The 57671-nt window shown below is 37.7% G+C and carries 55 protein-coding genes, 6 tRNA genes and 1 pseudogene (2 of these 62 cut by a window edge); 26 read left to right on the plus strand and 36 right to left on the minus strand.

What is annotated here, in order from left to right:
* The 3 genes in view from hscA to iscX are tightly spaced (at most 40 nt apart) and all read left to right on the plus strand, a layout consistent with a single transcriptional unit that may run on beyond the window.
* Window positions 1-449 carry the final stretch of a Fe-S protein assembly chaperone HscA gene (gene hscA / locus GG9_RS07670; protein ID WP_005630099.1) on the plus strand. Its footprint begins 1411 nt before the window's first position, so 449 of the gene's 1860 nt are visible here — the last part of the coding sequence; the start codon falls outside the window, past its left edge; its stop codon occupies window positions 447-449.
* A gap of 40 nt (window positions 450-489) precedes the next feature.
* Window positions 490-831, plus strand: coding sequence for an ISC system 2Fe-2S type ferredoxin (fdx, locus tag GG9_RS07665; RefSeq protein ID WP_005629440.1), 342 nt, complete (start codon window positions 490-492; stop codon window positions 829-831).
* A complete protein-coding gene (gene iscX, locus GG9_RS07660) occupies window positions 831-1025 on the plus strand; it encodes a Fe-S cluster assembly protein IscX (protein ID WP_005630102.1) in 195 nt (64 codons plus the stop codon). Before fdx ends, iscX begins: the two co-directional genes overlap by 1 nt.
* Window positions 1026-1075: 50 nt before the next feature.
* On the opposite strand, the gene GG9_RS07655 is transcribed toward iscX, so the two are convergent.
* The 6 genes from GG9_RS07655 to rlmN all read right to left on the minus strand — a co-directional run bounded on the left by GG9_RS07655 (window position 1076) and on the right by rlmN (window position 6883).
* Window positions 1076-1690, minus strand: a complete 615-nt coding sequence (locus GG9_RS07655) for a YfgM family protein (RefSeq protein WP_005630104.1) — start codon at window positions 1688-1690, stop codon at window positions 1076-1078.
* Between the two features lie 17 nt (window positions 1691-1707).
* Entirely contained in the window at window positions 1708-2979 is a 1272-nt protein-coding gene (gene hisS / locus GG9_RS07650) for a histidine--tRNA ligase (protein WP_005630106.1), read from the minus strand.
* A 9-nt stretch (window positions 2980-2988) separates the two neighbouring features.
* On the minus strand, window positions 2989-4095 hold the full coding sequence (gene ispG, locus GG9_RS07645) for a flavodoxin-dependent (E)-4-hydroxy-3-methylbut-2-enyl-diphosphate synthase (protein WP_005630108.1): 1107 nt from the start codon (window positions 4093-4095) through the stop codon (window positions 2989-2991).
* Window positions 4096-4106: 11 nt separating this feature from the next.
* Window positions 4107-5018: a RodZ domain-containing protein gene (locus GG9_RS07640; protein WP_005630112.1), complete on the minus strand. Its 912-nt coding sequence runs from the start codon at window positions 5016-5018 to the stop codon at window positions 4107-4109.
* Window positions 5019-5088: 70 nt separating this feature from the next.
* Entirely contained in the window at window positions 5089-5631 is a 543-nt protein-coding gene (gene pilW / locus GG9_RS07635) for a type IV pilus biogenesis/stability protein PilW (RefSeq protein WP_005630116.1), read from the minus strand.
* 100 nt (window positions 5632-5731) lie between these two features.
* Window positions 5732-6883, minus strand: coding sequence for a dual-specificity RNA methyltransferase RlmN (gene rlmN, locus GG9_RS07630; protein ID WP_005630119.1), 1152 nt, complete (start codon window positions 6881-6883; stop codon window positions 5732-5734).
* Window positions 6884-7129: 246 nt separating this feature from the next.
* On the opposite strand from rlmN, the gene GG9_RS07625 reads away from it, so the two are divergent.
* The 6 genes from GG9_RS07625 (at window position 7130) to tnpA (ending at window position 12488) form a co-directional block, all read left to right on the plus strand.
* Window positions 7130-8008: a D-alanyl-D-alanine carboxypeptidase family protein gene (locus tag GG9_RS07625; RefSeq protein WP_005630121.1), complete on the plus strand. Its 879-nt coding sequence runs from the start codon at window positions 7130-7132 to the stop codon at window positions 8006-8008.
* A gap of 361 nt (window positions 8009-8369) precedes the next feature.
* Window positions 8370-9251 carry a metal ABC transporter substrate-binding protein gene (locus GG9_RS07620; RefSeq protein WP_005626941.1) on the plus strand — a complete coding sequence of 294 codons (882 nt, stop codon included), beginning with the start codon at window positions 8370-8372 and terminating at the stop codon, window positions 9249-9251.
* A complete protein-coding gene (locus GG9_RS07615) occupies window positions 9251-10171 on the plus strand; it encodes an ATP-binding cassette domain-containing protein (RefSeq protein WP_005630123.1) in 921 nt (306 codons plus the stop codon). Before GG9_RS07620 ends, GG9_RS07615 begins: the two co-directional genes overlap by 1 nt.
* Before the next feature lie 3 nt (window positions 10172-10174).
* Window positions 10175-11023, plus strand: a complete 849-nt coding sequence (locus tag GG9_RS07610) for a metal ABC transporter permease (RefSeq protein WP_005630125.1) — start codon at window positions 10175-10177, stop codon at window positions 11021-11023.
* A complete protein-coding gene (locus GG9_RS0108450) occupies window positions 11016-11831 on the plus strand; it encodes a metal ABC transporter permease (RefSeq protein WP_032825024.1) in 816 nt (271 codons plus the stop codon). Before GG9_RS07610 ends, GG9_RS0108450 begins: the two co-directional genes overlap by 8 nt.
* Window positions 11832-12023: 192 nt before the next feature.
* A complete protein-coding gene (tnpA, locus tag GG9_RS07605) occupies window positions 12024-12488 on the plus strand; it encodes an IS200/IS605 family transposase (RefSeq protein WP_032825025.1) in 465 nt (154 codons plus the stop codon).
* 419 nt (window positions 12489-12907) lie between these two features.
* Here the strand turns inward: tnpA and GG9_RS07600 are convergent, their stop codons facing one another.
* The 3 genes from GG9_RS07600 to rnhA all read right to left on the minus strand — a co-directional run bounded on the left by GG9_RS07600 (window position 12908) and on the right by rnhA (window position 15590).
* On the minus strand, window positions 12908-13954 hold the full coding sequence (locus GG9_RS07600) for a porin (RefSeq protein ID WP_005630129.1): 1047 nt from the start codon (window positions 13952-13954) through the stop codon (window positions 12908-12910).
* A 229-nt stretch (window positions 13955-14183) separates the two neighbouring features.
* The gene (locus GG9_RS07595) at window positions 14184-14963 is read right to left on the minus strand and encodes a DUF3800 domain-containing protein (RefSeq protein WP_005630131.1); all 780 of its coding nucleotides are present in this window, start codon (window positions 14961-14963) and stop codon (window positions 14184-14186) included.
* Window positions 14964-15125: 162 nt separating this feature from the next.
* Window positions 15126-15590, minus strand: a complete 465-nt coding sequence (rnhA, locus tag GG9_RS07590; protein ID WP_005630134.1) for a ribonuclease HI — start codon at window positions 15588-15590, stop codon at window positions 15126-15128.
* Window positions 15591-15650: 60 nt separating this feature from the next.
* On the opposite strand from rnhA, the gene dnaQ reads away from it, so the two are divergent.
* The 3 genes from dnaQ to GG9_RS0108460 all read left to right on the plus strand — a co-directional run bounded on the left by dnaQ (window position 15651) and on the right by GG9_RS0108460 (window position 16685).
* Window positions 15651-16421: a DNA polymerase III subunit epsilon gene (gene dnaQ / locus GG9_RS07585; RefSeq protein ID WP_005630137.1), complete on the plus strand. Its 771-nt coding sequence runs from the start codon at window positions 15651-15653 to the stop codon at window positions 16419-16421.
* 87 nt (window positions 16422-16508) lie between these two features.
* Window positions 16509-16585 (plus strand) — tRNA-Asp (locus GG9_RS0108455).
* Window positions 16586-16608: 23 nt separating this feature from the next.
* Window positions 16609-16685 (plus strand) — tRNA-Asp (locus GG9_RS0108460).
* 133 nt (window positions 16686-16818) lie between these two features.
* On the opposite strand, the gene GG9_RS09765 is transcribed toward GG9_RS0108460, so the two are convergent.
* Complete coding sequence (locus GG9_RS09765; RefSeq protein ID WP_371316032.1) at window positions 16819-16878, minus strand: hypothetical protein; 60 nt, start codon at window positions 16876-16878, stop codon at window positions 16819-16821.
* 226 nt (window positions 16879-17104) lie between these two features.
* Between GG9_RS09765 and der the strand changes: the two genes are divergently transcribed.
* Window positions 17105-18616, plus strand: coding sequence for a ribosome biogenesis GTPase Der (der, locus tag GG9_RS07580; protein ID WP_005630139.1), 1512 nt, complete (start codon window positions 17105-17107; stop codon window positions 18614-18616).
* 79 nt (window positions 18617-18695) lie between these two features.
* On the opposite strand, the gene GG9_RS07575 is transcribed toward der, so the two are convergent.
* The 4 genes from GG9_RS07575 to udk are packed head-to-tail and all read right to left on the minus strand — an operon-like array spanning window position 18696 to window position 22299.
* Window positions 18696-19886: a sugar transporter gene (locus GG9_RS07575; protein ID WP_005630141.1), complete on the minus strand. Its 1191-nt coding sequence runs from the start codon at window positions 19884-19886 to the stop codon at window positions 18696-18698.
* Window positions 19886-21061: a hypothetical protein gene (locus GG9_RS07570; protein WP_005630143.1), complete on the minus strand. Its 1176-nt coding sequence runs from the start codon at window positions 21059-21061 to the stop codon at window positions 19886-19888. Before GG9_RS07570 ends, GG9_RS07575 begins: the two co-directional genes overlap by 1 nt.
* Before the next feature lie 3 nt (window positions 21062-21064).
* Entirely contained in the window at window positions 21065-21652 is a 588-nt protein-coding gene (gene dcd, locus GG9_RS07565; RefSeq protein WP_005630145.1) for a dCTP deaminase, read from the minus strand.
* A gap of 8 nt (window positions 21653-21660) precedes the next feature.
* Window positions 21661-22299, minus strand: coding sequence for a uridine kinase (udk, locus tag GG9_RS07560; RefSeq protein ID WP_005630147.1), 639 nt, complete (start codon window positions 22297-22299; stop codon window positions 21661-21663).
* A gap of 165 nt (window positions 22300-22464) precedes the next feature.
* On the opposite strand from udk, the gene GG9_RS07555 reads away from it, so the two are divergent.
* The 5 genes from GG9_RS07555 (at window position 22465) to GG9_RS07535 (ending at window position 30547) form a co-directional block, all read left to right on the plus strand.
* Entirely contained in the window at window positions 22465-23505 is a 1041-nt protein-coding gene (locus GG9_RS07555) for an ABC transporter substrate-binding protein (protein WP_005630149.1), read from the plus strand.
* 122 nt (window positions 23506-23627) lie between these two features.
* Window positions 23628-24662, plus strand: coding sequence for an ABC transporter substrate-binding protein (locus tag GG9_RS07550; protein WP_005627956.1), 1035 nt, complete (start codon window positions 23628-23630; stop codon window positions 24660-24662).
* A 62-nt stretch (window positions 24663-24724) separates the two neighbouring features.
* The gene (locus tag GG9_RS07545) at window positions 24725-26782 is read left to right on the plus strand and encodes an ABC transporter permease (protein WP_005630151.1); all 2058 of its coding nucleotides are present in this window, start codon (window positions 24725-24727) and stop codon (window positions 26780-26782) included.
* Window positions 26783-26805: 23 nt separating this feature from the next.
* Entirely contained in the window at window positions 26806-27855 is a 1050-nt protein-coding gene (gene fbpC, locus GG9_RS07540; RefSeq protein ID WP_005630153.1) for a ferric ABC transporter ATP-binding protein, read from the plus strand.
* A 319-nt stretch (window positions 27856-28174) separates the two neighbouring features.
* Window positions 28175-30547, plus strand: coding sequence for a YadA-like family protein (locus GG9_RS07535; protein WP_005630155.1), 2373 nt, complete (start codon window positions 28175-28177; stop codon window positions 30545-30547).
* A gap of 86 nt (window positions 30548-30633) precedes the next feature.
* Here GG9_RS07535 and GG9_RS07530 read toward each other — a convergent pair whose 3' ends face one another.
* Window positions 30634-31950 (minus strand): NCS2 family permease, encoded by a 1317-nt coding sequence (locus GG9_RS07530; protein WP_005630157.1) that lies wholly within the window; start codon window positions 31948-31950, stop codon window positions 30634-30636.
* 233 nt (window positions 31951-32183) lie between these two features.
* Here GG9_RS07530 and GG9_RS07525 point away from each other — a divergent pair, with 233 nt between their 5' ends.
* On the plus strand, window positions 32184-32714 hold the full coding sequence (locus tag GG9_RS07525; RefSeq protein WP_005630160.1) for an inorganic diphosphatase: 531 nt from the start codon (window positions 32184-32186) through the stop codon (window positions 32712-32714).
* A 123-nt stretch (window positions 32715-32837) separates the two neighbouring features.
* Here the strand turns inward: GG9_RS07525 and GG9_RS0108465 are convergent.
* The 4 genes from GG9_RS0108465 to GG9_RS0108480 form a co-directional block, all read right to left on the minus strand.
* Window positions 32838-32913, minus strand: a tRNA-Lys gene (locus GG9_RS0108465).
* A 19-nt stretch (window positions 32914-32932) separates the two neighbouring features.
* Window positions 32933-33019 (minus strand) — tRNA-Leu (locus GG9_RS0108470).
* A 27-nt stretch (window positions 33020-33046) separates the two neighbouring features.
* Window positions 33047-33120: transfer RNA gene (locus GG9_RS0108475), tRNA-Cys, on the minus strand.
* Between the two features lie 6 nt (window positions 33121-33126).
* A tRNA-Gly gene (locus tag GG9_RS0108480) sits at window positions 33127-33202 on the minus strand.
* A gap of 245 nt (window positions 33203-33447) precedes the next feature.
* On the opposite strand from GG9_RS0108480, the gene GG9_RS07520 reads away from it, so the two are divergent.
* From GG9_RS07520 to trxA, 3 genes are all read left to right on the plus strand, one after another.
* Window positions 33448-34557: a methionine biosynthesis PLP-dependent protein gene (locus GG9_RS07520; protein WP_032825027.1), complete on the plus strand. Its 1110-nt coding sequence runs from the start codon at window positions 33448-33450 to the stop codon at window positions 34555-34557.
* 12 nt (window positions 34558-34569) lie between these two features.
* Window positions 34570-35565 (plus strand): 2-hydroxyacid dehydrogenase, encoded by a 996-nt coding sequence (locus GG9_RS07515; protein ID WP_005634049.1) that lies wholly within the window; start codon window positions 34570-34572, stop codon window positions 35563-35565.
* Window positions 35566-35684: 119 nt separating this feature from the next.
* Window positions 35685-36008, plus strand: a complete 324-nt coding sequence (gene trxA / locus GG9_RS07510) for a thioredoxin (RefSeq protein ID WP_005627940.1) — start codon at window positions 35685-35687, stop codon at window positions 36006-36008.
* 100 nt (window positions 36009-36108) lie between these two features.
* Here the strand turns inward: trxA and GG9_RS07505 are convergent, their stop codons facing one another.
* From GG9_RS07505 to GG9_RS07480, 6 genes are all read right to left on the minus strand, one after another.
* A complete protein-coding gene (locus tag GG9_RS07505; protein ID WP_005630166.1) occupies window positions 36109-36573 on the minus strand; it encodes an OsmC family protein in 465 nt (154 codons plus the stop codon).
* Complete coding sequence (locus tag GG9_RS07500; protein ID WP_005630168.1) at window positions 36566-37735, minus strand: cobalamin-independent methionine synthase II family protein; 1170 nt, start codon at window positions 37733-37735, stop codon at window positions 36566-36568. The genes GG9_RS07505 and GG9_RS07500 overlap by 8 nt, the downstream gene beginning before the upstream one ends.
* A gap of 53 nt (window positions 37736-37788) precedes the next feature.
* The gene (locus tag GG9_RS07495; protein WP_005630170.1) at window positions 37789-38595 is read right to left on the minus strand and encodes a phosphate/phosphite/phosphonate ABC transporter substrate-binding protein; all 807 of its coding nucleotides are present in this window, start codon (window positions 38593-38595) and stop codon (window positions 37789-37791) included.
* 13 nt (window positions 38596-38608) lie between these two features.
* Window positions 38609-39736 carry an acyl-CoA dehydrogenase family protein gene (locus GG9_RS07490; RefSeq protein WP_005630172.1) on the minus strand — a complete coding sequence of 376 codons (1128 nt, stop codon included), beginning with the start codon at window positions 39734-39736 and terminating at the stop codon, window positions 38609-38611.
* 111 nt (window positions 39737-39847) lie between these two features.
* Window positions 39848-40636: a TatD family hydrolase gene (locus tag GG9_RS07485; RefSeq protein ID WP_005630174.1), complete on the minus strand. Its 789-nt coding sequence runs from the start codon at window positions 40634-40636 to the stop codon at window positions 39848-39850.
* Between the two features lie 53 nt (window positions 40637-40689).
* Window positions 40690-41199 (minus strand): peptidylprolyl isomerase, encoded by a 510-nt coding sequence (locus tag GG9_RS07480; RefSeq protein WP_005630177.1) that lies wholly within the window; start codon window positions 41197-41199, stop codon window positions 40690-40692.
* Window positions 41200-41301: 102 nt separating this feature from the next.
* Here GG9_RS07480 and cysS point away from each other — a divergent pair, with 102 nt between their 5' ends.
* Window positions 41302-42681, plus strand: a complete 1380-nt coding sequence (gene cysS / locus GG9_RS07475; protein ID WP_005630180.1) for a cysteine--tRNA ligase — start codon at window positions 41302-41304, stop codon at window positions 42679-42681.
* A gap of 74 nt (window positions 42682-42755) precedes the next feature.
* Here cysS and GG9_RS07470 read toward each other — a convergent pair whose 3' ends face one another.
* The 3 genes from GG9_RS07470 to nrdD all read right to left on the minus strand — a co-directional run bounded on the left by GG9_RS07470 (window position 42756) and on the right by nrdD (window position 46735).
* Window positions 42756-43622 (minus strand): ferritin-like domain-containing protein, encoded by an 867-nt coding sequence (locus GG9_RS07470; protein WP_005630183.1) that lies wholly within the window; start codon window positions 43620-43622, stop codon window positions 42756-42758.
* A 10-nt stretch (window positions 43623-43632) separates the two neighbouring features.
* Window positions 43633-44493, minus strand: coding sequence for an acyl-CoA thioesterase II (gene tesB / locus GG9_RS07465; RefSeq protein ID WP_005630185.1), 861 nt, complete (start codon window positions 44491-44493; stop codon window positions 43633-43635).
* A 118-nt stretch (window positions 44494-44611) separates the two neighbouring features.
* A complete protein-coding gene (gene nrdD / locus GG9_RS07460; RefSeq protein WP_005630187.1) occupies window positions 44612-46735 on the minus strand; it encodes an anaerobic ribonucleoside-triphosphate reductase in 2124 nt (707 codons plus the stop codon).
* Window positions 46736-46963: 228 nt separating this feature from the next.
* Between nrdD and GG9_RS09680 the strand changes: the two genes are divergently transcribed.
* Window positions 46964-47059 carry a DUF1016 domain-containing protein gene (locus GG9_RS09680; protein ID WP_237702617.1) on the plus strand — a complete coding sequence of 32 codons (96 nt, stop codon included), beginning with the start codon at window positions 46964-46966 and terminating at the stop codon, window positions 47057-47059.
* A gap of 286 nt (window positions 47060-47345) precedes the next feature.
* On the opposite strand, the gene GG9_RS07455 is transcribed toward GG9_RS09680, so the two are convergent.
* From GG9_RS07455 to grpE, 7 genes and pseudogenes are all read right to left on the minus strand, one after another.
* A complete protein-coding gene (locus tag GG9_RS07455) occupies window positions 47346-47606 on the minus strand; it encodes a hypothetical protein (RefSeq protein ID WP_005630189.1) in 261 nt (86 codons plus the stop codon).
* Between the two features lie 12 nt (window positions 47607-47618).
* Complete coding sequence (locus GG9_RS07450; protein ID WP_005630191.1) at window positions 47619-48671, minus strand: WG repeat-containing protein; 1053 nt, start codon at window positions 48669-48671, stop codon at window positions 47619-47621.
* Window positions 48672-50024 carry a hypothetical protein gene (locus GG9_RS07445; RefSeq protein WP_005630193.1) on the minus strand — a complete coding sequence of 451 codons (1353 nt, stop codon included), beginning with the start codon at window positions 50022-50024 and terminating at the stop codon, window positions 48672-48674.
* Window positions 50024-51172, minus strand: coding sequence for a TRAFAC clade GTPase domain-containing protein (locus tag GG9_RS07440; protein WP_005630195.1), 1149 nt, complete (start codon window positions 51170-51172; stop codon window positions 50024-50026). Before GG9_RS07440 ends, GG9_RS07445 begins: the two co-directional genes overlap by 1 nt.
* Window positions 51173-51180: 8 nt before the next feature.
* Complete coding sequence (locus GG9_RS0108485; RefSeq protein WP_032825028.1) at window positions 51181-52227, minus strand: hypothetical protein; 1047 nt, start codon at window positions 52225-52227, stop codon at window positions 51181-51183.
* Window positions 52228-52453: 226 nt separating this feature from the next.
* A pseudogene (locus GG9_RS09235) lies at window positions 52454-52603 on the minus strand (DUF417 family protein); the annotation flags it as partial.
* 192 nt (window positions 52604-52795) lie between these two features.
* Entirely contained in the window at window positions 52796-53392 is a 597-nt protein-coding gene (grpE, locus tag GG9_RS07435) for a nucleotide exchange factor GrpE (RefSeq protein ID WP_141561825.1), read from the minus strand.
* Window positions 53393-53491: 99 nt separating this feature from the next.
* Between grpE and GG9_RS07430 the strand changes: the two genes are divergently transcribed.
* Together GG9_RS07430 and recN are read left to right on the plus strand one after the other, a co-directional pair.
* Complete coding sequence (locus GG9_RS07430) at window positions 53492-54382, plus strand: NAD(+) kinase (RefSeq protein ID WP_005630199.1); 891 nt, start codon at window positions 53492-53494, stop codon at window positions 54380-54382.
* Between the two features lie 110 nt (window positions 54383-54492).
* Window positions 54493-56169: a DNA repair protein RecN gene (gene recN / locus GG9_RS07425; protein WP_005630201.1), complete on the plus strand. Its 1677-nt coding sequence runs from the start codon at window positions 54493-54495 to the stop codon at window positions 56167-56169.
* A gap of 21 nt (window positions 56170-56190) precedes the next feature.
* Here the strand turns inward: recN and glnE are convergent, their stop codons facing one another.
* Window positions 56191-57671: the 3' portion of a bifunctional [glutamate--ammonia ligase]-adenylyl-L-tyrosine phosphorylase/[glutamate--ammonia-ligase] adenylyltransferase gene (gene glnE / locus GG9_RS07420; RefSeq protein ID WP_005630203.1), read on the minus strand. It continues 1465 nt past the right edge of the window; 1481 of the gene's 2946 nt are visible here — the last part of the coding sequence; its start codon lies beyond the right edge, outside the window; the stop codon is at window positions 56191-56193.

The following is a 57671-nucleotide window of genomic DNA, read 5'->3' on the forward strand; positions in this document are numbered from 1 at the left end:
CTTATCAAGTGGATGCAGATGGTTTATTAAGTGTGACTGCAATGGAAAAATCGACAAAAGTGCAGGCATCAATCCAAATTAAACCTTCTTATGGTTTAACCGATGAAGAAGTGACAGCAATGATAAAATCTTCTTTTGATAATGCGCAAGAGGATTTACAAGCTCGTGAATTAGCCGAGCAACGAGTAGAAGCGGATCGTGTAATTGAAAGCGTGATTGTTGCGTTACAAGCTGATGGGGCTGAATTGCTGAGCACAGAAGAGTTTCATCATATTGAAAGCGTGTTAAAACAATTAATGGATGTAAAACAAGGTTCAGATCGTGATGCCATCGCGCAAGGAATTAAAGCCTTGGATACCGCCACCCAAGAATTTGCAGCACGTCGAATGAATGCATCGATTAATAAAGCTTTGACTGGCAAAAATTTGTCAGATATTGAAAAACCGTAAAAGTGCGGTCAGATTATTAAATAATTTTGAGGAAAGTGTTATGCCAAAAGTGATTTTTTTACCTAATGAAGAATTTTGTCCCGAAGGTATGGTTGTTGATGCCGCGGCAGGTGATAATTTATTAGAAGTTGCACACAATGCAGGAGTAGAAATTCATCATGCTTGTGATGGCTCCTGTGCTTGCACAACCTGCCATGTCATTATCCGTGAAGGTTTTGACTCTCTAAATGAAACGAGTGACCAAGAAGAAGATATGCTGGATAAAGCTTGGGGATTAGAAATGGATAGTCGTTTATCTTGCCAATGTGTCGTGGGAGACGAAGATCTTGTGGTAGAAATTCCGAAATATAACATTAACCATGCCAATGAGGCGGCCCACTAATGAAATGGACTGATGCACAATTAATTGCAGAAGAACTTTACGATCGTAATCCAGATTTAGATCCAAAAACAGTTCGTTTTACTGATTTACATAAATGGATTTGTGAACTTGAAGATTTTGATGACGATCCTAATAAGTCAAATGAAGCGATTCTTGAGGCTATTTTATTGAAATGGTTGGATGAATTTGAATAATTAGAAATTTGATTGAAAAAATACCCGCACTTTGATGCGGGTATTCTTTTTTAAAGATTGTTTAATTTCATTTTGGCCATTTGTTGTTCTAATTGGCTACCACTTTGTTGTGCTTGCTCAAAGCTGTTTTTGGCCGCAACTTTATCTCCTTTAGCGACTTGGATATCGCCAGTTAAAATCGCTTTACGGGCATTAAAACTTTCACCCTTCACTTGATTTAAGGTGGTTAATGCATTGTCTAATTGACCCAATTGAAATTGTACAGCACTGAGACGTAATGCAACAATAGATGTTAATACTTCATCTTGAGATTGCATTAATGCTTGATTTAAGTTTACTTCTGCTGCTGCAAAGTCTTGTTTCTCTGTCGCTTTTTTCGCTTCATCTAATAAAGCAAATACAGCGTATGCAGTTTTGTTGTTAGCTTGCACAAATTGTTCTATATTTGCTTTTTTAGCTTGTTCATCTTGTTGTGCAGAATAGATTAACGCATCATACTGTGCCGAAGCTTGAGCGATTTTCTCTGCTTGGTGAGCTTGCCAATAACGCCATCCAAACATACCACCCACACCTAAGATAAAAGCGACAATAATTGTTTTGCCATTCTCTTTCCACCAGTCTTTCAACTGGTTAATCTCTTGTTCTTCTTCAATGGAATAAGCCATGTTTTTCCCCTTTTAAATTAAAATTGAGTTTGAATATAGTCGATTACATTCACTAAATCTAAGGTTTGCTGATCTGCGCCACCTTGCAAGTGTTTAATAACGACTTGTTTATTTTGTACTTCGCTTTCGCCGATAACTAATGCCAATGTTGCACCAGATTTATCTGCACGTTTAAATTGTTTTTTGAAATTACCGCCAGAGCAGTGTAACATAGTATTTAAGTGCGGTAATTCTGAGCGTACTTTTTCCGCTAATTCAAAAGCGGCTAATGTTGCGCCTTTACCTTGATAAACAACATAAATATCCACCGCACTTTTCACAGGAACATTTGGATTAACTTCTTGCACCAACAAGACTAAACGTTCTAATCCCATCGCAAATCCGATGCTCGGTGTTGCGTGTCCGCCAAGTTGTTCCACTAAACCGTCATAACGACCGCCGCCACATACAGTACCTTGTGCGCCAAGAGCAGAGGTTACCCATTCAAATACAGTTTTGTTGTAATAATCTAAGCCACGCACGAGTTTAGGATTAATTTCATATTGAATTCCCACTGCATCTAATAATGAACATAATTGTTCAAAATGCTCACGGCTTTCATCATCTAAATAATCAAGTAATTTTGGCGCGTTATCTAATACTTTTTGTAATTCTGGATTTTTTGTGTCCAAAATACGAAGTGGATTTTTTACCAAGCGATCTTTTTCTTCATCGCTCATTAAATCTTGATGGTTTTCTAAGAATCCAACCAACGCTGAACGATAATTTGCGCGTGCTTCTAAAGAACCAATTGAGTTAAGTTGAAGTGTAACATGTTGATCGATACCTAACGCTTTCCATAAACGGTAGGTAAGCATGATTAATTCTGCATCGATTTCTGGATTCGCAATACCGAAAACTTCAACACCTGCTTGATGGAATTGACGATAACGACCTTTTTGTGGACGTTCATGACGGAACATTGGCCCCATATACCATAAGCGTTGTTCATTGTTATAGATCCAACCGTGTTCAATGGCGGCACGCACACAACCTGCAGTGCCTTCAGGGCGTAAGGTTAATTGTTCATCGTTATCCCAAAATGTGTACATCTCTTTTGAAACAACATCTGTTACTTCACCGATTGCACGAGCGAATAATGGTGTACTTTCTACAACTGGCATACGCACTTCGGAATAACCGTAGTTGTTTAATACTTGGCGTACTTGCGCTTCAATCCATTGCCATAATGGAGATTCAGTAGGGGAGCAATCGTTCATTCCACGAATTGCTTGAATAGTTTTAGCCACGAGCTTTCCTTAAATAATTCTGTTTTTGGGATCTTGTTGTGCGACTTTTGCACGAATTTTTGCTTCTAATTGGTTAACAATATCTTCGTTATCGAAGCGTTCTTTTTGACGTTCTCCATTAAGATAATAACCGCTTTTTTTGTTACCACCGGTTACCCCAAGATCAGATACGAGTGCTTCACCAGGGCCATTCACTACGCAACCGATAATTGATACATCCATTGGTGTAATAATATCTTCAAGACGTTGTTCTAGCGCGTTTACCGTGCCGATTACATCAAATTCTTGGCGAGAACACGTTGGGCACGCAATAAAATTAATGCCACGAGAGCGAATTCGTAAAGATTTAAGAATATCAAAGCCTACTTTAATTTCCTCTACGGGATCAGCAGCTAATGATACACGTAATGTGTCGCCAATACCTTCGGCAAGTAACATACCTAAACCTATTGCAGATTTGACCGCACCTGCACGTGCGCCACCAGCTTCTGTAATCCCTAAGTGCAATGGTTGCTTGATAGATTTGGCAAGTAAACGATAAGCTTCTACCGCTAAGAACACATCAGAGGCTTTTACACTCACCTTAAATTGATCGAAGTTAAGGCGATCTAAAATTTCTACATGACGTAATGCTGATTCTAATAATGCTTCTGGTGTTGGCTCGCCGTATTTTTCTTGCAGATCTTTTTCTAAAGAGCCGGCGTTTACGCCGATACGAATCGGAATATTTTTGTCACGAGCACAGTCAACAACGGCACGGATGCGATCTTCACGACCAATATTGCCAGGATTGATACGTAAACAATCTACTCCATATTCTGCGACTTTTAGCGCGATACGATAGTCAAAATGAATATCTGCCACAAGAGGGACATTCACTTGCTGTTTAATTTGTTTAAATGCTTCTGCAGCATCCATTGTTGGAACGGATACGCGAACGATATCTGCACCAACACGTTCTAATGATTTAATTTGAGCAACTGTCGCTTCCACATCAGTGGTGCGAGTATTTGTCATTGATTGCACGGCAATTGGCGCATCACCACCAACTGGTACATTTCCCACATAAATTTTTGTCGATTCACGACGCTTAATGCTTGGTTGAAAAGCTGACATCTTTTTCCTTATTAAGGTTGTGAAAGTTTGAATTTTGCAATGCGGCCATCCACTTTTAATGGATAATTTTCACCTTTATAGGTAATACGCACATTACTTGGTGCGCCAACAATTAATGAAAACTCATCGCCATTAAAAGTTAATACTTCACCTTTTTTGTACTCTTTCTGTGCTAATACTCGGCGATTTTTATCTTTTACGCTGAGCCAGCTCGTATTATTTAAGATTTCTACAATCAAGTCTCCTTTCACAGTTGGTGCCGCTGGAGAAATTGATGGATTTTCTACCGCACTTTGAGTGTCTGAAACTGATTTTTCATCGTTTTTTGTTTGTGGAGCGGCATTTTCTTGTGCTATTTCTGGTAACACATTATTTGTTATTTCTACTGGTTGTGAGACAGCTGCTGTTGTTTCTGGTGCAGTTTTATTACTTTCTTCTGTCGTCACAAGAGCGGTGGCCGGTTGATTATTTTCAGTAGAGGAAACATAGCTTTGTACTAAGTCATCACGTTCTTGGTTATTTTGCTGATAACTTTGCCACCACCAAAGTCCAGTCATGCCAAGGACTAAAATAAGTACAATGATAGATAAACGTCCGACCCAACGAGAGTGCGATGAATATTGATTGACTTCACGAGTTGAACGAGCATTTTTACTCAGATCGTTTTTATCATTTTCTGCAAATGTAATATTTTCCCATACAGAATCAGGTAAGCGTAAGAACTTGGCATAGCTACGCACATAACCTTTTACAAAGATTGCAGGGGTAGATTTTTGAATAAATTCGTTGTTTTCAAGTTGTTGTAATATGGAAGGACGTAGCGCAATTTCTTTGGCGACGTCTTCGAGAGAAAGATTCAAGTTTTCACGTGCTTGGCGAAAAATCTCACCTGGTGAAAGTTCTTGCTCAGTTGTTGGATTCATAAATTCAATCAAATAATATGCGATAAATAAAGGCTAAATTTTAAAGTCCAATGCTTGATTTGGCAATGCTTTATTTGAAGGTATTAAATTTTTCCGCTCGTTTACTATCAGTTTGTCGCAATTTTTGTAATGCTTGTTGATAAATATCCATTTTTTGAGAGGAATAAGCACAAAGAGCCATATTTTCAAATGTATCTGCTTGATGATAATAATTAGGTGAATTCAGCGCGAGTTGAAATTGCTGCTGAGCTTGTTCAAATTGCTTTTGACGACATAAAAATGTGCCAAAATTATTATGTAAGTCTCCCTGTTGATTATTGAGTTTTAAAGCTATTTCATATTCACGATGTGCGTTCTCGATTTCCCCTTGTTGTTGATAATAATGCGCAAGCGCTGAATGCACGAGATAGTAATCTTTATCGTGTTGAAGTGCTTTATCTAAGTTGATTTTGGCTAGTTGAGGATTACCTTGTTGAAGGTAGCCGAGAGCAAGTTCTACGCGAGCTTTAGCTGCAGATTGTTGATTGAAATCTTGAATTGTTGATTGAGAAACGCAAGCAGAAAAAATGAAAGGGAAAATAACCGCACTGAGTTGTTTACTTATTGTTTGCATTTTTTCTCCTTTTAACTGGGGAGGAAGAAATATTTAATATGCTTTAATTTGTATGAAAACATAGGGCATGTGAACTTGATTAATTCACATGCCTAGAATATTAATTAACTTCTGTCACCCCAATATTTTGTCCAAATTGGCGTTTCATTGCCGTACGTTTAGTACGATCGATAACATCTCCAGCTAATTGTCCGCAAGCCGCATCAATGTCATCTCCACGAGTTTTACGAATAATCACGGTAAAACCATATTCCATCAAGGTTTTTTGGAAGCGATCAATACGCGTATTCGAGCTTTTTGCATAAGGTGCTTCTGGGAACGGATTCCACGGAATTAAATTAATTTTACAAGGTGTATTTTTTAATACTTCGGCGAGTTGATGGGCGTGTTCTACACCATCATTTACATGATCGAGCATCACATATTCAATCGTGACTTTGCCGTGATTCGCATTTGATACACTCAAATAACGATTTACCGAGTCAATCAACATTTTGATATTATATTTTTTGTTGATTGGCACAATTTCATCACGTAATTCATCGTTTGGCGCATGTAATGAGATAGCCAAAGCCACATCGATCATTTTGCTCAAATTATCTAGTGCTGGCACAACCCCAGAAGTCGATAAAGTGACACGACGTTTTGATAAACCGTAGGCAAAATCATCTAACATAATTTCCATTGCGGGAACAACGTTAGCGACATTTAACAAGGGTTCGCCCATTCCCATCATTACCACATTTGTAATTGGTCTAATGCCAGTCACCCCAAAGTTGCCAATAATTTTAGAGGCTCTCCAAACTTGGCCGATAATTTCTGAAACCGTTAAATTGCGATTAAATCCTTGTTGTGCTGTTGAACAGAATGTACAAGCTAAGGCACAGCCAACTTGGGAAGATACACAAAGCGTCGCGCGATCTGCTTCGGGGATATACACGGTTTCAACTTGCTGCTCGCCCACTTGCATTGCCCATTTTATCGTGCCATCCGCTGAACGCTGTTCAACGGCAACTTCAGGGGCTTTAATTTCTGCAACCGCCTTAAGTTTTTCACGTAATTTTTTATTAATGTTTGTCATATTGTCGAAGTTATCTTCGCCAAAATGATAAATCCACTTTACTAACTGATCTGCTCGGAATGGTTTTTCGCCGAGTTCTTTAAAAAATTCGCGCATTTGTTGGCGCGTTAAATCCATTAGATTAATTTTTTTAGCGGGTGCATCTGATTGCACAGACAATAATTCTGACATTTTAGCCTCGTTATTACACATTGTGGCGATAGCGTTGTGCTGGTGTTTTTATCAAAAACTCACAACGAAAAATTCGCAATTAAAAAATGAACGGCGATTGTACAGATTTGTCACCGCATAATCTAGCGGAATTGAAAAACGATGGAAAATATCACCGCACTTTTTTGCGATCTAGATCGCAAATATTTCCAATTAAAGCATAAAAAGTGCGGTAAAATATCAGCTTATTTTCTAAGGTGACCAATAATGTTTAAAAAAGCTTTATTTATTTTATCTTTGTGTCCTTCTTTTGCGGTGGCACAGTCTTATGTTGTGTATGATTTTACGCATAATCGAGTGTTGGAAAGCCATGCGCCTGATAGCGTTCAGCCCATTGCCTCTGTAACAAAATTAATGACGGCTAATGTATTTTTAGAGAACAATAAAAATCCTAATTGCCGAATCGCAATCACAAAAGAGGATATGGATCGAATTAAAGGTACAGGAACAAAATTACCTAAAAATATTCCTATTTCTTGTAACGAATTATTGAAAGCAATGCTTGTCCATTCTGATAACTATGCTGCCCACGCGCTTTCTCGTGCAGCGGGAATAAGTCGTCGCCAATTTATTAATAAAATGAACGAAAAAGCCCATCAACTTGGTATGTATTCTACTCGTTTTCACGATAGTTCAGGGTTATCTAGCTATAATATTTCCAGCCCGATGGATTTGGTTAAACTCGCTAAATATTCATTAAATAAATCGGACATTAAACGTTTATCTAATCTTAGTGCAACTTATATCGAAGCAGGGAAACACAAGCTTTATATTAAAAATACTAATAAGTTAGTGCGTGATGAAATTTTTGATGCTGTGGTAAATAAGACAGGCTACATCCGAGAATCTGGTTATAATCTCGTTTTCATTAATAAACATCCGTGTAAAAGTGCCACTATTGGTGTAATTAGCCTCAATAATTCTTCTTCTGCATATCGTTCTAGTTTTACCAAAAGCAAATTAGAAAAATTCGGCTGCACGGCATTAAATGGAAGAACAATTCTCGATGTAGCGGGAGAAGCCCAATATGAAGATGGCTATGATGAAGTGGGATTTAATACGCTAATTCAGAAATTATCAAAATAATGTTCGTAAACATAACGCGAGATAACAGATGGTTTCATCTCGCGTTTTTTAGCTGATGAGCAGGCTGTTCTACAGTGACTTTTTCTTGGTCAGTTGTTTTGGTTTGTTCTGTCATTTTAGGTTTATCATCACAAGCAGCCAAGACTATTGCTGAACTTAATACTAACCAAAATGTTTTGTTCTTTTTTCATAAATTCAATACATTTTGTACGAAATAATTATAAATAAACCTATTATTTTGATAATCATTTCCATTCCAAAACAATATAAAAAGTAGTACTATTATCTCCGATGAATAATTGTTGAGCTGTTGAGCGATTATTCAGGCATCCAATCTAATACTTTTTTATAAGGACATCTTATGCGAAATTCATTAAAAATTATGACCGCACTTGCACTTGGTTTATTTGCAATGCAGGCTAACGCAAAATTCAAAGTCGTCACCACCTTTACCGTGATTCAAGATATCGCACAAAATGTGGCAGGTAATGCAGCTACAGTAGAATCTATCACCAAACCTGGTGCTGAAATTCATGAATATGAACCAACGCCAAAAGACATTGTAAAAGCGCAATCTGCCGATTTAATTTTATGGAATGGCTTAAATTTGGAACGTTGGTTTGAACGTTTCTTCCAAAATATTAAAGATAAACCAGCAGTAGTGGTGACTGAAGGTATTCAACCATTGTCTATTTATGAAGGTCCGTATAAAGATGCGCCTAACCCACATGCGTGGATGTCGCCATCTAATGCATTAATTTATATTGAAAATATTAAAAATGCATTGGTGAAATACGATCCACAAAATGCAGCAGTGTATGAAAAAAATGCCGCTGACTATGCTCAAAAAATTAAACAACTTGATGAGCCACTTCGTGCAAAATTAGCGCAGATTCCAGAAGCTCAACGCTGGCTTGTGACAAGTGAAGGTGCTTTCAGTTATTTGGCGAAAGATTACAACTTAAAAGAAGGTTATTTATGGCCAATTAATGCTGAACAACAAGGCACACCACAACAAGTGCGTAAAGTGATTGATTTAGTTCGTAAAAACAATATTCCTGTTGTGTTTAGTGAAAGTACAATTTCACCAAAACCAGCACAACAAGTAGCGAAAGAAAGTGGCGCAAAATACGGTGGCGTGTTGTATGTTGACTCTCTTTCTGCGAAAAAAGGCCCTGTGCCAACTTATATTGATTTGCTTAACGTAACTGTATCAACCATTGTTAAAGGATTCGGAAAATAATGGACTCTTTCTCGACATCAATTTGGGTTAATGATGTAACTGTTCGTTACAACAATGGCCACACAGCTATTCACAATATGACGTTCTCATTAAACAGTGGAACTATTTGTGCATTAGTGGGTGTGAATGGAAGTGGTAAATCCACGTTATTTAAAAGCATAATGGGGCTTGTGAAGCCACAACAAGGTGAAATCAAACTTTGTGATCTGCCAATTTCCCAAGCACTGAAACGTAATTTGGTTGCTTATGTTCCACAATCTGAAGAAGTAGACTGGCAATTTCCTGTGTCAGTGTATGATGTCGTGATGATGGGGCGTTATGGGTATATGAATTTTCTTCGTATCCCCAAAGCGATTGATAAACAAAAAGTTCAAGAGGCGATGCAGCGAGTGAACATTGAGCATCTTGCGCATCGTCAAATTGGTGAGTTATCTGGCGGGCAGAAAAAACGCGTGTTTTTGGCCCGCGCTTTAGCACAACAAAGTCCAATTATTTTATTGGATGAACCTTTCACTGGCGTTGATGTGAAAACTGAAAATGCCATTGTTGATCTTCTTCAACAGCTTCGAGAAGAAGGTCATCTTATTCTTGTTTCAACCCATAACTTAGGTTCTGTTCCTGATTTTTGTGATCAAGTGGTCATGATTAATCGCACAGTCATCGCCGCAGGAAAAACAGAAGACACCTTTAACCAACATAATTTGGAAATTGTATTTGGTGGGGTGTTACGTCATATTAAATTATTGGGCGAAAATTTACATAATGATGAAGATAAACGTTCTGTTACTGTTTTAACAGATGATGAAAAAGCCGTTGTATTCTATGGCGAAACTAAGCAAGATCCACCTGCGCCAACAACACAAAATTGTCATTTTGAAGATTGCCCTTATAAAAGTGCGGTTAAAAATAAGAGGGATTAGGTAATGTTAGATTTATTGCTCGAACCTTTTTCCTATGATTATATGCTCAAGGCGATGATTTTGAGTACCGCAGTGGGTGCTATTTGTGCTTTTTTGTCTTCATATTTAATGCTTAAAGGCTGGTCTCTAATTGGCGATGCGCTTTCCCATTCTGTCGTGCCCGGTGTCGCAATTGCCTATGCTTTTGCGTTGCCTTACGCACTTGGTGCATTTTTTGCCGGAATTTTAGCCGCACTTTCCATTCTTTGGATTAAATCCATTTCAAAATTGAAAGAAGATGCTGTGATAGGTTTTATTTTCAGTACTTTCTTTGCATTAGGTCTATTGATCATTTCTTTAAATCCAACCGCAGTAAATGTGCAAAATATCATTTTAGGTAATATTTTAGGCATTGCCGATGAAGATATTTATCAAGTGGCAATTATCATCGGTGTTTGTTTAGTATTGCTTTTATTATTTTGGAAGGATTTACTGCTGATTTTTTTTGATGAAACACAAGCGATTACAGTCGGTCTTTCTCCATTATTTTATAAAATTTTATTTTTCACATTATTGAGTGCTTGTGTGGTTGCTGCCTTGCAAACTGTAGGCGCGATTTTAGTGATTGCGATGGTCGTTACCCCAGGTGCGACAGCATATTTACTCACAGATAAATTCAAAACCTTGTCAATCATCGCTATTATTTTAGGGGCGGTGACAAGTTTTGTTGGTGTTTATATTAGCTATTATTTAGATGGTGCCACAGGCGGTGTGATTGTGACATTGCAAACATTATTGTTTTTAGTAGCTTTCTTATTTTCACCAAAATATGGCTTACTCACACGTAATAAAAAGGCGGTAGAAAATGTTTGATTGGCTTTTAGAACCGCTACAATTTGAGTTTATGCAAAATGCCTTATTGACCGCATTGATTGTTTCAGTTATCTGTGCGTTACTTTCTTGCTATTTAGTCTTGAAAGGTTGGTCATTAATGGGCGATGCAATTTCTCACGCTGTATTACCCGGTATTGTACTTGCTTATTTAGTAGGAATTCCTTTAGCTATTGGTGCATTTTTCTCAGGTATTTTTTGTTCGCTTGGTGTGGGATATTTGAAAGAAAATAGCCGTATAAAAGAAGACACCGCAATGGGCATTGTATTTTCTGGAATGTTTGCTATTGGTTTGGTTATGTTTACCAAAATTCAAACAGAACAGCATTTAACCCATATTTTGTTTGGTAATGTGTTGGGTGTAAGTCATTCAGAGCTGATTCAAAGTGCGGTCATTTCTGCGATAATTTTTTGTCTGATTGTTTTCAAACGTAAAGACTTTCTGCTTTATTGTTTTGACCCAAGTCATGCCCGTGTTGCAGGACTTTCTCCTAAAATTTTACATTATGGCTTATTAATGTTGCTTGCTTTAACCATTGTAAGCACGATGCAAGTAGTAGGCGTTATTTTGGTGGTGGCAATGTTAATTGCGCCAGGAATTACCGCACTTACGCTCACAAAATCTTTTGATAAAATGTTATGGGTTGCTATTGTCAGTTCCATTACATCAAGTCTAATTGGCGTTATTTTAAGTTATCATTTTGATGCCTCAACAGGTGCTTGTATTATTCTTCTGCAAGCCGCATTTTTTGTTATAGCATTAGCTTATAGCAAGATTAGAATAAGATAATTTTTCTTCTTTTAAAAACGGTACAAGCTCATGGTTTGTGCCGTTTTTATTATAGCCAGACGAAAGTCTGGCTATAAAAACCATACGCTATGCGTATGGAGCCAAATAGCTTAAGCGATGAACAGAAAAAATCCTCGCTATATAATGAACAAGGCTGACAACCAAAATTCAACATATAGGAGGATTATCATCATGGTAAGTAAAACCAGTGACGATTCAAGTCTATCACACACAAAATGGAACGGTAAGTATCACATTGTGTTTATCCCGAAGTATAGAAGAAAAGCAATTTATGGAAAGTTAAGAGCAGATATAGGTCAAATATTGAGGCAGTTATGTGGCTATAAAAACGTGGAGATAATAGAAGCGCATGCAATGCCAGACCATATCCATATGCTCTTAAAAATCCCACCTAAAATATCAGTATCAGGTTTTATGGGCTACCTGAAGGGGAAATCAGCACTGATGATTTTTGAAATACACGCGAACTTAAAATATAGATATGGAAATAGGCATTTCTGGGCGAAAGGATTTTTTGTAAGCACAGTAGGGTTAAATACAAAAGTGGTAGAGGATTATATAAGAAACCAAGAAAAAGAAGATATGATTCAAGATAATTTATCAACGAAAGAACATGTTGACCCCTTTAAGGGGTAATCAAGAAAATAATTAGACGCGGTTGTCAGTTCTCACAAGCCCCTTGAGGGGCTTGTGAAGTATAGGCCCTTATAGGGGAGCCTAAAAACCGCACGTTTTACGTGCGGATTGTTATTTAATGAAATATTCTTTTAACCTCCACAAGGCATTTATTTTACATAACTCATTCTTTATCTTATTTTCCTCATAATTTTCAAAATCTTCTTTAGCTGAATTTTGTGGTATCTCTTATTGAATAGAGATATGTGAGGATTTAACGTAGAGAAAAATCGAAATGGATAACTATAAAATAACGTCGCATACTTTTTAATTCCTATCGGCCTTAAATATTTTAAACAACTTTAGATTGTTTTATTCGATTTTAGAACAAACAAAAAGGCGAATCTTTCAATTCGCCTTAATAGTTTCTAATTATTTAATTAGAAGAATACACGCATACCTACGCCGATAGCTTTGTCTTTGACTTTAGTATAATCACCTTGAGCCTCGTAATCTTTAGTTACTTTATATTTACCTTCAACGTAAGCCACAACTTGTTTATGAAGTTTATAATCTACACCAAGCAAGAAGCCGTGAGATTTAGCTTTTGAACCATCTTCTTCTTTTTGTCGCTCATATCTGTAGTTACCGTATACGCTACTTAAATCAGTAATTTGATATTGGAAACCTGGAGATACATAGAATTTCTTAGCGTTTTTGCCATCCGCTTTTTCTTTCGCGTAACCGCCATCAAGAGACAAGACTGTACCACCAAAATCATAACCTAAAGTAGCTAAGAAACCATCAACATGGTGTTTTTGAGATGTTGTTGATTTATAATTTGTACGACCGTAACCAAATTTTGCAATAATGCCATCTTCATAGGCTACACCAGCTTGGAAACCACTTTTAAGAGCCTTATCTACTACTTGGTTATTATCATCACGATTATTTGCAAATAAGTAATCAGCACCGACTGTTAAACCTTCAATACCTTTATAAGTGTAACGAATAACAGAGTCAGCTTCATCAGGAAGATACTCATCTTTTCCAAGAATACCGTAAGAATAATCCTTAGCTGTGCTTAAAGAATCAGCAAATGTTACTTGGCGACCAAATGTTAATTCACCGCGTTCTTTGTGACCTAAACCAACAAACGCACGTCTAGTTCCTAAAGCACCGAAACCGTCGCCTTTAGCGCCGTTGCCTTGTTTACCATCAAATCGAACTTGTAACTGACCTAATGCGTAATAGCCGCTATCTAAATTATGTTTTACTTTAACTTCTAAACGAGAGCCTGCATTTCTTAAGCCTGAATGAGTGCGTTTAGTATCAGTATCATTACCTTTTGCATTAGTTTTTTCTAAAATAAGACGAATAGAACCACCAACTTCAACTTTAGTTCCTTCGTTATCATAAACTACTGCTGCGTTCGCTGTTGAAGCGGCGAATGCACCGACGATTAATGCTGCAAGTGTTTTTTTCATAATTTGTATTCCTTATGGTTGTTTACTATCTATGATTGAACTCTTTTCATATAAGATTGTCCAACCGCCTAAATAGACATGGCGAATCATTGCAAATTCGCATTTTGATGTCAACTCTCCAAAATTTTAATTTTCTTGAAATCTGATCTAGATCACATTTTTTGTATATTTTTGTCTGTTTTTTGTTCTGTTTTGAACGGCTATGCTTGTATAAAGTAGATTTTAATATTTACGAAGAGGCATTTGGAAATGGATACCCTTGGTCATTAGCATTTTCCAGTAGTGTCTTTTTTGTTTCTTCAGAAATATGTTCAATAAGCCCAACTTTATGTTTTGCATATTGGTAAATATGTGGACTGATTAAATTAAATCCTCTATTGTCTTTGCTTTGGTAATAACGATATATCCAATAGGCGACTAAATCAGCTAGCTGAATTATTCTAGATGCTTTAGAATCAATAAACATTGGAACTTCTGCAAAATTTCTTAGTTTGTCATCCCCTTTACCTATATGTTTATAGGTGTAAGATAAATCTTGTATCATTCTTTCTGATGTTGAATTATCAAAAATCATAATACCTCTTTGTTTTTGGCTTTGATTTTTGTAATAAATATTTTTTAAAAAACTATCAAATGCAAAAGCAATATCTTTAAATGCTGTTGGAATAATTTTGCTTCTATCGGTGAAAAGTGATTTTTCTATAACTGAAATAAAAATAGGGATTTTACCATGTTCATGGTCAAGTAAATCTAAAGAATCTACAACAGCTTGAACTCGTTCTGGTACGCTTGCGGCTAACTTCCATCCATCTCGACCACTAAACATTGGGCTACCGTGTAATTCGCAATGTCTTTCTCCAAAATATCCACTAAAGCGATTTGCGATACTTTCAAGTTTATTATCAACCCAATGTGTTTGACGTTCAAATAAGCAACATCCAGCTAAAACAAAGAAATCACCATTAGGATCATCTATCGATCCTGATTCATCAGCGTATAATAAATACATAAATTTCTCCTTAAAAAAACCCAATAAATTATAAAAATAATCTATTGGGTTAAATTCGGTGAGTTAGGTGAGTCAATCGCTCAGCGTTCTGCATATTATAAAGTCCAGCACTCCTAACTCTTCTGCTAATATAGTCATTTTATGAAAAAAATCAAGTATGTTTTATTCTTCAAAATACCCCATATCTTCCAATGTCGGATTTTCAGCCCCTTTTTTAGCTAATTCATCGCATATTTCATTTTCTCTGTGTCCAGCATGACCTTTCACCCATTGCCAATTAATTTTATGACGTTGAATGGATTCATCTAAGGCTATCCATAAATCTTGATTTTTTACAGGCTTTCCAGAACTTGCTTTCCAATTGTTTTTTTTCCAGTTAAAAATCCATTTTGTTATGCCGTTTTTCATATATTGACTATCACTATAAAGCGTGATCAAGCAAGGTTCTTTTAATGCATTTAATGCTTCAATGACAGCGCGTAATTCCATTCGATTATTGGTGGTTTTGAAATAGCCTTTGGAGAGCATTTTTTCATGCTGTTTATAACGCAATACGGCGCCAATTCCTCCCGCGCCAGGATTACCTAAGCAAGAGCCATCAGTAAAAATTTCAATCTGTTTTTGCATAACAAAAAGGTTGTTGTGTAGAATGACAAGTATTTTAATGGAAAGAGATAGGTTGAACAAATGATTAATCCCAATCGCCAAATTGTATTAGATACTGAAACTACTGGTATGAATCAGCTTGGCGCGCATTATGAAGGACACTGTATTATTGAAATTGGTGCAGTTGAATTAATAAATCGTCGTTACACAGGTAATAATTTCCATATTTACATTAAGCCAGATCGCCCCGTTGATCCTGATGCGATTAAAGTTCATGGTATTACTGATGAAATGTTAGCGGATAAACCTGAATTCAAAGAGGTTGCTCAAGATTTTTTGGATTATATTAATGGTGCGGAATTGCTTATTCACAATGCGCCCTTTGACGTTGGATTTATGGATTATGAATTTCGTAAACTCAACCTTAATGTGAAAACTAACGATATTTGTTTGGTGACAGATACGCTACAAATGGCGCGCCAAATGTACCCTGGAAAACGTAATAATTTGGACGCACTTTGTGATCGTTTAGGTATTGATAATAGCAAACGTACTTTGCACGGTGCGTTACTGGATGCCGAGATCTTGGCGGATGTTTATTTGATGATGACGGGGGGACAAACAAATTTATTCGATGAAGAAGAATCTGTTGAGCCTGAAGTTATCCATGTTGTGCAAGAAAAAGCGGCGGAAGAAATAAAAAGTGCGGTGGATTTTGCGCATAATTTAAAATTACTTCAACCTACTAATGATGAACTACAAGCGCATTTAGAATTATTAAAGATGATTAATAAAAAAAGTGGAAATAATTGCCTTTGGGATAAACGCTTTGGCAATAATAATGTGCATTAATCGTTTGGAATTTAAGCAGGTAAGTAAAATTTAATAAAAAAAGATTGACGAGATTTATCTTCGTCATTATGATACGCACCACTTAGCGGAGTGGTAGTTCAGCTGGTTAGAATACCTGCCTGTCACGCAGGGGGTCGCGGGTTCGAGTCCCGTCCATTCCGCCAATTTAAAATTAATATCTTATCTCGGAGTGGTAGTTCAGCTGGTTAGAATACCTGCCTGTCACGCAGGGGGTCGCGGGTTCGAGTCCCGTCCATTCCGCCAATTAAGATAAATAAAGATAGCACCTAACGGTGCTTTTTTTGTATCTGAAATTTACTTCATCCTTGACAAAAATAAAGCAAACTTTTAAGATTTGAAGAACTAGGGAGCTGCTACTCCCTAGTATGTCGTGTTATTAGTAAGTCGGTAAACTCACTAATAATAGTAGTACGACAAGGATAATGACTTTAATCATCTTTTTATCCTCTTCAAACGTTGCGAAAAAGCGCAACACTCGCTTTCAAGCTGAATCCTTGAAAGCGAGATTATTATAACGTTAAGTTATAGATAAATAAACAGTGTTTAGAAAGCCATAGGATTGTATCCTGTGGCTTTTTCTTTTACTTGTTGAAATCATTTTTTACCAATCCTTTAACTTCCGATATAATAGCCGCCATTTTTGACAAAATAAGAGATTTTTTATGGCAACTCCAGTTGTGGCCCTTGTTGGTCGCCCGAATGTGGGAAAATCCACATTATTTAATCGCCTTACTCGCACACGAGATGCGTTAGTCGCTGATTTTCCTGGTTTAACTCGTGATCGAAAATACGGCCATGCTCATATTGCTGGCTATGAGTTTATTGTTATTGATACTGGCGGTATTGATGGAACCGAAGAGGGCGTAGAAGAAAAAATGGCGGAGCAATCTTTGCTTGCTATTGATGAAGCCGATATTGTTCTTTTCCTTGTCGATGCACGAGCGGGTTTAACGGCAGCTGATATTGGTATTGCCAATTACTTACGTCAACGTCAAAACAAAACGACGATTGTGGTGGCAAATAAAACCGATGGTATTGATGCGGATTCTCATTGTGCTGAATTTTATCAGTTAGGTTTAGGGGAAATTGAGCAAATCGCTGCTTCACAAGGCCGTGGTGTCACTCAGTTAATGGAACAAGTGCTTGCGCCTTTTGCGGAACAAATGGAAAACTCCGATGAAAATGACCGCACTTCTGAGGAAGAACAAGACGAATGGGAACAAGAATTCGATTTTGATTCAGAAGAAGATACGGCATTGCTTGATGAGGCGTTAGAGGAATCGGAAGAAGAACAAGATAAAAATATTAAGATTGCCATTGTTGGTCGTCCAAATGTGGGTAAATCCACCTTAACCAATCGTATTTTAGGTGAAGATCGTGTGGTGGTTTACGATATGCCAGGAACGACACGCGACAGTATTTATATTCCAATGGAGCGTGATGGGCAGCAATATACGTTAATTGATACGGCTGGTGTGCGTAAGCGTGGTAAAGTGCATTTGGCTGTTGAAAAATTCTCTGTGATTAAAACCTTACAAGCGATTCAAGATGCTAATGTTGTGTTATTGACTATTGACGCGAGAGAGAACATTTCTGATCAGGATTTATCTTTGCTCGGCTTTATTTTAAATGCAGGTCGTTCTCTAGTGATCGTTGTGAATAAATGGGATGGTTTAGATCAAGATGTGAAAGACCGGGTTAAATCTGAGCTTGATCGTCGTTTAGATTTTATTGATTTTGCTCGCGTGCATTTTATTTCAGCCTTGCACGGCAGTGGTGTGGGGAATCTTTTTGATTCGATTAAAGAAGCCTATGCTTGCGCGACTCAAAAAATGACGACTTCGCTTTTAACTCGTATTTTGCAAATGGCAACCGATGAGCATCAACCACCGATGATTGGCGGTCGTCGAATTAAATTAAAATATGCCCATCCAGGTGGTTACAACCCACCGATTATTGTGGTTCACGGTAACCAAATGGATAAACTACCAGATTCTTATAAACGTTATTTGTCTAATTATTATCGTAAGAGTTTGAAAATTATTGGATCACCGATTCGTCTTCTTTTCCAAGAAGGTTCGAACCCATTTGCGGGGCGTAAAAATAAACTTACCCCGAACCAATTACGTAAACGTAAACGTTTGATGAAGTTTATTAAGAAAGCGAAACGTTAAATGTGAGATAAATAAAACTTAGAAAGATTTAACCGCACTTTTAAAACTCTTTTGGGAGAACTAAAGTGCGGTTATTTTTTTATTTGTTTTGCAGAAGAAATGTATGGCGATATTTTAAGTGCGTTGTAATAAAAATGATGAAACCGATTAAACCTAATGCTGCGCCCGTATAACCAATTTCGTTTAATCCTAAATAGGTTGTCGCAAGATTGCCAAATAATGCGCCTGCGCCAATTCCTGCATTGAAAATGCCCGAGTAAATAGCCGTAGCAATATCGGTTGCATCTGGTGCAAGTTTTAGTACGCGCATTTGTAGGGATAGTCCGATACAAGAAATACCGATACCCCAAATAAACACAAGACAGAACATTGCTATCATTGTTTCAGTGGAAAATAACAGGAGTAATAGAGAGAACACTAATAAACCCATTGAAACAACAATAAATTTTGTGGGCGCAAGTCGGTAGAATCTGTTAAATAATAGACTTGCAGCAATACCTGAGAAACCAAAAACTAATAATACAGCCGTGGCAAAATTTGGATCTAAATGCCCAATATCAATCATAAATGGCTCGATATAAGTATAAGCGGTAAAGTGTGCTGAAATGACGATTGCCGTTGTTACATAAAGCCAAAGTAATAATGGGCGTTTAGCAAGCAAGGGTAAACTTGCAATAGAGCCAGCATTTTTACTGGGTAAATTTGGCAATAGTCGAATAATTAAAAACATGATAGATAATGCCAGTGCCGCAATAATACCAAAAGTGACCCGCCAACCGACGAGCTGTCCGACAATTCGTCCAATCGGTAAGCCTAAGATGGTGGCAAGAGCGGTGCCAATAGCGAGCATTCCTAATGCTTGAGTTTTCTTGTGTTTAGGTGCGATGCGCATCACAAGTGAAGCAGTAATTGACCAAAACACTGAGTGGGCTAATGCAATACACATTCGAGCGATAAGTAATATCCAGAAATTCCAAGCAATGACCGATAAAATATGCCCAACAATAAATATAATGAAAAGTTTGATTAGCAGGCTTTTACGTTCCATATTGCTGGTGGCAAGCATTGCAGGCAGAGACATAATTAGCACCGTCCAAGCATAAACTGTCATCATTAAACCAGTATCAGCAGTTTGCATATTAAAACTTTGTGCAATATCGCTTAACATTGCAACGGGTACAAATTCTGTAGTATTAAAAATAAATCCTGCGCAAGCCATAATAAGCACACGCCACGATTGGATTTTTTCAGCTTTTAAATATAACGACATTAACGTAACTTTTCTTTAATCACATCAATTAATTGATGGCGGAATTTCTTCGTAAAATTAATTTTATATTGTGGTGAACTGCAGTTACCAAAAAAATTGATTGGTAGTGTCAAATTTTGATAGCGTTGATCCGTAGAATGTAAATTGATATCCACATTACATTCCATTCGGCTTAAATCAATAATGCCTTTTCCTTGCCCCAAAAGTGCGGGTGTTTTTAATTCGATTTTTTCAGCAATGAGTTGATTTTGTTGGAGAAATAATTGTAAGTAAAATTGTTCAAAGCGAGTGTTTAATTCTTTGTTTTGTAACAAATCATTGTTGTAATTAATCGGAAAATATTGCGCTACCATATCCAATAGATTTACGCCAAGAATTTCGCCATTTTGCACTAAAAAATTTAGCTTTCCTTGAATAAGTGCGGAAGATAAAAAGCTGAAATCAAGATTAAAATCGGCGTGTCCACTTAACATTTCTGGTAAATTTAACAGCGTGAATAAGCGTTTAACAGGGAAATATTTACCCGAAAAATTGACCGCACTTTGGTTGCCAATTTGTTGATATTTCAATACAGCTAAACAATCGTTATCGCATTGTGGTTTTATATAAGTCACCATTTGTTGGTGGGCTGTGTGGGTTTCAATATAACCGATAGGCTGATTATTTAGGTTTGCATCTACAAATTGAAGTAGGGCTGATTCTGATGTTGAGAAGTCTAAATTTGCTTTGTGGAAAGAAAAATGGAAAGTTTTTGTTTTTCCATAAATAGGTTTGTTAAATTCCATGCGAATATGGTTTTCGCCATTCAATATTACTTTTTTTGATAAAAGCTGTTTTAACGAAAAAGGCGAAACCTCTATTGATACATTGGCAGGATTTTGTGTATTTTGAAGTAATTGAAGCTGTTGAATATTGAGCGAATGAAGTGCGGTATTACCATACAAAAGAGGCAAGAAATTAAGTTTAGCTTCAATTTTTTGAGCTGAAAATCGCGTAGTTTTTATATTTTCAAGGGAAAGTGCGGGAGAAAATAATGATAAATTGACTGACTGAACGGCAATGTTTTGTTGTGCCAGTTGTTCACTAATGGCACTTTGCACTCGGTAAAGTTGAATATATAAAAAAGAAAAGATCGCCAAAGCGACGATCCCTACGCTAAGCGCGAACTTTTTCATCGATTATTCCTTGTCTTTGTCAATACGACTGGCTACCGCACTTTGTTGATTTTTATATTTTGCATCTTTGCGGCTACTGTATGGTCGTTTTGCTTCGCCACTTAATACTTCAAAACTTAACGCACCAATTACCATATTTGGGCGTAATGCTAATGGTAATTTCCCTGAATTATAAAATTCCAGCACGATTTTTCCTTCCCAACCTGGATCAATACGGTGTGCGGTAACGTGTACCATTAAGCCTAAACGGGCTAAAGAAGAGCGACCATCTAACCAACCGATAATATTGGCAGGTAATTTCACGGATTCAAGTGTGGTTGCTAACGCTAAAGTACCAGGATGCAAGAAAAATGCTTCCCCCTCTGGAATAATAATTTCATCGCTCATTACCGATTCAAGCTGAGCAGATACTTCTTCTTTCGGGCCGCTTAAATCAATAAAAGGCGCAGAATGTTCACGAAATACACGGAAAGAATTACCCAAGCGAACATCAATCGTCGCACCGTTGATTTTGTCATTATTTGGACGAGGAGTTAAAGAAATAATGCCATCATCGAGATAGCGTTCAATATCAGTATCGCAAAGACGCATAAGATTTCCTATTTTTGATTCAATAAATGAAGAATTTGAGCTTTTAACATATTGATTGCAATACGGTTTTTTCCGCCGCGAGGAATAACAATATCCGCATATTGTTTAGATGGCTCAATAAATTGTAAGAACATTGGACGCACGGTCGCACGATATTGATCAATAACCGATTGTAGGGAGCGACCGCGTTCTTCCATATCGCGTTGTAAACGACGAATAAAACAAATGTCTAATGGCGTGTCCACGAATACGGAAATATCTGCAAGTTGACGAATACGTTCATCAGTAAGCAGTAAAATCCCTTCTAAAATCACAATACGTTTTGGTGTAAATGTTGTGGTTTCACCCGTACGAGTATGCTCAACATAGCTATAAACAGGCACATTAACTGCTTTTCCTGATTTTAAATCTTTTAAATGTTGAATGAGTAAATCGCGATCCATTGAGCTTGGATGGTCGTAATTTGTTTTTATACGTTCGCTCATTTCTAAATGGCTTTGATCTTTGTAGTAACTGTCTTCAGCAATAATGCCAATTTCTTGGCAGCCTAATTCATTACAGAGTTCTTTGTGAACGGTAGAAGCGATAGAACTTTTGCCTGATGCGGATGCGCCAGTGATGGCGATGATGATACAAGAATCTGACATAATCGTATTTTGATGTAAGGGAAATTTCGGCAATTATAAGTAAAAGTGCGGTGAATTTCACGTTTATTTTTTCACTTGACTTTTAAAAACTGTGAACTTCATCACGGTATTACTTTCTCTTTTCGAGTAGGATTCAAACATTCTATCCAATAAGGAGTATTTATTATGAAGTTCAACAAAATTTCTCTTTCTGTTTCTGCCGCACTTTTAGCTGCAGGCTTGGCTATTTCTGGTTCTGCTAATGCTAAAGGTCGTTTAGTTGTGTACTGTAGTGCTACCAACATTCTGTGCGAAACCACCACGAAAGCGTTTGGCGAAAAATATGATGTGAAAACATCCTTTATTCGTAATGGTTCAGGCAGTACTTTTGCTAAAGTTGAAGCTGAAAAAAATAACCCTCAAGCGGATGTTTGGTTCGGCGGTACTTTTGATCCTCAAGCACAAGCGGCTGAATTAGGGTTAATTGAGCCTTATAAATCTAAACACATTGATGAAATCGTAGAACGTTTCCGTGATCCAGCGAAAACGAAAGGTCACTATGTTTCCTCAATTTATATGGGGATCTTAGGTTTTGGTGTGAATACTGAGCGTTTGGCAAAATTAGGCATTAAAGAAGTGCCGAAATGCTGGAAAGACTTAACTGATCCACGCTTAAAAGGCGAAGTTCAAATTGCAGACCCTCAAAGTGCGGGTACTGCTTATACCGCATTAGCAACTTTCGTCCAATTATGGGGTGAAAAAGAGGCGTTTGAATACTTAAAAGCCTTGCATCCTAATGTGTCTCAATATACTAAATCAGGTATCACGCCATCACGTAACTCTGCGCGCGGTGAAGCGACAATTGGTGTTGGTTTCTTACATGATTATGCATTAGAAAAACGCAATGGTGCACCGTTAGAATTAGTCGTACCTTGCGAAGGAACCGGTTATGAGTTAGGTGGTGTGAGTATCTTAAAAGGTGCGCGTAATATTGATAATGCGAAATTATTCGTCGATTGGGCGTTATCAAAAGAAGGTCAAGAATTAGCTTGGAAACAAGGGGATTCTTTACAAATTTTAACTAACACGACCGCAGAACAATCACCAACTGCATTTGATCCAAATAAACTCAAATTAATCAATTATGACTTTGAAAAATACGGTGCAACAGAACAACGTAAAGCCTTAATTGAAAAATGGGTACAAGAAGTTAAATTAGCGAAATAGTACGGAATAAGTGCGGTAAAAAATACTGAAGTTTTCGACCGCACTTTTTCGTATTTTTAATGTGATTTCGTTTTCCCTCTAAGAGATTGCAAAATTTTCATTCATAAGGGAGTTATAATCAGATGAAACTATCAAAAATCGCAGTAACCCTGTCTGGTGTGATGTTAAGTGGATTAGTATTAAGTAATCCATCTTTTGCAAAAGGACGTCTAGTCATTTATTGCAGCGCGCAAAATACGATGTGCGAGCAAGAAGCGATGGCATTTGAGAAAAAATTTGATGTTAAAACAAGTTTTATTCGTGGTGGAACAGGCACTATTCTAGCGAAAATTGATGCTGAAAAAGATAATCCACAAGGCGATGTTTGGTATGGTGGAACGATGGATCCCCATTCTCAAGCAGGAGAAATGGGTTTATTGGAGCCTTATAAATCATCCAATCTTCCTCAGATCGTAGAAAAATTCCGTGATCCAGCCAAAATGAAAGGGAATTATTCTTCGGCGATTTATTTGGGCGTGTTAGGTTTTGGCGTAAATCCAGAACGGTTAAAAAAATTGAATTTACCTATTCCAAAATGCTGGAAGGATTTAGCTAACCCAATTTACAAAAATGAAATTCAAGCCGCAGATCCACAAAGTTCTGGTACAGGTTACACTCAGCTAGCCACTTATATGCAACTTTGGGGAGAAGACGAGGCGTTTAAATTCTTAAAAGAGTTGAATAAAAACGTATCGCAATATACCAAATCTGGTAATACGGCAACACGTAATACAGCGCGTGGAGAAACGGCAATTGGCATTGGTTTCTTACATGAATATTCTTTAGAAAAAGCGAAAGGCGCACCAGTAGAATTAGTTGTACCTTGTGAAGGTACTGGCTATGAAATTGGCGGTGTAAGTGTTATTAAAGGTGCTCGTAATTTAGATAATGCGAAACTTTTTGTTGATTGGGCGTTATCCAAAGAGGCGCAAGAATTAACTTGGCAAAAAGGTGAGGCGTATTCCATTTTAACCAACACCACCGCACAACAATCGCCTTATGCGTTAGATTTTAAATCTATTAATTTAATTAACTATGATTTTGATAAATACGGTGCGACTGATTTACGTAAACGCTTAATCACAAAATGGGTTGATGAAGTAAAATTAGCCAAATAATGATGTCACCAACGAAGTGATATGTCGCATATCGCTTCGTTTTTTACCTTATGCGAGGTTGTATGAACGCAAAAAAACTTTTCATAATTCATTCCGCTTATTTTTGGATTATTTTATCCTTATTGGCGTTTGCGCTCTTGCCTTCCAATGCACTTGATTACGGTTTGTTTGAAAGTACTTCAGATGAATATTTAGAGGCAATGGGCTGGGCTTCTTTCAATTTAACTTGGGCTTGGTTTCTGCCTGTTATTGTGTATGGAGCTTTGCCGTTATTGAGATTGCCACAGCAAACTCAAGCAAAAACAGAGCTATTTTTGACCGCACTTTCTGTACTGTTTATGTTTATCAGTGCGACGCTGTACAAAATTAGTATGGGCTATTCTGTGATTGTGTTGCTTGTGGGATATACCGCATTGGCGACGCTTTCATTGGCAAAACTGAAAGTAATGCAAGGGGATAAGTTCATTATCGCTTCTTTACTTTGCATTATTTTGTTGATTTTCTTCTTTATTGTTTATCCAACATTGGCGATTTTCGTTTCAATGTTTTATGACGGCGATACCTTTTCGCCACAGCAAGTGATGCGTATTTTAACGCAGAGCTATATTGTTCGGGTAATTACCAATTCTCTTTTCTTATCGGGCTTTGTGGGCGTCGTTTCGACTGTATTTGGTTTAGCCTTTGCGCTTTATACTACGCGTATCGCTCGTAGAACGGCATTTATCGGAAAAATTTTCTCTATTTTGCCAATTGTTACTCCACCATTTGTTGTGGGATTAGGGGTAACTTTAATGCTTGGCCGTTCTGGTTATGTAACCGAATTTTTAAGTGAATATTTTGGTTTTTCCAATCATAACTGGCTTTATGGTTTTAATGGGATTGCGATTGCGCAAATTCTCGCATTTGCTCCGATTTCTTTTATGATTTTAGACGGCGCATTGAAATCAGTTCATCCTTCTATTGAAGAAGCCTCTTATACGTTGCGCGCTAATCGTTATCAAACGTTCTATCAGATTATTTTTCCGTTACTGCGTCCAGCATTAGCAAATTCTTTCTTAATTGTATTTATTCAATCATTGGCGGACTTTAGTAATCCGTTAGTGTTGGGTGGAAGTTTTGATGTAATTGCCACACAAATTTATTTCTATATTGCGGGTTCACAACTTGATTATGCTTCAGCTAGTACTTTAGGTTCGATGTTGTTAATTTTCTCGTTGGCGATTTTTATCATTCAATACATTTGGATTGGTAACCGCTCTTATGTCACTGTTTCGGGGAAATCTTATCGTGGCGATGTGCAAGAACTGCCAAACGGCTTGAAATATACCATCATCGGTATGCTTGGCTTCTGGGTAATCTTTAATATGGCACTTTACGGTAGCATTTTCTATGGAAGTTTCACTGTAAACTGGGGCGTGGATTACACTTTAACCTTGAAAAACTATGCCATGTTATTCGGGCAAGGATTGAGCGATGGGGCGTGGCCGTCACTGATCAATACCTTAATTTATGCAGGTATTGCTGCACCATTAACCGCATTCTTTGGATTATTGATTGCCTATATTGTGGTGCGTAAAGATTTCCAAGGTAAAAAATCCCTTGAGTTCTTAACCATGCTTTGTTTTGCCGTGCCTGGGACTGTGGCAGGGGTATCTTATATTTTAGCGTTCAACAATGCGCCACTTTATATTACAGGTACGGGCATTATCGTGATTATTTCAATGGTAATGCGTGATTTACCAATTGGTATGCGAGCAGCGATTGCTGGTTTAGGACAGCTTGATAAATCTCTTGATGAAGCATCGCTTTCTTTAAAAGGGAGTTCGTGGAAAACATTGTGCTTTATCGTCTTGCCGTTATTAAAACCTGCGTTGCTTTCCGCGCTTGTGACTAGTTTCGTTCGTGCAATGACGACAGTAAGTGCAATTATATTCTTAGTGACTGCAGATACTCGCGTTGCTACCGCATATATTTTAAATCGTGTGGAAGATGGAGAATACGGTATTGCGATTGCATACGGTTCTATTTTAATTGTTGTGATGATGGCAATTATTTTGTTCTTCGACTGGATTGTAGGCGATACGCGTATCTCTCGTTCTAAAGCGAAAAAAATGAATTAACTCGTTAGTTGTAGGTAAAAATTATGAGTAATAATGATTTCTTAGTATTAAAAAATATCACAAAAGCATTTGGTAAAGCGGTCGTCATTGATAATTTAGATTTAACGATCAAACGTGGCACGATGGTAACATTGTTAGGGCCATCAGGCTGTGGTAAAACCACTGTATTACGTTTAGTGGCAGGGTTAGAAAATCCAACTTCAGGTCAAATTTTTATCGATGGCGAAGACGTAACAAAATCCTCTATTCAAAATCGAGATATTTGTATTGTCTTCCAATCTTATGCGCTTTTCCCGCATATGAGCATTGGCGATAACGTTGGCTACGGCTTAAAAATGCAGGGCGTTAGCAAAGAAGAACGAGCTAAACGTGTAAAAGAGGCTTTAGAGTTGGTGGATTTAGCAGGCTTTGAAGATCGTTTCGTGGATCAAATTTCGGGTGGGCAGCAACAACGTGTTGCATTGGCTCGTGCTTTGGTATTGAAACCAAAAGTCCTATTGTTTGATGAACCACTAAGTAATTTGGATGCAAACTTACGTCGTTCAATGCGTGAAAAAATCCGTGAATTGCAACAACGTTTAGGCATTACTTCACTGTATGTGACACATGACCAAACAGAGGCCTTTGCGGTATCTGATGAAGTTATCGTTATGCATAAAGGTAAAATTATGCAAAAAGCACCAGCGAAAGAGCTTTATTTACGACCAAATTCTCTGTTCTTAGCAAACTTTATGGGCGAATCCAGTATTTTCGATGGAAAATTAGAAAATGGTGTGGTGGATATTAATGGTTACTCTGTGCCTTTAAAAGATGCTGCACAGTTTAATTTACCCGATGGCGAATGTTTAGTAGGTATTCGCCCAGAAGCAATTTATCTTGCCGCAGAGGGCAGTGATGTTCAACGTTGTGAGATTAAAAGTGCGGTCTATATGGGCAACCATTGGGAAGTGGTCGCAAATTGGGCAGGAAAAGATTTATTGGTGAATTGTAAGCCAGAAGATTTTAATGCCGATTTAAAACAAGCTTATGTCAATTTATCTGATCACGGAATTTTCTTATTGAAGAAAGAGTAATCCAAGTATAAAAAAGTGCGGTAAAATTTTACCGCACTTTTATTGTTTCTATTATCGAATGCTTTGGTCAAAATAGTTAAATTAAATTTCCTACAAATTAAATTATAAAGTCATCATTAATATTTTTATGGAAAAGTGCGGTAAGATTTTACTGTGTTTTTTAGTTTGCTTTTATTCACTTATAAGAGTAGGCTAATGCCCATTTATTCCCCATTAAACATTAACAAACATAATAAGGAGTCTATATGAATACCAATTGGCGGAAAAACAAACGAATAAGTAAAAATATTTTTACATTATTCAAATCTAAATCAAAACATTGCACTCAAGAACTTTCTTATACATCATCTGCCTGCCTGCCTGCCTGCCTGCCTGCCTGCCTGCCTGCCTGCCTGCCTTAACAGTATCCTCCGTTCTCTTATTTTCAGCAAATAGTTTTGCACAAGATCCATCAACCGATCAATCTGCTAAAGTCCAAGAATTAGAAAAGCAAATAGCGAATTTAAAAACGCAAATTGAAACTGCATCTAATCTCTCTGAAACATTAAAAACAGAAATAAATAGTTTAAAAGAAAAGAAACTTAATCATATTAATTTAGAGAATGATAATGTGCTATTAGGCACTCCGCCAGCAGCAGTTAAAGGAAAGAAAGCGACGGCAATTGGACATGGTGCTCAAGCCGTTGCTGACCGTGCTACTGCGGTGGGAGATTCTGCAAGAGCTAGAGGAGCTGGGAGTTCGGCAATTGGATATAATACACTCGCCACGAAAGACAGTGCTGTTGCTTTGGGAAATCAAGCAACAGCTGAGGGTAATAGCTCGGTTGCGGTAGGGCATGGTTCTGAAGCTAAAGGAGATAAATCCACGGCATTAGGCTCAGCTTCCCACGCGCTAGGAGAGCTAACAATTGCTATAGGTTCTAATGCACGGGCAAATAATAAAAGTTCTATTGCTGTAGGGGAAGATGCTTTCGTTTCGGGAGATCGTTCTGTTGGTATAGGATATAACACGAAAATATTTGGTGATCAGTCTTATGTATTTGGAATGTCAGCTCGTGTTGGACAATATAATGCTAGAAGTAATAATTCTTTTGCATTAGGAAATTTAGCCTATGTTGGGGCACCACAAACTGATATTAATAATTCGGGATATCCATCTCAAGGAAGAAAGATTTTGCCTGAATATGAAATTATGATACCCAAAAGTACAGAAAAATATGACAGATCTATGGCAATAGGTGTTCGAGCCAAATCGTTTGGAGCTAATAATCTTGCTTTGGGACAAGCGGCTGAAGCTCACGGGGATTATTCAATGGCATTAGGCTCTGCTTCAACTTCACACGGTTTTTCTTCTATAGCAATAGGGAGAGAATCTGAGACTAATGAAAGATATGCAACGGCATTAGGCACATTTGCGGCTGCCAAGGCTGAATCATCGTTAGCATTAGGCAAACTGACAGTTGCAGATAAAACGGATGCGGTTGCATTGGGGAGTTATTCAAAAACTAACGTTGATGCGGGGGTATTTGGTTATGATCCTCTTGGAAAAACAAGCCCTGATGATTTATTGGTGGGGAATACGCCAGAAGAAACCAGTAAACTGAAAGAAGCCTATGAAAATTTTTCAAACGAAGAAAAGGATGTGAAAACCGTAAAAGATGCAGAAGATGCAATGCGTGTAGAAGTTGAAAAACGTAATGATCTTTTAGTCAAATGGGATAAAAATGAAGCCAATCTTAAAGAGGTTAAGGAAAAGTTAAAAACAGAAAAAAATGATGATAAAAAAGCTGAATTACAGCAAAAAGAAGCAGAATTTGAGCAAACTAAAAATCAGTTAAAAAGTGATTATGCTGCGCAAGCCCCTGATTATGAAGCAAAAAAAGAAGCTTTAAAAAATGCTCAAAATCAACTTCAAGCGGACAGAAAATTAGTTGGTAAAAAAATTGGTGCGTGGCAATCTACGGCGGCGGCAGTTTCTGTAGGGGATGCCGATAACGGTATTACTCGCCAAATTACCAATGTTGCCGCAGGTCGTGAAGATACTGACGCGGTAAATGTGGCACAGTTGAAAGCTTTGGAAAAAGCCCAAAAAGAAATTTCTGGGAAGATAAATCAAAATGATCAAACTATGCAACAACTTGATCGCAATGTCCAAACAAATACCCAAAGTATTCAATCGCTTGATCGCAATGTTCAAACAAATACCCAAAGCATTCAATCGCTTGATCGCAATGTTCAAACAAATACCAAAAGTATTCAATCGCTTGATCGCAATGTTCAAACAAATAGCCAAAGCATTCAATCGCTTGATCGTAATGTTCAAACAAATACCCAAAGTATTCAATCGCTTGATCGTAATGTTCAAACAAATACCCAAAGTATTCAATCGCTTGATCGCAATGTTCAAACAAATACCCAAAGTATTCAATCGCTTAATCGTAATGTTCAGAAAATAGATAAAGATTTACGTGCGGGTATTGCTGGAGCAATGGCTATTGGTGGGTTATATCAGGCTTCAGTTGCGGGAACAAAGACAATCTCAGCGAGCGTAGGGAGCTTTAAAAGTCAAAATGCGGTGGCGGTAGGCTATTCACGTTTATCTGATAAAGGAGCAATAGGCGTAAAATTTAATGCTTCATTAACATCCACTGGCGATGCTGGCGTTAGTGCAGGTATTGGATATACTTGGTAGTACACATTAAAAAGTGCGGTGAAATTTTATCGCACTTTTGTGATTAAAATTAAGGGGAATGCTTTTCCCCTTTCTTATTTCTGTTACTAAATCGCCCAACCGCCTGCATAGAATGCAACGAGTACGATTGCAATAATCAATGTACCTGCATTTAAGCGTTTAATATCGCCACTCACGATTCTTCCAATCACTAATGCTGCAAAACCTAACATAATACCTGTTACGATGTTGGCGGTAAGCACGATAAATACTGCGCAGATTAATCCGCTCATCGCACCAACGAAATCATCGAAATCTAATTTGCTTACATTGCTTAACATTAATAAACCAACGTACATTAATGCTGGGGCTGTGGCGTATCCAGGCACTAAGAAAGCTAATGGTTGGAAGAAAAGCATTAATAGGAATAACACCCCAACAACGATTGCAGTAATACCGGTTTTACCGCCTGCTGCTGTTCCTGCTGCTGACTCAATATAAACGGCAGCTGGTGCTGTACCGAATAAGCCTGAGAATAAGCTACTGATTGAGTCTGAAGTTAGGGCTTTACCGCCATTGATAATTTGACCGTCTTTATCAAGTAAGTCTGCTTGACCTGCAACTGCGCGAATAGTGCCCGTTGCATCAAATACGGCTGTCATCACTAAAGCAAATACGACAGGTAAGATTGCGGGTTGTAGTGCGCCCATAAAGTCTAATTGTAAGAAGAGAGAATTTTCACCAAAGGTTGGCATTTTGAAAATCTCTCCGCCAAATTTTACATTTGGATCAAAAATTAAACCTACGATAGTAATAGCAACGATTACCCATAAAATACCGCCTTTAATTTTCATTTTTTCAAGGCCGATAATGAGCGCCAAACCAATTAAGGACATCATGACTGGAAATGAGGTGAAATCGCCTAATTTTACTGGCAAGCCAGCTTGGTTGCTGACGACTAAACCAACGCCGTTTGCCGCAATTAAAAGTAAAAAGAGTCCGATACCAATGCCTGCTCCGTGAGCGATACTAGATGGTAAATTACGTAAGATCCATGCACGGATACCTGTGGCAGAAATTAAGGTAAACACAACCCCCATTAAGAATACTGCGCCTAGCGCAACAGGAATGGCGACCTTTTGACCGATTACTAAGCTAAATGCAGTGAAAGCTGTAAGAGAAATTGCACAACCAATTGCCATTGGTGCATTTGCCCATAAGCCGATTAAGATAGAGCCTAATCCTGCAACTAAACAGGTGGCAATAAAGACAGATTCCGCAGGAAAACCTGCAGCACCTAGCATATTGGGTACCACGATGACAGAATAAACCATTGCTAAGAACGTGGTTAAACCCGCGATAATTTCTTGACGAACAGTTGAGCCACGTTGCTTGAGCTCAAATGTTTTTTCTAAAGTTGGCATAGTGTTCCTTAAAGTTGAGTGAAAAATTGAAGTGAATAAGGTACGCTATTTTACATCATAAAAATGAGAAGTAAACGTTTGCGTGAGTTTTGTTTAGGATAAAGTGCGGTCAAAATTATGAATAGTTATGACATAATCTATTTGCTGATTTTCTCTACAAATGAGACTGCGAGTCAGCAGAAAAACTGCTATACTTGTCGCGTTTTTTAACTTGATAAAATGAAGGAAACAAAATGGCTGATTTTAATCAAATTTTAACGCCAGGCGATGTAGATGCTGGCATTATTAATGTAGTAAATGAAATTCCAGAAGGTAGCTGCCATAAAATCGAATGGAACCGTAAAGTTGCGGCATTCCAATTAGATCGTGTTGAGCCAGCAATTTTTGCAAAACCAACTAACTATGGTTTCATTCCACAAACTTTAGATGAAGATGGCGATGAGTTAGATGTGTTATTAATCACTCGCCAACCATTAGCAACAGGTGTATTCCTTGAAGCTAAAGTAATTGGTGTTATGAAATTTGTTGATGATGGCGAAGTGGATGACAAAATCGTTTGTGTTCCTGCAGATGATCGTGATACAGGAAATGCTTACAATTCATTAGCAGATTTACCAGCAAACTTAATTAAACAAATTGAGTTCCATTTCAATAACTATAAAGCGCTTAAGAAACCTGGTTCAACGAAAGTAACTCATTGGGGCGATGTAGAAGAAGCGAAAGAAGTGATTCGTGAGTCTATTAAACGTTGGAATGAGCGTTAATTAATAAGCACATTTGATTGTAAAAGTCCCTGATTCTTTGAGTCGGGGATTTTTTTATAGTAAATTTCAGGAATTTAGATAATAAAAAAAACACCTTTCAGTGCTCGGTTTATTTTTAATAAGTGGTGGGTCGTGAAGGATTCGAACCTTCGACCAACGGATTAAAAGTCCGCTGCTCTACCGACTGAGCTAACGACCCACTAATATCATTTTCGAAATGGTGCCCGAAGCCAGACTTGAACTGGCACGCCTCGAAAGGCGAGGGATTTTAAATCCCTTGTGTCTACCGATTCCACCACTCGGGCATATAGACAACTAACATTTGCGTATTATGGAGGCGTGTCCCGGAGTCGAACCGAGCTACATGGATTTGCAATCCAGTGCATAACCGCTTTGCTAACACGCCACGAATTGGAGCGGGAAACGAGGCTCGAACTCGCGACCCCGACCTTGGCAAGGTCGTGCTCTACCAACTGAGCTATTCCCGCATTCGCTGTTAGTGGTGCGCATTTTACGGAAATTCAGATAACTGTCAATTACAGATTTAAAAAAATTATCCAACCGTTTAAAAAAAGTTCATTTTGTTCAAATAAATCACAGAAAATGATGGAAAAATGGAATTTTATGTAATTTTCTAATTTCTACTTTTATCACTTTTTCCTTTGTGCCAAAATGCTAAACGTTTTTAGCACGTAAAGTGCGGTTGATTTTTTCATTATTTTTAGAGGATGTTATGACACAACAATATGCTATCGATACTTTATTAGCTCAAGCTGGCAATCGCAGTGATGAGCGTACGGGCGCGGTTTCTGCACCAATTTTTCTTTCTACGGCTTATGGTCATTGTGGTATCGGTGAAAGTACGGGATTTGATTACACACGTACCAAAAATCCAACTCGCACAGTATTAGAAGAAACGATAGCTAAATTAGAGAATGGAGATCGTGGTTTTGCGTTTTCTTCTGGTATGGCTGCAATTCAAGTTTTGATGACGCTTTTTACCGCCCCAGATGAATGGATTGTTTCTAGCGATGTGTATGGTGGTACTTATCGATTATTAGATTTTTCTTATAAAAATAACAATAGTGTAAAACCTGTTTATGTTAATACAGCATCTGCTTCAGAAATTGAGGCTGCCATTAACCCAAATACGAAAGCGATTTTTATTGAAACCCCATCAAATCCTTTAATGGAAGAATGTGATGTGGTTGAAATTGCAAAACTTGCGAAAAAACATAACTTAATGTTGATCGTGGATAATACGTTTCTAACGCCTGTGCTTTCTCGTCCGTTAGATTTAGGTGCGGATGTGGTAATTCACAGTGGAACTAAATATATTGCTGGTCATAATGATGCACTTGTTGGGTTGATTGTTGCGAAAGGACAAGCACTTTGTGATCGCATTGCTTATATTCAAAATGGTGCAGGTGCGGTGCTTTCTCCTTTTGATTCTTGGCTGACTATTCGCGGTATGAAGACCCTTTCTTTGCGTATGAAACGCCATCAAGAAAATGCACAAGCTATTGCGGAATTTTTAAGCGCTCAACCACAAGTGGAATCGGTGCTTTATCCAAATAAAGGTGGGATGTTGTCTTTCCGTTTGCAAGATGAAGATTGGGTTAATACGTTCTTAAAATCCATCAAATTGATTACTTTTGCAGAAAGTCTAGGCGGCACAGAAAGTTTTATTACTTATCCTGCCACTCAAACTCATATGGATATTCCAGAATCCGAGCGTGTAGCTCGTGGGATTACTAATACCTTGTTGCGTTTTTCAGTCGGTATTGAAAATGTAGAAGATATTAAAGCAGACTTATTACAGGCTTTTGCAAACTTAAAATAATTGGAGCAAACCATGAAAATTGCAATCTATAGCACTAAAAGCTATGACCGAAAATATATTGAGCTCATTAACGCGAAATATAATTTCGATTTAGAATTTTTTGATTTTATGTTGAACGAGAGCACCGCACGTTTGGCAGAGCATTGCGAAGTAGTATGTATTTTCGTGAATGATAATGGTAGCCGAAAAGTATTAGAAAAATTAGCCGCACTTGGCGTGAAAATCGTGGCTTTGCGCTGTGCGGGTTTCAATAATGTTGATTTAAAAGCCGCTCAAGAATTGGGCATTCAAGTTGTACGAGTTCCCGCTTATTCGCCTGAAGCAGTGGCAGAACATACCATTGGTTTGATGATGACACTGAACCGTCGAATTCATCGTGCTTATCAGCGTACCCGAGAAGCGAATTTCTCTCTTGAGGGGTTAATTGGTTTCAATATGCACGGACGCACGGTTGGCGTAATCGGAACAGGTAAAATTGGGATTGCGGTGATGCGAATTTTGAAAGGTTTTGGCATGAATATCTTGGCGTACGATCCTTTCAAAAATCCAGTGGTAGAAGAACTGGGTGGACAATACGTTGAATTGGATGAACTTTATGCTAAATCTCATGTGATTACGCTCCATTGCCCAGCAACGCCAGAAAACTATCATTTATTAAATCGCGAGGCTTTTGCCAAAATGAAAGATGGCGTAATGATCGTTAATACGAGTCGTGGCTCTTTGATTGATACTCAAGCCGCAATTGATGCGTTAAAACAGCGCAAAATCGGGGCGTTAGGTATGGATGTGTATGAGAATGAACGTGATTTGTTCTTTGAAGATAAGTCTAATGAAGTCATTCAAGATGATATTTTCCGCCGTTTATCTTCTTGCCATAATGTATTGCTGACAGGTCACCAAGCGTTTTTAACCGAAGAGGCACTAACCAATATTGCGGATGTGACTTTATCAAATGTTTATAAATTGAAATCGGGCAAAGTGTGTGAAAATATTGTTTTGCCGTCTTAGCTTTTGGCAATTAAAACGATTAGTTTACATTTTTTAAAACGGTGTTATTCTGCACCGCACTTGTAAGTTTAAAAAAAGCCCTTATATAGGGATTCCATTCACAAAATAAGGAAAACAAAATGAGCGAAGTATTACACATTAATGACGCAGATTTTGAAAGTGTTGTAGTTAATTCAGATATCCCCGTTTTATTAGACTTTTGGGCACCTTGGTGTGGTCCTTGCAAAATGATTGCTCCAGTGTTAGATGAACTTGCGCCTGAATTTGCTGGTAAAGTTAAAATCGTGAAAATGAATGTGGATGATAACCAAGCAACCCCAGCACAATTTGGTGTTCGTAGTATCCCAACATTATTATTGATTAAAAATGGTCAAGTTGTTGCAACTCAAGTTGGTGCATTACCAAAAACTCAATTGGCTAACTTCATTAACCAACATATTTAATCGTTGCTTAAAGCTATAAGTAACTTTAGCGCATTGATAAGATTGCCCCTTAATGGGGCAATTTTTTTGTCTAAAATTTTGATGAACGAGCTGATGAGAATCAAAGTACTTGCTCAAATTCTATATTTAAAGGAAAGGCTTTGGTTATCGTGTTGTAAATAAAACAACAGCGTAATGCATTTTGTGTGAGTTGTGTGAAGGTTTCATCGGTTAAATCTGATGAAATAAAAATTTTAATTTTTCCGTCATTAATGACAGGCTGCTCACTATAGCCGCGAACGCCAAGTAGGGTTAAAGGATTGGCTAGGTTGAGCCAAATTTTTCCTTCCATTTCTACAATATCGGCACGTTGTTGAGCAAAATGTGCTTTTACACTGCTCAAAATGCCACCTAAAATAGAAACAGCAAAATAATCCACCGCACTTTTTTGTAACGATTGGTTATCGAAATTGACTTGTGAATAGAGCGAAATGCTGTCATTCGGTGTGAATAATTTAATTTCTTCTCCGCGTAATACGGCTCGATATTTAGCGGTAAAACATTCACTTTCGGGTACGTTATACATAACGTTCCCTCAATATTGATTTTGCTTCATTTAATACCTTAAGTTTGGCTTCAATAATGTCAAATCCATTTAAAGGGCGGTTAGAAAAAGTGGCAAATCCACAATCTGGATTTAGCCAAATTTGCTCTGGTGGAAGATAATTTAAGGCTTTTTCTGCTCGTTGAACAATCTGATCTATGGTTTCTACCTCATCAGAACGAGGATTGATGACGCCTAAGCCTAAAATACATTTTTGTCTTAAGATTTCACTTTCTAATAACGAACTTAATTCTCCCGCTCTTGGCGTAGAAAATTCGAGCATTAAAATATCAGGTAATGCCGATTCAAATAAATCCACTAATGATGTATAGGGCCCGTGCAGTAATACGCTTTCATCTTTGCTCCAGTTGCCACGGCATACATGTAGTGCGGTTTTGATATTTTTATTTCTTGCATACTCAAAGATTTGAGTAATTAAACTTTTTGCAAAATGTAGTTCCGCAGCAAAATCTTGTTTTTCGCTTAACGCCGCACACATAAATGAACGTGTTTGATGATGGCTAAAAATAACTTCTGTCAAAACAGGCTCATCAAATTGAACTACGCTTACGCCTAGCTCACACAAATGATCAATTTCTTGCTTTAAGATAGCGACAACATCTTTTGCCATTTCTTCTTTTGATGAATAATGTTGCCCTGACACAGGCGAAAGCCACATGGAGCGAGCCATTAAGTAAGGTCCTGGCAAGGTTGCTTTAATTGGCTGCTTAGTTAGATTTTTCAGTAGTAGCATCTCATCTGCTACCAAAGATTGTTTGTAGCTAATTTTTCCCACGCAAATAGCATTTTTTATGGAAAGTGCGGGAACATCCAAGGTTTCTAGCATTGACTCAAAAATTTGCTTTTCTTTAATGTGATCGAGCATTTCACTCATGCTCATTAAGGTCGCGCCTTGAATTTTTTGTGCAATAAAAGAAAGGTAATTGTCGCGAAGTAATTCGCCACTCGTGATGATATCAATGCCAGTTCGTTGTTGAAGTTCGACAATTTGTTTTGTTTCTTGAATAACCAGTTGATTAAGTTCTGCTGTGGTTATTTTTCCGAGTGCATGTTTTTTACGCGCCATTAAAAGTGCTTGGCTGCGAGGCATAGAGCCTAAAAGGGAAGTAGTGAAAGGTTTCATAGAAAATCCACAATGATGGGCGTTTATTACACGCCCATCATGACATATTGATCTTAAAAGAATTTTAAATATTCATTGGCAGCTTGTAATTGACCAAAACCTTTTGTTCTGCCTGCAACCCAACGTTTTAATCCTTCCAAATCCATCATTTCTTTATGTTCTGGATTGTTGTAATCCATTTTGAACAAGGTTTCGGTGAATGCATTGAATTTGGTTTCATCTAATCCCACGCGTCCACTGAAAATACAATGGTCAAATGATGGTGTTTTTGCAAGTACTCGAACTGTTGCAGGATCGAGCGTGCCATCTTTTGTCCAACGTTCAAAGTTGAAATCTAACATCCATGTTGCCGCGACTTGGCGATCTTTTAATGCATTGGCTGCATCTAATTCACCGCCTACATGATCACCGTGCAAACCAACACCCACATCAAAGCGTTTTTCTACATAATCTTGACCAAATTCCAAGCCATGTTGATGTAAAAACTCGATAGGAATTAACCGCGCTTGTGGTGAATCAATTGCACCAAAAGCAATAGTTTTATTTTTTAAATCTTCAATCGATTGGATAGTTGGATCATTAACAACCAAATAGCTTTGACGATCTTGGTCGGTATCACGCATGGCACCATTTAAGGTTTTACCACCACTACGTAAGTAACCATCTAACCAAGCTAGAGGAGAGTTCCACGCTACATCAATTTCATTATTGAGTAACGCATCAACTTGTCCTTTGTAGTCTTTGAAATACACGGGTTCAATAGGGAAGCCCTCTTTTTCGAAAAAGTCTGCAATAATGCCCCAAATAACCGTCACTTGTGGAGCGTAGATTACCGCCCCGATTTTTAATTTCTCACTCATTTTTTACCGCACTTTATGGAATTTGTTGTCCTGTAATAGCTTTACCTAACCAAATATTTAGCACATCGACACTTGGCGCCATCACTTGGCTTGCTAATGCATCGCGTAAATAGCGTTCCATAGGCCCCATTTTGTTATAAGCTTTGCCACCGCCAATACGCATACCAATTTGAGCAAGAGTAATCGCATTTTCACTTGCAAGAATACGGGCAGCTAATAATTTAGCCAAGGCATCAGTATCCCCTTCTGTGGCTGCACGAGCCGCATCTCGCGTAGCACATACAGCAGCGTTTGTATTTGCATAGATTTTAGCTAAGTGAATTTGCACGGTTTCGATTTCAGCTAATGCAGTGCCAGATGTGTATTTACGCTGTGTTGAATGTTTAATTGCCTCAGTAAGTACGGCTTTACAGACGCCGCTATAGACAGCAGCCAAACCACAAATAAAGGCTGGCGCAATGCCACTAAATACTTGTTCTGCACCTGCGCCAACTTCGCCAATACGCCAGCTACGATCTAATGGCATATCGGTCATTCGCATAAAGCAAGAGACATTGCTACGCATACCTAAGCCATTCCAGCTATCGGCTTCAAAAGTTAAGCCTTGAGTACCAAGTGGAAGCACCCAGTTATCAATAGTTTCACCATTTTCCGAAGGCAAAAGCGCTAAATAATAAGAGGCATAATTGCCCGATGTCACCATGGATTTTAAGCCATTGAATACTGCATGTTCAGCATTAAATTGTGCGGTTGCATCGGTAATATAGAAGTGAGTCCCCGTGCCTAATTCACTATAGGCGAGTGCGGCAAAGGTTTGATTTTGAACAATATCAGAAAAGATTTTTTGTTTGAGTTGATCGCTGCCGAATAGATTTAAACAATTCACTGCAACGTTACTCATCATGTAACAGAGACCAGCAGAGGCTGAACTTTCAGCTAATGCCATACAGACTTCAGCGTGTTCTTTTAGGGTTAATCCCATTCCGCCGTATTCTTTTGGAATTAAAAGTGAAAACCAACCAGCTTTACCTAATTCCTTAAATGCCTGAATAGGAAATTCTTTTTTTTGATCGAGTTCGTCGGCGTAAGGCTCAATAAACTGTTCCGCTAACTTTCTCACCTGAGTATAGATTTGCGACATAATATATCCTTATTGTGTGTTGAGAAAAACTTTCTACGAGGCGGATATTATTATGCTCAGTTTCTTTTTTCTAGTATTTAATTCAAAATAATTTCAGTAATGTGACGTGGATCAAGAAAAAATCTGGCAAGCATTTTCCCATGTAACTTTTTTAATCAATTCAGCAGGTTCATTTCTTAAGGCGCAAAGAGCTTTAAAACTTTCCACAATACGTTCTGGTCGATTAGGTTGGCCTTGAAAACCAAATACAGGCATATCTGGACTGTCTGTTTCCAACACTAAGGCATCAAGCGGCAACTTCGCGATTGCTTGACGAGTTTTATTGGCGCGTTCATAAGTGATAGTGCCGCCAACCCCGATTTTATAACCTAAATCAACAAAGCGTTTTGCTTGATCGTAGCTTCCTGAAAAACCGTGTACCACGCCAAGTTTAGATAATGGAATACGTTTTAAAAAAGTAAAAATTTGATCATGGGTTTTTCGACTGTGAATATTGACCGGTAAATTAAATTGCTTTGCCAAATAAAGTTGGCTTTCAAAAAAATGACATTGTTTTGCCCAAAGTTTATCGGTGAGCAAATCGGGAATTGCGCGTTCCAAACCAATTTCTGCCACCGCCGTGCAATTTGCATCACGATTTTTTAAGGCTTGTTCTAACAGAATTAAATCATTTTCAGCGTGTTCTTTAATATAAAGAGGATGGAGCCCAAGCCCATAGCACAAATTATCAGGAAAAAGTGCGGTCATATTTTGGATTGTTTTAAAATCAGCTTCTTTCACCGCCACAATCAGTATTTTTTGCACATCGGCTTTCTTAGCATTATCAATAAGCTGTGACAACGGCTCCCCAGTAAATTGTTGGAGATAATCGAGATGCGTGTGAGTGTCGAAGAAAGGCATGAGCATTTTCCTTTAGGTCGATAAAAATGGCGGAATTTATCCGCCATTCACCATTATTCTACTGAAACCGATGTAATCACTACATCTTCAGTTGGAACATCTTGATGAAAGCCTTTATTGCCTGTTTTCACTTTTTTGATTTTATCCACAACATCCATACCTTCAACCACTTCACCAAATACCGCATAGCCCCATTCTTGAACGACTTCGCGACCAAACATTTCTTTTGAACGATAATTTAAGAAATCATTGTCTGCCACGTTAATGAAAAATTGTGCTGTCGCTGAATGTGGATCTGACGTGCGTGCCATTGCAATGGTTCCACGTTTGTTACTTAAACGATTGTTCGCTTCATTTTGGATTGGTGCGTTGGTTGCTTTTTCGCGCATACCGCTTTCCATACCACCACCTTGAATCATAAAGCCATCAATAACACGGTGAAAAATTGTGTTATTATAAAAACCTTCTTTGCAGTAATTTAAGAAGTTTTCTGCTGTAACTGGAGCTTTATCAAAATCCAATTTAATTTTAATGTCGCCAAAGTTTGTGTGTAACGTAACCATTTTGTTTTCCTTCTGAAAAATTAAGGGTCGTATTATTCCACAATCGAGGTAAAAGTGCTATAAAAGTGCGGTTTGTTTTTATTTCATTTTACGAGCTTAAAAATGCTAAAAATTTTCAATACCTTAACGAGAGAAAAAGAAATCTTTAAACCTATCCACGAAAATAAAGTGGGAATGTATGTTTGTGGCGTCACTGTTTATGATTTGTGCCATATCGGTCATGGACGCACTTTTGTGTGTTTTGATGTGATTGCTCGTTACTTACGTTCTTTGGGTTACGATTTAACTTATGTGCGCAATATTACGGACGTAGATGACAAAATTATTAAACGTGCGTTAGAAAACAAAGAAACCTGCGATCAACTTGTGGACCGCATGGTGCAAGAAATGTATAAAGATTTTGATGCACTTAATGTCTTACGCCCTGATTTTGAGCCTCGTGCGACTCATCATATTCCAGAAATTATTGAAATTGTGGAAAAATTGATTAAACGCGGACATGCTTATGTTGCGGATAATGGCGATGTGATGTTTGATGTGGAAAGTTTTAAAGAATACGGCAAATTATCTCGTCAAGATCTTGAGCAATTACAAGCTGGTGCACGTATTGAAATCAATGAAATCAAGAAAAATCCAATGGATTTCGTGCTTTGGAAAATGTCGAAAGAAAACGAGCCAAGTTGGGCTTCTCCTTGGGGCGCTGGTCGTCCAGGTTGGCATATTGAATGTTCTGCAATGAACTGCAAACAGCTTGGCGAACATTTTGATATTCACGGTGGTGGCTCTGATTTAATGTTCCCTCACCACGAAAATGAAATCGCGCAATCTTGCTGTGCGCATGGTGGCCAATATGTGAATTATTGGATCCATTCCGGCATGATTATGGTGGATAAAGAAAAAATGTCGAAATCCCTCGGCAATTTCTTCACAATTCGTGATGTATTAAACCACTACAATGCAGAAGCGGTACGTTATTTCTTACTAACGGCACAATATCGTAGCCAACTCAATTACAGTGAAGAAAACTTGAATTTAGCGCAAGGTGCGTTGGAACGTTTATACACGGCTTTACGCGGAACGGATCAAAGTGCGGTTGCTTTTGGCGGAGAAAATTTTGTGGAAGCCTTCCGTGAAGCAATGGATGATGATTTTAATACGCCAAATGCACTTTCTGTTTTATTCGAAATGGCGCGTGAAATTAACAAATTAAAAACAGAAGATGTTGAGAAAGCCAATGGACTTGCCGCGCGTTTGCGTGAATTGGGTGCGATTTTAGGATTACTTCAACAAGAACCGGAGAAATTCTTACAAGCAGGTTCTGACGATGATGAAGTAGCAAAAATTGAAGCGCTGATTAAACAACGCAATGAGGCCCGCGCTGCTAAAGATTGGTCTGCCGCAGATGCAGCGCGTAATGAGCTTACCGTTATGGGTATCGTATTAGAAGATGGGCCGAATGGAACAACTTGGCGTAAGCAATAAATTCAAATGTTAAATTAATTTCATTAAAAAGACTAAGTTCAGAATGTAATAGAACTTAGTCTTTTTATTTTTCATCATTTCTTAATATAGGATTTTAATGTTTGTTCCACTTCATAAATCCAATCCAACTCATGTTGAGTGAAACCCGCTTGAATGCGAGCATCGGTATTAATGACACCTTTAAAAATTACAATACGATATTTGTGTAAAAGCTCTGTAAAGCATTTCATCGCATCCAAACCCCGTTTTTTAGAAAGTGCGTGATACCAATGGTTGCCGATATACACATGGCCAATTTCATCGCACAAAATAATATCTAATATGTTCACTGCGGCAAAATCTTTACGTTGTGCGATTTTTTCTTGCAGAACAGGTGTTGCATCGAGGCCGCGTGCTTCTAATACACGAGGAACTAACGCCATTCGTTCCCAAATATCGTGCGCGGTGGCTTGCGCCATTTCCCATAATCCGGCATGGGCTTCAAAATCACCATATTGATAACCCAATGTTTTCAAATGTTCATTGACTAAGGAAAAATGCGTGCTTTCTTCACGAGCGACACGCAGCCAATCTTTCACAAAAGCCAAACCTTCACCAAGTTCTTCTTGTGCATTACGCCCGAATCGCCAAGCCGCATCTAAGCCTAAATTAATCGCATTAAACTCAATATGTGCGATAGCGTGCAATGTTGCTGCATAGCCTTCTTCTGTGGCAAAAGAACGTTTAGGCACATCTTTCGGTGCAACTAAGAGCGGTTTTTCAGGAAAAGCGGCAATATTATCTTGCGGCACAACTTCGGGAAAATCTTCTAATTTTATCAACTGAATTTGTGGCAGAAGATTATCGTAGAGATCATTAACTAAACGACATTTTTCTTGTGGATTAGCTGTTTTTAGTGCGGTTTCAACTTGTTGCCAAAATAGTGTAATAAGTGCGGTCATTTTTTCTCTCTTATTCGTTAAAACGGATTAAGCCTTCTTGTTGTGTTGTCGCGATTAATTGACCATCTTGCGAGAAAATTTGCCCGCGTGCTAAGCCACGGCCTCCAAAGGCATTATTGCTTTCAATTGCGTGCAAATGCCAGTGATTTAAATCAAACGGACGATGGAACCAAATACTATGATCAATGGTTGCGACTTTCATTCCTTTTTGTAAAAAGCCTTTTTCGTGCGGATGAAGAGCGGTCAAAATACAGTGAAAATCGGAAAAATAAGCCAATAAACATTGCTGAATTTTTATATCAAGCGGTGTTTCACCATTGGTTTTAAACCAAGAATATTGCTCGGCTGGCAATTTTGTCCCATTAAATGGGTTATTCAAATATTTGGTTCTCACCTCAAATGGACGCTCAGCTGCAAATTTTTCATTGAGTGGTTCTGGCAAGGTTTGAGCTACTTTTTGTAGCATCATATTTTCATCTGTAAAGTCTTCAGGCGCGCCAGCATTTGGCATCGTATTTTGATGTTCAAAACCTTTTTCCGGCACTTGGAAAGAAGCAGTTACATGGCAAATGGTATTTTTATGTTGAATGGCTTTTACGCGTAATGCAGAAAAGTTACGCCCTTCACGCAAGGTTTCCACATCGTAAATAATTGGATATTGGCTGTCTCCCGGAGCAAGAAAATAGGCATGACAAGAATGTAAAATGCGATCTTCAGGCGCGACCTGCATTGCTGCTGATAATGCTTGAGCCACAACTTGCCCACCAAATACTTGGCGAAAACCTAAATCTTGGCTTTCACCACGAAAGATTAAATCATCAATTTTTTCAAGTTTAAGAAGATGAATGAGGTTATTGAGAATATCTGACATATTGCTTTCCTTGAGGATAAGAAAAAGTGCGGTTATTTTAGCGGAGATTTTGGGGAATACCAAAGTTGGAAACAAAAAGCACGCATTAAAAAATACGTGCTATTGCTAGAGAATTAAATCAAAGATGTTTAACTCTTCTCTTCACTTCTTCCTGTTTTCCCGCATTAAATGGGCGGGCATCAGGGCTGCCTAGATAGCCACATACGCGGCGAGTGACAGATACTTTTGTGCTATCGTGATTGCCACATTTAGGGCAAACAAAACCTTTACTGGTACATTCAAACTCGCCAGTGAAACCACATTCATAACATTCGTCAATCGGTGTGTTTGTGCCGTAGTAAGGCACGCGATCGTAGCTATAATCCCATACATCTTCCAATGCTTTTAAGTTGTGTTGAATATTTGGATATTCTCCGTAGCAAATAAAACCGCCGCTGGCGAGTGGGGGATATGCCATTTCAAAATCCAGTTTGTCGTAAGGATTCACTTTCTTTTCTACATCTAAGTGGTAACTATTTGTGTAGTAGCCTTTATCCGTGACGCCTTCAATCACGCCAAATTTTTTGGTGTCTAGACGGCAGAATCGGTCGCATAAGTTTTCACTTGGCGTAGAGTAAAGGCTGAAGGCATAGCCTGTTTCTTTTTGCCAGCGTTTCACTGCCTCGCTAAGGTGGCGAACAATCGCAATGCCTTTTTCGCGTAATTGTTCATCATCAAAAATATGCCCTTTGTTATATAGCGCATTAATGGTTTCGTGAATACCGATATAGCCGAGTGAAATAGAGGCGCGTCCATTTTTGAAAATTTGTGCCACATTTTCATCCGCTTTTAACCGCACTCCGCATGCGCCTTCCATATAAAGAATGGGGGCAACGCGCGCTTTGGTATTTTCAAGGCGGGCAATACGTGTCATTAATGCTTTTTTCGCAATAGCTAAACGCTCATCTAAAGTGCGGTAGAAATCTTCTTCGTTTTTAGACTCCAACGCGATACGCGGTAAATTCAAACTCACCACGCCAAGATTATTACGCCCATCGTGAATTTCGTGGCCGTTTTCTTCGTATGCACCTAAAAAGCTACGGCATCCCATAGGGGCTTTAAAAGAGCCTGTGACTTTGACAACCTGATCGTAATTGAGAATATCTGGATACATACGTTTTGATGCACATTCCAATGCGAGTTGTTTAATATCGTAATTCGGATCGCCTTGAGTTTGGTTCAATCCTTTTTTGATGGTGAAAACGAGTTTTGGAAAGACTGGCGTTTTATGATTTTTTCCTAGTCCACGAATACGATTTTTTAAAATAGCTTGCTGAATTAAGCGGGATTGCCAGCTTGTACCTAAACCAAAACCAAAGGTCACAAATGGCGTTTGTCCGTTTGAAGTGTGCAATGTATTTACTTCATATTCTAAAGATTGGAAGGCATCGAAACATTCTTTTTCAATCAATGCTTTTGCATAACCTTCAACATCAGGCACATTCCATTCTTGGGCATGTTTGAGGTGTTTTTCGTAACTGATTTGTACATAAGGGGAAAGTACTTCATCAATGCGATTAATGGTTGTGCCACCGTAAATATGGCTGGCGACTTGGGCGATAATTTGTGCTGTCACTGCTGTTGCGGTGCCAATGGATTTAGGGGGTTCGATTTCCGCATTACCCATTTTGAAACCACGAGAAAGCATCCCTTCTAAATCAACTAACATACAGTTAAACATTGGAAAGAATGGCGCGTAATCTAAATCGTGATAATGAATTTCACCTTTTTCGTGAGCCTCTACCACATCGCGTGGAAGAATATGGTGCTTGGCATAATGTTTTGCCACAATTCCAGCAAGCAAATCACGTTGCGTTGGGATCACTTTCGCGTCTTTATTGGCGTTTTCATTAAGTAATTCTACGTTGCTTTGTTCAATCAAACCTTCAATTTCTTTTGTTAGCTGGCTACGTTTTTCTCGCGCTAAATCACGATCATGACGATATTCGATATACGCACGAGCAACCTCAGGATAACGACTTGCCATCAATTTATCTTCAACGATTTTTTGAATCTGATTAATATCAATCTCGCCTTGATGATGGGTGAAAATCTCATTTCCTACTTCTTGCCCAATTTGGTGGCAATAAAATTCATCGGAAATATTGACCGCACTTGCGGCTTTTTTAATGGCATTGATGATACGTTGAATCTCAAACTCCGCACGAGAATCATCGCGCTTGATGACCCCAAAGTTACTCATGATATAGCTCCAATATATAGTGTTTTTGAAATGCGGACTGCACTATATATAGATCTAAAAAGATAATCAACACATAATATGTAGTGTTTTTAGGGGTTTTATTGCAAGAGAATTTTGTTAAAGATTGATTTTATTAGAAAAATATCAAATTAAGTTGTTGAGAACTTTTCTCAAACATTTTTTGATTTTGTGAGCGAGATCAAAGTTTTTATTTTTTAAATGGAGAGTGTGAACAATAAAATTAATCATATAATTTTTATGCTTGAGCTTGGTAAAGGTTTTGCCCTTGTGTATCGTCAAGGCCATATTCGTAAGGAAACCTGAGATTTTTTTATCGATCTAGTTTTCTATACCCATATTCTGAAATGCTTTGTAACTGTTGAACTGAAAAACTGACTCATCAAGATATTGGGCAGCTGGATATGTATGTGCGAATGTATGATGATTTGAAAAAGCTTCCAAATACTACCCAAACCATTAGTTTGCTGCTTTGCATTGCAAACGGTCGGTGAAGTGGAATTTTTGTTGTTTGATTTGAGATAGTAAGATTTTTTCTAAAAAACACCGCTTGTATTATGCTTACAAGCGGTGGGATTTTAAGAGAAATCAGCTATCTGAATATACGTTTTACATCGCAAGTTTCTCCATTTTGAAAGATAAGTTTGTTATCGTAAGAATATTGCTCGTAAGATAACACTGCTTCATCTCCTCGAGCATATTCATGACAGAATTTAGTTTCAATATAAGTTCCATCAGTAGTACGATACAAATCGGAATCCAATCTTGTTATTTCAACTTTATAAAATTCAGCTATGGCAATGGCAGGAATTGCTAATAAACCTAAACATAATAATTTGTTTTTATAGAACATTTTAATTCTCCATTATTCTTGATAATTAATCCATTGTGCCTGCCTATTGATGTAGCCAGTATGCCCATTGTAAGTAATTTTTGTTACGCCATTTTTAAAAGCACCCCATATAACATTATCTAATGTTGGTGAAATCACCCAAGCTCCGTTTTTATCAATAAAACCCCATTTGCCACCTTGACAGTTGTTACCGTACCCTGTTTCAGAGACAGCAGCTAAGCCTTCGCTGAAATACCATACGCAGGAAAATTTAGGATAAATTTGATACTGGCCATTTGTATTAATATAGCCCCATTTTCCATCCGTTGTTTTCACTGCGGCCAAACCATCATAGAAATCAGCGGCATAAGCCCATTGTGGTTTTATTATGAATTGTCCATCTTGATTGATATGCCCCCACAATGCGCCATCTTGATATTTCGCTAAGTCATAACGGAATTTTTTGCCTTTTGCTCTTGCTTTAATCGCATCGACTTCGGCTTTACGCTGTTTGGCTTCTTCGTTTAAACGTGCTTGTTCTTGTGCTTTTGCTTCAGCATCTAATTTGGCTTTTTCTTGGGCAAGTGTTCTCGCCTTTGCTTCCTCCAAAGCGATTTGCTTTGCTTGAGCTTTTGCTTGTGCTTCTAATTTCGCTTTTTCTAATGCGACTTTGTCAGCTTTATCTTTCTCGTTTTGTTGTTTCATCAACGCACGAGAACGTTCGCAAGCCTTTAATTCGCTTTGTTTGCACCCCTCTTCATAATAGAACGCGGCTTTTTCTAAATCAGTTTGGCTCTCATAAATTTCCCCTAATTTATAGGCGGCTTGTCCATTTTTCTGATTAGCAGATTTTTCTAAAAAAGTGACCGCTTTTTCTCTGTTTCCTTCCTCAAGTAATAAAGTAGCAAAGTTGAATTGTGATTCTGCATCGCCATAATTTGCTGCCTTTTCACAGAAAGAAATTGAAAGAGCACGCATTGCCTCATCATTGATTAAGGTTTTACATTGTTCTGCATTTTCATCAGAGCAAGCAGTTAATAATAGTGGAGAAAGCAAAAGAAATGCTTTTAATTTATTTCGTTTCACTTATTTTCCTCTCTTATTCTTATCTACTTCTAAAGGTAATCTATCAGAAGAGTTTGTTTTAGAACGTAATTCGTTAAGTTTTCCTTCTAATTTAGAATTATTACCTTTTAGTTCAGAAATATAATTTTGTTGATTGGTTATTGTATTGGTTTTCTCTGTTATTTTTGTCTCAAGATCTGAAGATTGAAGTCCCATCCAAATAAGCAATATTGATAAAACAATCACAATAAATCCCAAAATACCTGATAAAATAATCCAACTTGGTTTGGTTACTTTTTGGGGTGGAAGCATCACATTATCCGTTGCAGATTTAATTACAGATGATATTTTTGAACTGAATTCGGTTAGTTTTGTATCTAAACGCTGATCTATTCGTTGATCTATTGCAGGAGAAACTTCCGAAATAATACCCTTTGCAAATTTTGAAAGCTTAATTTGACCTAAACCAGCTAACTCAAGCAGTTTATTTTTTTCTTCCTCAATTTTATTAACTTGTTGTTGGAAGAGAGCTTCTTGCTCTTGAACTTTCTTATTGATAATCTGCTCTTGCTCTTCATTTAAGCGTTTAATTTCATTTATTGCATCCTGATATTTCTTGCTTAACTCTTGAATATAAGAGTGTAAATAATGAATTTCAGATTTATAAGGCGAAACAAAGACATCTAAACTAAATAATTGCGCTGACGAAATCTGTAATCGTTTCATCTTGCGTACTTGTGCAGAAATATGTTCACTTTCTGTAAAGAAAATATCTTTATATTGATAATATAATCCGCTTGCTATCAAGTATTCTGCCACTCTTAACACTTCATCTTTTTGGCAGTGAATAAATAAAAAATCAGATGGAGGTGTTTTAGTAATGCTATTTTTAACTGGTGCAACAAGTTGAATTTTATCTAATGCTTTGGGAGCTTCAAATGTTTTACCTGTAATACTGGTATGATAAGCCTTTTTCTCGTTGTCAATAAAGTGAGTCATTTGATAAATACTTAATTGACGAAGACCAGAAAAAATATCTTTTATGCTGTTAGGCGAAAATGAAGCATTAGCCGTTTCAATAAAGCTACCAAAATAAGTGCCAGCACGGCTTTGCCCTTGCTCATAAATAGAAAAGTATTCCGCAAAGCCCAAAATCGTTGCATTTTGTTCAATACGACTGACTAACGCATATAAAGGCTCGTTATCATCCGATTTAGGAGAAGGCAAACAGCCTCCTAAATCTTGTGCTAACTCAAAAGCTGTTTTGCCTAATTTAAGTTGTTCATCAATTCCATCACTCGTGAATTGGCGACCCGCTGGGGTTCCCACTAATCCCCAGCCTAAGTATTGTTTAAAATTTTGTTCTTGTGCCATTATGCTTTTCCACTAAACCAACGCTTAAATTTGTCCCAACAATTTAGTTCTTTTACGGGTGAAACCCCCATACCTTCTTTATATAACCAATTAAAGAATTTCTCTGGACACTCTTTATCAAATTCCGTTAATAAATCTGAATTGACCGAAAATTTACCCATTCGATAAAAAATAGTTTTATTATTTGGCGATTCATTAAAGAAACTATTTGCAAAAGCTGGAATTTTTTCTAATGCATAAAGCATAGGATCGTAACTATTATGTTCAACCGCCGCCATATCGCCAGCAAAGATTTTATCCGCTTTAGAAAGCAGTAAAGCTTTTGGAAATTGCTTATCTTGACTGCTTTGAATATATTGAATTTTGGTAAAGACTTCGCTCAGTACATTCATTTGTGGAATTTTGCCGTTATCTGATAAGGATTGATCGTAAACAAAGGCAATTTTGGTTTTTACATTTGACTCTAAAATAGCAGTTAAATAATTTGGCAACATACCCGATTTATTTTTATCTCGACTATGGAATGCTTCTTCTGAATGTTCGCCTGAAGCATCTACAAACACGATCTCAATCGGTGGCTTAGATTTATCCGTTGGCGTAAAAGAAATATGCATTTCAAAGTATTGTTTGGTATCAGTACTGGTTAATTTTTTCGTACCAACAATGCCATTAAACCTATCTTGTAATTGATAGAATAATTCTTCTTCACTTTCAGTCGTCCTGTCGGTTTGTAGGTAGACCACGCCACCAATATAATTTTTCATATAGTGAAGTACGCTACCAATAATCCATGTTTTACCCGAAGCTGGGCTACCAAAGAATAAAACATAGTGTTTGTTATCTGCATTTTCATTCAACGCTTTAACACGTTCATGATATTCTTCATCAGATAATTCTTTCACTTCACGTTTATCCAATTTTGCCTGTTTATTGATTGGTGTATGCGTGTAGTTTGAATTAAATTCTGGTAATGGCTCAAAAGTGGCAAATTCATTTTTTTCGATGACAGGTTCTTCCGTTACGAAATCAGGCGGTGGATTTTCTTCCTTAATTTGCAAATCGGCTTTTTCTAAATCAATTGTAGAAGTTGGCTCTTCCGTTGGTTGTTCTATTGTTTGCTCTACGGCTTCAAATGGATTCTTTAACATACCGCCTCCTACATTGAACGACCAGAATGAATTACTTGTGCAGGTTCTTTTTCGTTACGACCGAAGAACACGAGTAAACTTAATACTACCGCCCAGTCGATAAAGAAACACACAATTACAAATAGGAATGCAATAAATGGTTCATTGGTAAATGCAGACTTAAATGAAAATGCAATTTTTCCTACTTCTTGGTTTTCAGAAACCACGTTTTCAAAATTAAATTTAGTTTTATCCTCGTCTTTGAGAGCTTCTTTTGTATTTGTAATAATAGTATTAATTGTACTTACGGTATCTAAATTCATTTGTTTAGCCTGTTTATTAAAGTTATCAGATGCACCAACTGAGATGAATTTTTCTAACAAACGATTAATACTTTCCATTGTTTTTCGCGCTTTTTCGTTATTTTCTTTACGAATATCAAATGTTGCTCGATGATTCTCTGTAACAAATTTCTTATATGCAGATTGCTCAATAATAGCTTTATATCGTTTTGCTAATTGTTCTGGCGTTTGTCCATTTGTACCAAAGTTGGTAATTTTGCCATCTAACATACTTTCAATTTCAGCAATTAATTCTAAAGCACGTTTACCTAAACCAGGACGAGCAGGATCGGTAATTTGGCTGACTAATTGTTGAGTTAAATCATCAATTTTATTCCGTTTTTGACTGACTTCTGGATCGTAATTATCAAGTGCTTTATTCGAAGCGCTTAGCACTTTGTTCAACTCTTCTCTATGTTGATTTAATTCATTTACATAAAGTTGGCTTTCTTGGTAGTTGGTGTAGATTGCATTAAAATTTCCTGTAAAAGAAAATAGTGAAAAGCAAAAGTAGGCAATCAAAAAGCCTAAAACAGGCAGATTATTTAGACGACGGTTACCGATTAAGATGGTAAAACCATATAATAGCATTGTGATTGCGGCAGAAAATCCCCAAGCAATTTCTGCACCAAATAAATCTTTAAATCCGTTACCCGTTTCCCAGAAACTAATCGCCATAAAAACAAATAAAGGAATATGTACCCAGCCAGGCAGTTTTTTTGTTGTTGGTTTCATTATGTAAGACCTCAAAAATATCGATGTAAAATTGAGTATAAATCATACCAATAATGAGCAAAAAAAAACAATCCAATCTCAGATTGTAAATTTTACATATAAAAAAACCGCTTGTAGGAAAATACTACAAGCGGTGAAATTTTGAGATTATTTTGCAAGATTTAAGTCTTGATGCTTTTTATGCTTTAGCTTTTTTTGCCAAAATGCGGTTTTCACATTCTGCGGCTGCAGTTGCGTTCCAAATCCCCGCTAAAGTAAGGATGCCCACAGTCACTATAATCACACCGATGATATAAGAAGATGTGTAAGTACCGTTTTCTTTATGCCATTCAATGTTTTTCGCCACCATTTTGCCTTCAGGGCTTTTGTGAAGGGTTATGCACGCTCAAAGTCGTGTTCTTCTTCGATAAAGGCTGGGCAATGATTTTAGCAACAAATTCAACAAACGCATTAAATGCACTCATAGAGAGCTCATTGAGAGTAGTAAAAAGGAATGAAATTATTGCATATTTATTGATGGATATAAAAAACGGTCGAAAAACCGACCGCTCTTTAGACAAAATATAAATTAAGCTGCCACCATTACCATCGCTGGTCGAATGACTCGACCATTTAAGGTATAGCCTTTTTGTAATACGACGCTAATTTGATTGCTTTCAAAGCCTTTAGCGGGCTGCATTGAAATGGCTTGATGTAAGTCAGGATTAAATGCTTCACCGACAACCCCCACAGCTTCCACGCCAAAACGACCAACGGTTGAAACTAATTCTTTTAAAGTGAGTTCAACACCGTCAAATAAGGCTTTTACACTTTCATCTTCTTTATTTGCTGGAGTGGCAAGGGCACGCTCTAGATTATCGATAGTATTCAAAATGTCTTTTGAGAATTTTTCCAATGCGAATTTATGTGCTTTTTCTACGTCTTGTTCAGTTCGACGACGAAGATTTTCAATTTCAGCACGAGAGCGAAGTAAAATATCCTGTTCTTTGTTTGCCGCTTCTTCAATTTGAGTTTTTAGCTGCTCTTCAAGTTCTTGTACTCGGGCAATTGCTTCTTCTAAAGGATCAAGTTCTTGAGAAGGATCTGCTTGTTGTGCTTCTTCCAGAACGACTTCTTCTTGCTTTTCTACTTCTGGGGTTTCAACTTTTTGTTCTTGTTCTGACATTTTTTTCTCCGTAAAACAAAATTGATTAATCGTAATTGGGCATAGTGTAACAAAAAACGATATAATGACGAAAATGTTAAATTCAAGTGCGGTCATTTTATGAATCATTTATATCGTTCCTTTAAAACCATTGCTCTTGTAGGTAAACCTCGCAATGATATTAACTTACAAATGCATAAAAACTTATTTCATTGGTTAATGGAACGTGGTTATCAAGTGTTGGTGGAAAAAGAAGTCGCCGTAACACTTGAGTTACCTTTTGAACATCTTGCTACGTTAGAAGAAATAGGTCGCCGAGCCCAATTAGCCATTGTGATTGGTGGAGACGGCAATATGTTAGGGCGCGCTCGCGTATTAGCAAAATATGATATTCCATTGATTGGTATTAATCGTGGTAATTTGGGATTTTTAACGGATATTGACCCGAAAAATGCCTATTCCCAGCTTGAAGCTTGTTTAGAACGTGGCGAATTTTTTGTGGAAGAACGTTTTTTATTGGAAGCAAAAATTGAGCGTGCAGGTGAAATTGTATCGACAGGTAATGCAGTGAATGAGGCGGTTATCCACCCTGCAAAAATTGCACATATGATCGATTTTCATGTATATATCAATGATAAGTTTGCTTTTTCACAACGTTCTGATGGATTAATTGTTTCTACTCCGACAGGCTCAACGGCTTATTCTCTTTCTTCTGGAGGGCCTATTTTAACTCCAAATCTCAATGCAATTGCTTTGGTGCCAATGTTCCCTCATACATTAACTTCTCGTCCTCTTGTTGTTGATGGTGATAGCAAAATATCGATTCGTTTTGCTGAACATAATACATCTCAATTGGAAGTGGGCTGTGATAGTCAAATAGCCTTGCCTTTTACGCCTGATGACGTGGTTCATATTCAAAAAAGTGAGCATAAACTTCGATTGCTTCATCTAAAAAATTATAATTATTACAATGTATTAAGTAGCAAATTAGGTTGGTTGAAATCATTTTAATTTTTATAAAAAAGCATAGTAGGAACGCATCATTAAAATACTGTAAAAAAATCCTTTACTGTAAATTAAATCAGTTATATGATATTAATATACAGTTAAAGGATTTTGCTATGCTTACTCAACTTACTATCAATAATTTTGCGATTGTTCGCCAGCTTGATATCGAATTGGCGAAAGGAATGTCTGTCATTACAGGGGAAACTGGTGCTGGAAAATCTATCGCCATTGATGCTTTAGGTTTATGTTTCGGACAGAGAGTGGAAACCTCAATGGTGCGTGAAGGGCAAGAACGTGCCGAAATTTGTGCAACTTTCCAACTAGAATCGCAGAACCCTGCTTATCAATGGTTGAATGATCAAGAATTACAAGATCCTGATAATCCCACTGAGTGTATTTTGCGTCGTGTGATTAATGCAGACGGACGTTCTAAGGCTTTTATTAATAGTACACCAGTATCCGCTTCCCAATTAAAAGAAATTGCTCAATATCTCGTTCATATTAATGGGCAGCACGCTTCTCAATTATTGCTAAAAAATGACTATCAGCTTCAGTTAGTTGATAATTTTGCCGCACATTCAGAACTGCTTACAAAAATGCGTGAAGATTATCAGGCATGGAAAAATCTGCAAAATCAAGTAAAAAACTTTCAACAGAAAGTAGCAGAAAATGAAGCGCGTAAACAACTTTTACAGTATCAAGTGGATGAACTGGATGAATTTAATCTTCGACCAAATGAATATTTGGAATTAGAAGATGAACAACGTCGTTTATCTAGCAGCGAACAGCTAACTCAACTTTCCCAATCTGCACTGCAAATTTTAAGTGAAAATGACACGGTAAATATCGATAACTTGCTTTATCGTGCGACACAATATATTGATGAATTAGCTGAACTTGATCCGCAATATGCTGAAGTGCAAAGTATGTTGAATGATGCGTTGATTCAAGTGCAAGAAGCAACCAGTGAAGTGCGAAATTTATCGAGTAATATCGAGCAAGATCCTCAACTTTTACAGGAAATTGAACAGCGAATTAGTCAGGCTTTACAACTTGCTCGTAAACATCAAGTTAAACCTGAAGATCTTGTGGAACATCACAAAAAATTAAAAGCAGAATTAACCGCACTTTTAGATTTTTCTGAAAGTGAAGAAATGTTGATTGAGCAAGAAAAACTCGCATTTGAACAAATGCAAGCAACGGCTAAAGCATTAACAGCAAGTCGTCAGCAATCTGCAGCTCGCTTAGCGCAGAATGTCACGCAGTCGATAAAACAACTTGCAATGGAAAATGCTGAATTTTATGTAGAGTTGAATACGGATTTAGATAAAGTAGGATCAAACGGTGCGGATAATGTGATTTTCACTTTGCGCAGTAATTTAGGACAACAACCTCAGCCATTAGCTAAAATTGCCTCTGGTGGTGAGCTTTCTCGTATTTCTTTGGCGATTCAAGTTTTAACTTCTGATCAATCGGCTATTCCAACGTTAATTTTCGATGAAGTGGACGTGGGTATTAGCGGAAAAACAGCAAGTGTTGTTGGAAAACTTTTACGTCAATTAAGTGAACGCTGCCAAGTATTATGCGTAACTCACTTGCCACAGGTTGCTTGTCATGGCCATCATCAGTTCAATGTAGAAAAATTTACTGTGGATAATAAAACTGAAACACAAATGACCGCACTTTCACAAGCTGAACGTGTACCGGCCTTGGCAAGACTCTTGGGAGGAAGTGAAATTACAGAATTAGCCTTAGCCAATGCTCAGGAAATGCTAGATTTAGTTCATTAAAAATGGGATTTAATTACTATTTTATGAATTAAATAACTTATCCCAAAATGCTTGAATAAATGACCGCTCTTTGACAAATTCACTTTCATCTACAACAGGGGATTTGCCAATCAAATTTAAATGGTGAATAGCATTGCGTAAATCAACATAACATTGTTTTAATGTGTCGCAATCTGTTTGGCTAATAATTTTAGCCTCTGCCATATCATCGAAAATACGTACGTTGTCTGACCATTTTGTCAGTTGTGGGTTTTGTGGAGCATTGGCAAGCATTAAATATTGAGCAATAAATTCAATATCAGTGATACCACCGCGATCTGTTTTAAGATTAAATTCACCATCTTTTGAATGGGACAAATGCGTGAACATTTTTCCTCGCATTTCCACAACATCTCGCTTTAATTGCTCAATATCTCGTGATGCAGAAAGTACTTGCTGGCGGATATGCTCAAATTTAGCTTTAAGAGATGATTCACCAAAAACAGGGTGAGCACGCACAAGCGCTTGTTTTTCCCATGTCCAAGCTTCATTTAATTGGTAATGGGCAAATGCCGAAAGAGAGCAGCCAATTAAGCCAGCATCGCCAGAAGGGCGTAGGCGCATATCTGCCTCATAAAGTACGCCAGCGGAAGTATTTATGCTGAAAATACTTACAATCTTTTGTGCCAAACGCAGGTAAAATTGATTGCTATCAATCACTTTTTTGCCACCTGTTGTTTGACTTTCTACGGCATCGTACAAAAATACGAGGTCTAAATCGGATTTATAACCGAGTTCAATGCCACCCAGTTTCCCATAACCAATCACTAAAAATCCTTTTTCGTTATTTTGTAAATGTTCAGGTACACCAAATCTAGACGAAACTTGTTTCCAAGCTATATTCACAACGACTTCAATAATCGCTTCGGCAAGATAGGTTAAATGATCGCTCACTTTCATCACCGGTAATGCTCCCAAAATATCTGCCGCGGCCACTTTTAATAGGGTTGCTTGTTTAAATTGACGTAAAGCATCAATAAGCTGTTCTTCATCATCAGGTGGTAAACGAAGTAAATATTGGTGTAACTCTGCAGGATATAGGGTAAATGGTAACGGATGGCGTAGTGCTTCTGTATTAAGTAATTCATCTAATAAGATAGGGTGGCGAGCCAGTTGTTCTGAAATAAGTTGAGACTGCGCACAAAGTTCAATAACTTGCTGAAGGGCGCGAGGATTTTCCAATAATAATTCTAAATAAGTCGTGCGACTCGAAATTTTTTCAATAATGTTCAGAATCCGTGGAAGCAAAGTGCGGTAATTTTCTTGAGCAAAAATAAGAGTAAATATCGCTGGCATTAAATGACTTAATACATCACGCCCACGTGAACCTATAATTCTGTGATTTAGGTTATTTTTGAATTGAACAAGTTGTTCTAAAATTTCATTAATATGATTTTCCGATACACTACTCTCTAATAATGTCTGTTCAATATCCTCAAAATCTGATTCTAAAAAATCTTGCC

The sequence above is a fragment of the Haemophilus haemolyticus M19501 genome (genome assembly GCF_000222025.1).
GTDB lineage: Bacteria > Pseudomonadota > Gammaproteobacteria > Enterobacterales > Pasteurellaceae > Haemophilus > Haemophilus haemolyticus_G.

Bases quoted from the DNA above. Each gene is read 5' to 3' on its own strand.
- fdx (WP_005629440.1), top strand. From the start codon at position 490: ATGCCAAAAGTGATTTTTTTACCTAATGAAGAATTTTGTCCCGAAGGT.
- iscX (WP_005630102.1), top strand. From the start codon at position 831: ATGAAATGGACTGATGCACAATTAATTGCAGAAGAACTTTACGATCGT.
- GG9_RS07655 (WP_005630104.1), bottom strand. From the start codon at position 1,690: ATGGCTTATTCCATTGAAGAAGAACAAGAGATTAACCAGTTGAAAGAC.
- ispG (WP_005630108.1), bottom strand. From the start codon at position 4,095: ATGTCAGCTTTTCAACCAAGCATTAAGCGTCGTGAATCGACAAAAATT.
- GG9_RS07640 (WP_005630112.1), bottom strand. From the start codon at position 5,018: ATGAATCCAACAACTGAGCAAGAACTTTCACCAGGTGAGATTTTTCGC.
- pilW (WP_005630116.1), bottom strand. From the start codon at position 5,631: ATGCAAACAATAAGTAAACAACTCAGTGCGGTTATTTTCCCTTTCATT.
- rlmN (WP_005630119.1), bottom strand. From the start codon at position 6,883: ATGTCAGAATTATTGTCTGTGCAATCAGATGCACCCGCTAAAAAAATT.
- GG9_RS07625 (WP_005630121.1), top strand. From the start codon at position 7,130: ATGTTTAAAAAAGCTTTATTTATTTTATCTTTGTGTCCTTCTTTTGCG.
- GG9_RS07620 (WP_005626941.1), top strand. From the start codon at position 8,370: ATGCGAAATTCATTAAAAATTATGACCGCACTTGCACTTGGTTTATTT.
- GG9_RS07615 (WP_005630123.1), top strand. From the start codon at position 9,251: ATGGACTCTTTCTCGACATCAATTTGGGTTAATGATGTAACTGTTCGT.
- GG9_RS07610 (WP_005630125.1), top strand. From the start codon at position 10,175: ATGTTAGATTTATTGCTCGAACCTTTTTCCTATGATTATATGCTCAAG.
- GG9_RS0108450 (WP_032825024.1), top strand. From the start codon at position 11,016: ATGTTTGATTGGCTTTTAGAACCGCTACAATTTGAGTTTATGCAAAAT.
- tnpA (WP_032825025.1), top strand. From the start codon at position 12,024: ATGGTAAGTAAAACCAGTGACGATTCAAGTCTATCACACACAAAATGG.
- GG9_RS07600 (WP_005630129.1), bottom strand. From the start codon at position 13,954: ATGAAAAAAACACTTGCAGCATTAATCGTCGGTGCATTCGCCGCTTCA.
- GG9_RS07595 (WP_005630131.1), bottom strand. From the start codon at position 14,963: ATGTATTTATTATACGCTGATGAATCAGGATCGATAGATGATCCTAAT.
- rnhA (WP_005630134.1), bottom strand. From the start codon at position 15,590: ATGCAAAAACAGATTGAAATTTTTACTGATGGCTCTTGCTTAGGTAAT.
- dnaQ (WP_005630137.1), top strand. From the start codon at position 15,651: ATGATTAATCCCAATCGCCAAATTGTATTAGATACTGAAACTACTGGT.
- der (WP_005630139.1), top strand. From the start codon at position 17,105: ATGGCAACTCCAGTTGTGGCCCTTGTTGGTCGCCCGAATGTGGGAAAA.
- GG9_RS07575 (WP_005630141.1), bottom strand. From the start codon at position 19,886: ATGTCGTTATATTTAAAAGCTGAAAAAATCCAATCGTGGCGTGTGCTT.
- GG9_RS07570 (WP_005630143.1), bottom strand. From the start codon at position 21,061: ATGAAAAAGTTCGCGCTTAGCGTAGGGATCGTCGCTTTGGCGATCTTT.
- dcd (WP_005630145.1), bottom strand. From the start codon at position 21,652: ATGCGTCTTTGCGATACTGATATTGAACGCTATCTCGATGATGGCATT.
- udk (WP_005630147.1), bottom strand. From the start codon at position 22,299: ATGTCAGATTCTTGTATCATCATCGCCATCACTGGCGCATCCGCATCA.
- GG9_RS07555 (WP_005630149.1), top strand. From the start codon at position 22,465: ATGAAGTTCAACAAAATTTCTCTTTCTGTTTCTGCCGCACTTTTAGCT.
- GG9_RS07550 (WP_005627956.1), top strand. From the start codon at position 23,628: ATGAAACTATCAAAAATCGCAGTAACCCTGTCTGGTGTGATGTTAAGT.
- GG9_RS07545 (WP_005630151.1), top strand. From the start codon at position 24,725: ATGAACGCAAAAAAACTTTTCATAATTCATTCCGCTTATTTTTGGATT.
- fbpC (WP_005630153.1), top strand. From the start codon at position 26,806: ATGAGTAATAATGATTTCTTAGTATTAAAAAATATCACAAAAGCATTT.
- GG9_RS07530 (WP_005630157.1), bottom strand. From the start codon at position 31,950: ATGCCAACTTTAGAAAAAACATTTGAGCTCAAGCAACGTGGCTCAACT.
- GG9_RS07525 (WP_005630160.1), top strand. From the start codon at position 32,184: ATGGCTGATTTTAATCAAATTTTAACGCCAGGCGATGTAGATGCTGGC.
- GG9_RS07520 (WP_032825027.1), top strand. From the start codon at position 33,448: ATGACACAACAATATGCTATCGATACTTTATTAGCTCAAGCTGGCAAT.
- GG9_RS07515 (WP_005634049.1), top strand. From the start codon at position 34,570: ATGAAAATTGCAATCTATAGCACTAAAAGCTATGACCGAAAATATATT.
- trxA (WP_005627940.1), top strand. From the start codon at position 35,685: ATGAGCGAAGTATTACACATTAATGACGCAGATTTTGAAAGTGTTGTA.
- GG9_RS07505 (WP_005630166.1), bottom strand. From the start codon at position 36,573: ATGTATAACGTACCCGAAAGTGAATGTTTTACCGCTAAATATCGAGCC.
- GG9_RS07500 (WP_005630168.1), bottom strand. From the start codon at position 37,735: ATGAAACCTTTCACTACTTCCCTTTTAGGCTCTATGCCTCGCAGCCAA.
- GG9_RS07495 (WP_005630170.1), bottom strand. From the start codon at position 38,595: ATGAGTGAGAAATTAAAAATCGGGGCGGTAATCTACGCTCCACAAGTG.
- GG9_RS07490 (WP_005630172.1), bottom strand. From the start codon at position 39,736: ATGTCGCAAATCTATACTCAGGTGAGAAAGTTAGCGGAACAGTTTATT.
- GG9_RS07485 (WP_005630174.1), bottom strand. From the start codon at position 40,636: ATGCCTTTCTTCGACACTCACACGCATCTCGATTATCTCCAACAATTT.
- GG9_RS07480 (WP_005630177.1), bottom strand. From the start codon at position 41,199: ATGGTTACGTTACACACAAACTTTGGCGACATTAAAATTAAATTGGAT.
- cysS (WP_005630180.1), top strand. From the start codon at position 41,302: ATGCTAAAAATTTTCAATACCTTAACGAGAGAAAAAGAAATCTTTAAA.
- GG9_RS07470 (WP_005630183.1), bottom strand. From the start codon at position 43,622: ATGACCGCACTTATTACACTATTTTGGCAACAAGTTGAAACCGCACTA.
- tesB (WP_005630185.1), bottom strand. From the start codon at position 44,493: ATGTCAGATATTCTCAATAACCTCATTCATCTTCTTAAACTTGAAAAA.
- nrdD (WP_005630187.1), bottom strand. From the start codon at position 46,735: ATGAGTAACTTTGGGGTCATCAAGCGCGATGATTCTCGTGCGGAGTTT.
- GG9_RS07455 (WP_005630189.1), bottom strand. From the start codon at position 47,606: ATGTTCTATAAAAACAAATTATTATGTTTAGGTTTATTAGCAATTCCT.
- GG9_RS07445 (WP_005630193.1), bottom strand. From the start codon at position 50,024: ATGGCACAAGAACAAAATTTTAAACAATACTTAGGCTGGGGATTAGTG.
- GG9_RS07440 (WP_005630195.1), bottom strand. From the start codon at position 51,172: ATGTTAAAGAATCCATTTGAAGCCGTAGAGCAAACAATAGAACAACCA.
- GG9_RS0108485 (WP_032825028.1), bottom strand. From the start codon at position 52,227: ATGAAACCAACAACAAAAAAACTGCCTGGCTGGGTACATATTCCTTTA.
- grpE (WP_141561825.1), bottom strand. From the start codon at position 53,392: ATGTCAGAACAAGAACAAAAAGTTGAAACCCCAGAAGTAGAAAAGCAA.
- GG9_RS07430 (WP_005630199.1), top strand. From the start codon at position 53,492: ATGAATCATTTATATCGTTCCTTTAAAACCATTGCTCTTGTAGGTAAA.
- recN (WP_005630201.1), top strand. From the start codon at position 54,493: ATGCTTACTCAACTTACTATCAATAATTTTGCGATTGTTCGCCAGCTT.